Genomic DNA, 57671 nt, shown 5'->3' on the forward strand with positions numbered 1-57671 from the left:
GGCGTTCGCGCGGGCCACGTGCACCATGTCGTTGAGGGCCTTGTTCAGCACGATGACCAGGCCGAGTGCGCAGCCGATCGTGGTCCACATCCAGTCGGCGTCGTGGATCGGCCAGGTGGCTGCCCGGATGCCGAGCGCGACCGGGATCAGCCCCTCGGTCGTGTAGTGCCCCACCTTGTCGAGGAACACCCCGGCGGGCGACTTGGTGCCGCGCCACCGGGCGACCTCGCCGTCGGAGCAGTCGACGAGCATCTGCAGCTGGCCGAGCACGAGCGCCAGCGCGGCGCCCCAGATGCCGGGGATGAGGAGGGCGGCAGCGACGCTCCAGCCCACCAGGATCATCAGGCCGGTGACCTGGTTCGCGCTGACACGGGTCTTCAGGAGCACCCAGGTCAGGTACGGCGAGACGTCGCGCAGGTACAGCGAGGCCGTCCAGTGCTCGGCGTTGGCGCGGGCACGGACCTCGTCCGGCTGGGCGACGGCCCGGAGCTCGGCGATCGAGGTCGGCCGTGCGGATCCGCGGCCGGTCGTGGGCTGGTCGGTCATTCGGTCACCGTCCCGTGTGGGTGGTCAGCTCGGACGTGCGGGTCAGGAACCCGATGATGAACCCGAGCCCCCAGCCCACGTGGATGCACGGCAGCACGACGAGCAGCCAGAGGAGCGTCGGCAGCCCGGAGCGGCGCGCCACGGCGATCGACCCCAGGACGACGAAGAGCAGGTAGACGACGGGCACCACGAACCCGAGCAGCGCCCAGGCGAGCGGGGTACGGAGCACGGCGCCGACGATGCCGGCGAGCCCGGCGACGATGCCCAGCGCCATCGCCGCCACCATGGCCGGCGGCACGAAGTAGCGCAGGCCGTTGTTGGCCGGGAACCGACGCGCGAGCTCGCCGCGCCACAGCCCGGTGGCGACGAACTGCCGCACCAGGCGCTTCAGGCTCGGCCGCGGGCGGTACGTGACGACGAGTTCCGGCGTGAACCAGACGGTCCCGCCGGTCTGGCGCAGCCGCCGGTTGAGTTCCCAGTCCTGTCCGCGCTTGATGCCCTCGTCGAAGAGTCCGACGTCGAACAGCCGCTCGCGTCGGAACACGCCGAGGTAGGCGGTCTCGGCCGGGCCCGCGGTGCCGCCGACGTGGTGCGGGGTGCCACCGAGCCCGACACGGCTGCCGTAGGCCAGGGCGACGGCCCGCTCGAAGGGGGTCCGGCCCTCGGCGCGCATGATGCCGCCGACGTTGTCCGCCCCGGACTCGAGGAGCGTGTGCACCGCGATCCGCGTGTAGTCGGTCGGCAGGACCGAGTGCGCGTCGACCCGGATGACGACGGGGTGCACGGAAGCACGGATCGCGACGTTCAGCCCGGCGGGCGTCGACCCGACGGGGTTGTCGATCGCGCGGATCCGGGGGTCGGCAGCGCTCATCTCGGCGACGAGCTCGTTCGTGCCGTCGATCGACGGCCCGAGCGCGAGGATGACCTCGAACGGGCCCGTGTAGTCCTGGTCGAGCAGGCTGCCGACGGCGGCCCGGACCTCGGTGACCTCGTTGAGCACGGGCATCACGTACGAGACGCCCGGCAGGGGCTGTCCGTCTGACTGCATGCGTACCTCGGGGTGCTGGCTGGCGGCACGGGACGCACCGGGGCGGTGCCGCCCCGCAGAGCGACCATGAGCCTATCAAGAGGCCGAACCGCCCACCTGCGTCGGCGCGGGACGCGCCCCGTGACGGACTGGAGGCCCGGCGCACGTCGTGCCCCGGGCCTCCTGTCCGTCGTGTGGTGGCGTCAGCCCTTGCTGTCGAACGTCCCCAGCTTCACGTCGGCCTGGCGGGTCTGGCCGTCGCGGACGTAGCTGATCGTCGTCGAGGCGCCACCCGCGAAGAAGCGCACCTGCGCGGTCAGGTCGGTGGCGTCGGAGACCGACGCCGAACCGATCTTCGTGACGACGTCGCCCTTCTGCAGACCGGCCTTCGCCGCGGCACCGCCGTTGGACACCGACTTGATGAGGGCGCCGACCTGGGTGGCGCTGGCGTCCTCGGTGGCGTCGCCGACCGTTGCGCCGAGGAGACCGTGGGTCGCCGACCCGTTGTCCTTGATCTCGTTCGCGACCCGCTTGACCAGGTTGGCCGGGATCGAGAAGCCGACGCCGATGCTGCCGGCGGCCGACTCCGACGACGACGAGCTGCCAGCCGAGGCGATCGCCACGTTGATGCCGATCAGTCGGCCCTTCGAGTCGAGCAGCGCACCGCCGGAGTTGCCCGGGTTGATCGATGCGTCGGTCTGGATGACCGGGAGCGACACCGTGGTGTTCGCGGACGAGCTGCTGCCGTTGTCACCGTTGCCCCAGAAGTCGAAGGGACCCGAGCCGCCGTTGCCGCCCTCGTTCGAGTCGCCGCCCTCACTGGGGGCGCTCGAGGTGACCTGGATGCTGCGGTTCAGCGTCGAGACGATGCCGTCGGTGACGGTGTTCGACAGACCCAGGGGCGCGCCGATCGCGACCGCCGTGTCGCCCACGTTGAGCTTGGACGAGTCCGCGAACTCCATCGGCTTGAGGTCGGTCGCGTCGATCTTGATGACCGCGAGGTCGACCGTCGGGTCGGTGCCGATGAGCTTGCCCGCGTAGATCTTGCCGTTCGAGGTCGTGACGGTGATCCGGCCGTTCGAGCTGTCGCCGTCGAGGGTGACCACGTGGGTGTTCGTGACGATGTAGCCGTCCTTGCTCATCACCACGCCGGAACCGGTGCCGGCCTCGTTGCTCGCGGACACGTTGATCGTGACGACGGACGGGGTCGCCTGTGCCGCGACGGCCGTGACCACGGTGGCGGAGTCGTAGTCGTTGACGGTCAGGTTGCCGCCCTGCGACGAACCGGAGGACACCACGCTGCCACCGTCGTTGCCCGAGGAGACGGCCCAACCGGCACCGCCGCCGACCAGACCACCGGCGATGACCGCGGCGATGACCGGCAGGAGCAGCTTGCTGCGGCCCGAGCGGTCCTTGGTCGTCGTGGTCGCCGCGGCGCCCGAGGCGTCGTCGCTGAAGTAGTGACCGTTGCGCTGGTTCGCGCCGTCGACGTCACCGAAGCCGCTCGTGGCCGACTGCGGAGCCTGCGCGGACGCGTTCGCGTACTCGGAGGATGAGCTCGGAGCGGTCGAGGACGTCGGCTGGGCGTACTCGCCGTAGCGGGGGCGTTCGCCGCCCGGCTGGCCGTACTGGGACTGCTGGCCGTACGGGTTCTGGGGCTGCTGGCCGTACTGGCTCTGCTGGCCGTAGGGGTTCTGGGGCTGCTGGCCGTACTGGCTCTGCTGGCCGTACGGGTTCTGGGCCTGCGGCGTCTGCTGGCCGTACTGCGGCTGCTGGCCGTACGGGTTCTGGCTCTGCGGGGGCTGCTGCCCGTACGGGTTCTGGCTCTGCTGGGGCTGCTGGCCGTACGGCGACGTCTGCTGGCCGTAGCCGCCCTGCTGCGCACCCGAGGAGTCGCCGGAGACGGCGGGGTACGGCGCGGTGTAGCGGTCGGTCGGGTGGTCCGTCGACGACGGGATCACGTCCGTGTGGTCCGGGGTCGTCTCGTCGTTCTGGTTCTGGTTCGGGCGAGGGGTCTCGTCCGGCTGGTCGGAGTCGTTCGGCATCGACGTGTTCCCTCTCGTGGCCGCTGCTGCGGCGTCCTCACTGGCGGCAGGCGGAGCCGCATCGTCCGGACGGCGGTCGTCGCCCTGCCCGTTGGGCGTGGTGTCGGTCATGCTGGACGTGCTCCTTTCAAGCTCGTGCAGTCTGTCGCAAGCACCTGAGCGGTCCTTCTGGCGAGGCTGCGAGCCACCCCTGGCGATCTTATGCGTGCGCTGTACACGGTGGCCCGGTCCGCCGCGGGACGGACAGCTAGGTTGGGGTCCGTTCAGCGCGACACGTCGTCGCCCGCACGGGAGGGAACCACATGCGCCAGGCAGGACCGTGGCTGCGAGCCGCCGACGGAGCGATGCTGCTGGGACCGGACGGGGTCCCCGCACCGACGGTGTTCGCCGAGATGAGCGCCCTCGCCGCCAGCACCGGCGCGGTCAACCTGGGGCAGGGCTTCCCCGACGAGGACGGGCCGGCCGAGGTGCTCGAGGCCGCGGTGCAGGCGATCCGCGACGGCGTGAACCAGTACCCGCCGGGCCGGGGCACCCCCGACCTGCGGGCGGCGATCGCCGAGCACCAGCAGCGGTGGTACGGGCTCGAGGTGGACCCCGACCGCGAGGTCCTCGTCACCGCCGGTGCCACCGAGGGGCTGGCCGCCACGATCCTCGCGCTGGTCGAACCCGGTGACGAGGTGATCACCTTCGAGCCGTTCTACGACGCCTACGGCGCGCTCATCCGGCTGGCCGGCGGGGTGCACGTCACGGTCCCGCTCACCGCGCCCGACTTCCTGCCCGACGAGCGCACGCTCCGCGCGGCCTTCACCGACCGCACCCGCGCCGTGCTCGTGAACACCCCGCACAACCCGACCGGCCGGGTCCTGCCCACCGAGGTGCTGCAGACGATCGTCGACCTGGCCACCGAGCGCGACGCGGTGATCATCACGGACGAGGTCTACGAACACCTGACGTTCGACGTCCCGCACACGCCCATCGCGACCCTGCCGGGCGCCGCCGAGCGGACGGTGTCGGTCTCGAGCGCCGGCAAGACCTTCAACACGACCGGGTGGAAGGTCGGCTGGCTCACCGCTCCCCCGGCACTCGTCGACGCGATCACGACGGTGAAGCAGTACCTGACCTTCGTGAACGGCGCGCCCTTCCAACCGGCCGTCGCCGTGGGACTCCGTCTGCCCGACGCAGTCTTCACCGGCATCGCCGCCGACCTGCGCGCGAAGCACGAACTGCTCGCCGACGGACTGACGGCGGCGGGCTTCGACGTGATGCGACCCGACGGCGGGTACTTCGTGCTCGCCGACGCCGCACCGCTCGGGTACGACGACGCCCGTGCGTTCTGCCTCGAACTGCCCGCGTTGGCCGGTGTCGCGGGCGTGCCGGTCTCGGCGTTCGTCCGCCCGGACCGGGTCTCCGGCTACCGGTCCCTGGTGCGCTTCGCGTTCTGCAAGCGCCGGAGTGTCCTCGAGGACGCCGCCGCGCGTCTGGCAACCCTCGGAGCGCGTCCCCGCGCCTGAGACGCGACCGCGTCGGGGACGCGACCGACGCGTCAGGGCTGCCCCGCGCCTCCAGGCAGGGTGCGCGGTGCGACGTCGTAGCGCCGCAGCGACAGCGACGGGTTCACCCGTCGGACGGCGTCGGTGACGGTGGTGTCGATCGTGGCGGTGAGCGTGGTCGGCGAGGCACCGGCCGAGGCGACCGCGACGCCCGACGGGTCGAGGACGACCGAGCCGCCGATCCCGATCGGCGGCGTCTGCCCGACCCCGACGACCCAGACGGTGTTCTCGATCGCCCGCGCGGTGAGGAGGGTGCGCCAGTGGTGCTCCTTGCCGGGGCCGCGCACCCACTCCGCCGGGAGGACGACGACGTCGGCCGCTCCGGTCTCGGGAGCGGCGAGCCGTCGCGTGACCTCGGGGAAGCGCAGGTCGTAACAGGTCTCGAGCCCGACGCGGACTCCGCCGAGGTCGAAGACCGGCAGCTGCTGCGGGTCGCCGGACTCGATGCGGTCCGACTCCCGCGAGCCGAAGGCGTCGTAGAGGTGGACCTTCCGGTACGTCGCCGCCAGGTCGCCCGACGGGAGCACCGCGACCAGGGTGTTCCGGAAGCGCTCCGGCGTGTCCGCCGACTCGGCGACCCCGACGACCAGGGCGATGCCGGTCTCGCGGGCGATGTCGCGGAGGCCGGAGACGAACGGACCGTCCAGGGGCTGCGCGGCCGCCACGAACCGATCGTCGATGTCGGCGGTGAAGTAGGAGGTGTACTCCGGCGTGACGAGGAGGTCCGCGCCGCGGGCCGCCGCGTCGACCGCGGCGGTGCGCACCGTGTCGAGGTTGGCGACGGGGTCGTCCACGGGGGCGAACTGCGCCGCCGCGATCGTGAGGGTGGCCATGCGGCGAGCGTACCCGGGGGTCTGCGGCGGGCGGGCCTGCGGCTGGGCGTCCTGCGCCGGGCGTCTCGCGTCTCGCGTCTCGCGTCTCGCGGCGGGGCGTCTCGCGGCGGGGACACGAAGAAGGCCCCGGTCCTGTTGGACCGGGGCCTTCATGTGACGCTTGGTTGCGGGGGCAGGATTTGAACCTACGACCTCTGGGTTATGAGCCCAGCGAGCTACCGAACTGCTCCACCCCGCGGCACGTTTAGAAGCCTACACGGGGCCGTGGCGGGACACAAATCGAGTGCCCCGCCACGGTGTGTCAGTTGCCGTTCTCGGCTGCCGTGGCGGCCTCGATCGCGTCCTGGAGGCGCTGGTCGGCTTCCGCCGCGGCGACCAGGTCGTTGTCGGCGTAGGCCTCCTGGCGGTCCTGCAGGGCTGCCTTGGCGTCGGCCAGGGCTTCCTGCAGGGCGTCGTTGTCGGTCGAGCCGGTCGAGCCGGTCGAGCCGGTCGAGCCGGTCGATCCGGTCGAGCCGGTCGATCCGGAGCCCGAGGACCCCGTGTCGGAGCCGGACCCCGTGTCGGAGCCGGATCCGCTGTCGGAACCGGAACCGGAACCGCTACCGGAACCGCTGCCGCTCGCGCCGGAGTCGCCAGCCGCGGCACCGGAGTCGCCGCCGAACAGCGAGTTCAGCGCCTCGTCGAGGGTGTCCTCGAACGCGATCTTGTCGCCGAAGGCCACGAGGACCTTCTGCAGCAGCGGGTACGAACCACTCGAGGTCGACTGGACGTAGACGGGCTGCACGTAGAGGAACCCACCGCCGACCGGCAGCGTGAGCAGGTTGCCCTGCTTCACGGTCGAGTTGCCCCGCTTCAGGATGTTCAGCTCCTGCGACACGGTCGAGTCACCGTTGAAGAGGCTCTGCACCTGCCCGGGGCCCGGGATGTTGTCGGTCTTCGGCATCGTCAACAGCGTGAGTTTGCCGTAGCCCGACGCCTTCTCGCCCTTGCCGGCACCACCCGCGTCGGAGTTCACCGCCAGGTAGCCGGTCAGCACGTTGCGGTTGTTCGCCCCGGCCGACTGCTGAGGGATGTAGGTCGTGTACAGCGAGTACGCCGTCCCCTGCCCCGGCACCTTCATCGTCAGGTAGTAGGGGTCCTGCAGGTTCGCCCTGTTGGCGGTCGTCGTCGTCTGCGCGCCGAGCGCGTTCGTCGACGTCGCCGCGGTGTCGGCGTCACTGTCCGACGTCGCCGTGCTGGTCGGTTCCTGCGGGGTGTTCCACGCGTCGTCACCCGAGTAGAACGAGTTGGCGTTGGTCACGTGGTACGTCCCGAGGATCGAGCGCTGCACCTTGAACAGGTCCGTCGGGTACCGCACGTGGTCGAGGAGTTCGGCGCTCATGCTCGACACCGGCTTCATCGACGTCGGGAAGATCTTCTGCCACGTCTTCAGGACCGGGTCCTTCGTGTCCCACGTGTACAGCGTCACCTTGCCCGTGTAGGCGTCGACGGTGGCCTTCACCGAGTTCCGGATGTAGTTCACCTGGTCGGTGCGGTACGTCGAGGACTCGGCGCCGGCGATGCTGTCCGACAGGCTCTGGCTCTGCGAGTACGGGTACGCGTCGCTCGTCGTGTAGCCGTCCACCACCCACTGGATGCGGTGGTCGACGATCGCCGGGTAGGCGTCGCTGTCGACGGTCAGGTACGGCGCCGCCTTCTGCACGCGGGTGATCGGGTCGCGGTCGTAGAGGATCTGCGAGTCCTTGTTCACCGCGTTCGAGAGCAGGATCTGCTCCGACTGGAACTTCGCGGCGTACACGAGCCGGTTGAAGAAGTTGCCGAGGCTCGGACCGCCGTCGCCGGCGTAGGTGGTGGTCGCGTTCCCGCCGTTGTCGTCGTCCGAACCGGACGGGTAGTCGAGCTCGACGTCCTTCGTGCCCTTCGGCGCACCGACGATCGAGTAGGGCGGCGAGGTCTCACCGAAGTACACGCGCTGCTGGAAGTCGCCCAGTGCACCGTTCGACGGGATGCCGGACTCGAGGAACACCGGCTTGCCGTCGCTCGCGCGCTGGTTGCCGTAGGCCGCGGTGACGCCGTAGCCATGGGTGTAGACGAACGCCCGGTTGTACTGCGTGTTCGCGGCCGAGCTGAGCCCGGCGAGGTCGATGTCGCGGACCGCGATGACGGTGTCCTCGGTCTCGCCCTTGACGTCGTAGCGGTCGACGTCGAGCTCCTTCGGGAACTGGTAGTACTGCCGGTACTGCTGCAGCTGGCTGAACGTGTCGGAGACGATCTTCGGGTCGATGAGACGGATGTTGGCCGTGGTCTGCGCGTCCTTCGCGAGCGCACCCGAGCTCGTTTCGGTCGTGGCGTCGTAGTTCTGTTCCTCGACGCCGGCGACACCGTAGGCGTCTCGCGTGGCCTTGATGTTCCGCTCGATGTAGGCGGACTCGAAGGTGCGCTCCGAGGGCTTCACCTGCAGACGCTGGACGACCCACGGGTAGATGCCGCCGACGACGATCGCGGCGACGAGCAGCAGGCCCGTGCCGACGATCGAGATGCGCCAGCGGCCGATGACCGCCGTGACGATGAAGAGCAGCGCGACGATCGCCGCGATGCCCGCCATGATCTCGCGGCCGGGGATGACCGCGTTGACGTCGGTGTACTGGGCACCGGTGATGAGCGAGTTCGACTTCGTCAGCGCCGCGTACTGGTCGAGCCAGAGGCTGACGGCCTGCAGCGCGATGTAGAGCGCCGCCGTGACCGCCAGCTGGATGCGTGCGGCACGGGAGATCCGGACCTCGCGACCACCGAAGCGGAGCGCACCGTAGAGGTAGCTCGCAGCGAGCGCGGCGAGGCCGGCGATGAGGACGACGGCCGACGAGTAGGCCACGATCGAGCGCCAGAACGGCAGCTCGAACACGTAGAACCCGATGTCCAGTCCGAACTGCGGGTCGGTCTTGCCGAACGGCGTGCGGTTGAAGTACTCGAGGACCATGCTCCAGCGGCCCGCGGTCGAGAGCCCGGCGAAGATGCCGAGGACCACGGGGATGCCGATCATCACGGCGCGCCGCAGCGGCTCGATGACCTGCTGGTAGCGGTCGAGCTGCGAGTTGAGCTTCGCGTAGACCGGCCGGAACCGGAACGCGAGCGCGATGCTCACGAAGACCGGGACCGCCATGCCGAGGAAGCCCGCCAGGAACATCAGGGTCCCGGCGATCCACCGGGTGGTGAGGACCTGCTGGAACCCGAGCTGCGCGAACCACGCGTAGTCGGTGTACAGGCTGGCGAAGATGAAGAAGGCGATCACCAGTGCGGCCAGCACGATGATCGTGACCACGATGGGGACCCGCGGCGAACGCCGCCCCGAGGTGGACGAGGTTGTCGTCACTTGATGTGCTCCAGACGTGTCGGACCGGCGGGCCCGGCTCGCGGCGGGCCGTCAGTGACACTGATCCTATGGGACCGGACCGAGCGTGAACCTGTACGGGGGCTCAGGACCGGATCAGGACCCGCAGCGAGCGAGCTTCGCGGTGCTCCCGCCGTCGGCGATCGTCTGCAGGTCGGTGACGGCCTGGTCGAGCGTGGAGACGCTGTAGACGTCGAGCCCGTCCGGCACGTGCCCGACGACCTCGTCGCAGTTGTCCGCGGGGGCGAGGAACACCGTGGCGCCCGCGTCCGCGGCACCGTAGAGCTTCTGCCGGATCCCGCCGATGGGGCCGACCTCGCCGGCCGCCGTGATCGTGCCGGTGCCCGCGACGTGCTTGCCGCCGTTCAGCTTGCCCGGCGTGATCTCGTCGATGATCCCGAGCGCGAACATCATGCCGGCGGACGGACCGCCGACGTCCTGCAGGCGGATCGACACCTTGAAGGGGAACTCGTAGCGCTCGGTGACGCCGACCCCGAGCAGCGCCGTGCCCTGCTCGCTGCGCGGCGTCACCCGGACGTCCTTCGTCGCGCCGTCCCGTTCGACGGTGACGGTCGCGGGGCTCGAGGTGCCGTGCTGCGCGACGGCTTCGCGCAGGCTCACTGCGTCGGCGTTGGTCGTGAGCGACTTGCCGTCGAACGCCGTGATGACGTCGCCCTTCTCGATCGTGCCGTCGGCCGCTGAGCCCTCCTGCACGGCGCTGACCTCGAGTTCCGTGGGCAGGTCGTTCCCCTGCTGGATGAGCGCGGCGGCGACGGCTGACTGCTGCGACGCCTGCATGTCGGCGGAGTCCTGCTCGTTCACCTGCTCGGTCGTGGTGCCGCTCGGGTAGATCGCCTCGACCGGGATCACCGCCTGCGACCTGGTGAAGATCGCGCGGATCACGCTGGTCCACGACGGGCGGTTCGTGGCGTCGCCCTGGATGCCGACGGTGAGCATGTCGAGGGCGCCGGCCGTCGGGTACGTCTCGTGGCCAGACACCTGGATGAGCTTGACGTCCTTCGCGTCCTTGCCCGTCCCCTGCTCCTGGGTGCCGATCGTGTTGTAGACCGGCCCGGGGACCTCGATGAGGTACGGGCTGGGCAGCAGGCTCGCCAGCAGTCCCAGCACGACCGCGCCGATCAGGAACGCCCACCCGACGGTCCGGGCACGCGAGCGACGACGGGGCGCGGGGGCGAAGAGGGTCACGCGGGGTCCTTCCGAGGTGGGCACCCGAGCCTGGAGGCAGGGTGGTCGCCCGCGTCTCGCGACGGGGCTGTTCGCCCTGGGCGCAGCGCTTCGGGCGTTCCCACGGGGGCATCCCAGGTGCGGCCCCGTGAGCAGCGATTAGCGTAGTCGGCATGCCTGATGAACCACAGCCGGGGCCGGACGACGACTTCCAGGAGATGCTGCGCAAGCTGCTCTCGGGCGAGGGGCAGATCGACCCGTCGCAGCTCGCCGGTGCCGCCGGTCTGCCGAACGACCCGGCATCCGTGGCGAACCTGATGAGCCAGCTCCAGCGTGCCGCGCAGTCCGGCGGTGACGGCATCGACTTCTCGGCCACCGCGGAACGCGCCAGCGCGATCGCTCGGGACGGCGGCCACCCCGTCGACCCGGCCACCTCGCAGGCGGCCGACCAGGCGTTCCAGGTCGCCGCGCTGTGGCTCGACGAGGTCACGACCGTCGCCGAGCTGACCGCGACCCCGAGTCTCTACACGCGTGAGCAGTGGGCCAAGGCGACCGTCCCGGTGTGGACGCAGATCGCCGAGCCGGTGGCCTTCAGCATCGCCGATGCCCTGACCGAGGCGATCGACCAGCGTGCTCCCGAGCAGCTCAAGGCGATGCTCGGCGACGTCTCGAAGGCGATGCGCGGCATCGGCGGGGCGCTGTTCGCGATCCAGCTCGGCCAGGTCGTCGGGCAGCTGTCGAAGGAGGTCGTCTCCGGCGGTGACGTCGGCGTGCCGCTCCTCGACGAGCAGGTCGCGGCACTCCTGCCCCAGAACGTCGCCGAGTTCGCCGAGGGCCTCGACGTCTCCGAGGACGAGGTCCGCATCTACCTCGCGGTCCGCGAACTCGCCCACGCCCGGCTCTTCCGGTCGGCACGGTGGCTCCGGCTGCACATCATCTCGTCCATCACGGACTACGCGCGGGGCATCCACATCCCCTTCGACCGCGTCGAGGAACTCGCGGCCGACATCGACCCGACCAACCAGGAGCAGCTGCGCGACGCACTCGCCTCGGGTGCCCTCATCCCGCCGCGGACCGCCGAGCAGGACGCCGCGCTCGCCCGACTCGAGACGATGCTCGCCCTGGTCGAGGGCTGGGTGGACACGGTCACCGCCGCGGCCACGGTCCGTCTCCCCAAGGCCGGAGCGATCGCCGAGATGGTGCGCCGTCGCCGTGCGGCCGGCGGCCCGGCCGAGTCGGCGTTCGCGACACTCGTCGGCCTCGAGCTGCGTCCGCGTCGTCTGCGTGAAGCTGCCGCTATGTGGCAGCGGGTGACGGACGAGCTCGGGGCCGAACAGCGTGACGCCCTCTGGTCGCACTTCGACCTGGTGCCGACCTCGGACGACGTCGACGCACCCGATGCCCTCGTCGCACGGCTGCGGAACCCGTCCCAGACCGACGAGGACGACGCGTTCGACAAGGCCCTCGAGGACCTGCTGAACGACTCGACCGGTGCGCGTCCGCACGAGGACGAGTCCGGCCGCGTGGCCGACGACACCGAGGGTGGAGCGGGCGACGAGCCCGGGAACGACACGGGCGACCAGCCCCGCTGAGTTCTCCACAGATCCTCCTGGTGACCCCACGCGTGCCGCGCACTCCGGCACCGTGGGGTCATGGGCATCCGCATCGATCCGACGCTCGAGTTCGTCTGGCGTGACCCCGCCACGGTCCAGCTCGGGGTCGATCCTCCACGCGCGGTCGTCGCGGTGCCCACCACGGGGGAAGAACGGTTCCTCGACGGTCTGCGACGCGAGACCGGCCACGACGTGCTGGCAGGCCTGGCGGCCGCGTCGGGGTGCTCGCCGGAACGTGCTGCCGGTGTGCTCGGGGCCGCGTCGCCCGCGGTGGTCGAGGTCCTGCCCGAGCCGCTCGAACGCATCGAGGTGCACGGCACCGGTGTCCTCGCCGACGCCGTGGCGACGTTCCTGTCCGGCGAGGGCGTGACGGTCAGCCGCACCACCGCGCCCGCCGGAGGGCCGATCGTGCTGCCCGAGCCCGAACCACGCCTGGCCGTGGTGGTGGCCGACCACGTCGTCGACCCGGCGCTCCGCGCCGCGTGGACCCGCCGGGGTGTGCCGCACCTGGCGGTCGTCGTCGGCGACGGACGCGTCCGTCTCGGTCCGTTCGTCGTGCCGGGAGCCGGGCCGTGCCTCCAGTGTGCTGAGTACGCACGCGTCGACGACGACCCGGCCTGGCCGGCCATCGCGGCCCAGGTGTGGGGGCGGCACCCGACACCGCTGTCACCGTGGCGGTCGGCGGCGGTGGCCGCCGCCACGACGCGGATGCTGCTGGAACGGCTCCCGCTCCGGACGCAACGAGCCGACCCCGACCAGCTCGTCTTCGAGCGCGACGACCTGTCGGTCAGCCGTTCGCCGGTCCGGCCCCATCCGCGGTGCGCGTGCCGAGCGCTGCCAGGAACCGACTCGGAGCCCGGGCTCCCCCACGCGTGGAGCCCTGTTGCGACCACGTGATCGTGACCGAACGGCGGGCGCGCGTCAGCCCGACGTAGAACAGGCGTCGTTCCTCGTCCACCTCGGTGTCGGTCGACGCGTGCGAGATCGGCAGGAGCCCCTCGGCAGCGCCGGCGATGACCACGTGCGGCCACTCCAGACCCTTCGACGAGTGCAGCGTCGCGAGCGTGACGGCATCGACCTCGGGCTCGTGGTGCGTCGCCGCACGGTCCACCAGGTCCTGGGTGAACTGCTGCATCGTCGTGCCGGCGGGGGCGTCCTCGGCCAGGCCCATGATCGCCTGCAACGCTTCCCACTGCTCACGGACTGCGCCGGTGCCCTCCGGCGGCGTCTCCGTCCAGCCGCTGACCTGCAGCACCAGCCGGACCCGTCGGGTCAACTCGTCGTCGGTCTGCCGGATCGCCTCGCCGCGCATGTGGTGGACGGCGAGCTTGACCTCCGGGCGGTTGAAGAACCGGGTCCCGCCCTGCACGCGGTAGGGGATGCCGTTCCGGCCGAGCGCGGACTCGAGCGCAGCGGACTGCGCCCCGACGCGGAAGAGCACGGCGCAGTCCCCGTAGGACGCTCCGGCCCCGACGAGCTCGGCGATGCGCCGGGCGATGGTCTGTGCCTCGTCACCGTCGTGGACGCAGGCCAGCACGACCGGTTCCGGGCCCGGTTCCTGGCTCTGGGCCACCAGGTCGAGCGCGCCGGGCTGGCCGCGCATCAGCGTGTTCGCCGCGGACACGACCTCGCGGGTGGAGCGGTAGTTCCGCTCGAGGCGCAGGACCGACCCGCGCGGGAACTCCGACCCGAACCCGAGCAGGTAGTCGCTCGAGGCGCCGGCGAACGAGTAGATGGTCTGACTGGCGTCGCCGACGACGCACAGGTCGTCACGGCCGCCCAGCCAGGCCCGCAGCAGGTCGTGCTGCACGGGCGAGACGTCCTGGTACTCGTCGACGACGAAGAACCGGTACTGCTGCCGCACGTACGACGCCACGCGGGGCTCGGACTCGACCATGCCGAGGGTCGCCAGCAGGACGTCCTCGAAGTCCAGCTGCCGCCGGTCGTCCTTCAGTCGCTCGTACGCCTTCATCAGGTCGATGACCCGGCGCGGCGTGGTGTCGCGCGGCATCACCCGGTCGGCGGCGGCGGCTTCGTACTCGTCGAGCGAGAGCATCTGCACCTTGCGCCACTCGACCTCGGCGGCCAGGTCGCGGAGCACCGGGGTGTCGACGTGCATGCCGACCGTGTCCGCGGCGTGGGCGATCATCCGCCCCTTGGACTCGACGATCTTGGGGGCGTGCCCGCCGACGGTGTCCGGCCAGAAGTAGCTGAGCTGCGCCATCGCGGCGGCGTGGAAGGTGCGCGCCTGGACCGTCCCGGCCCCGAGCGCGCGCAGGCGCGACCGCAGTTCGCCTGCGGCACGGGTCGTGAAGGTCAGCGCGAGGACGTGGTTCGGCGCGTAGGTCCCGGTGGCGACGCCGTAGGCGATCCGGTGCGTGATCGCGCGGGTCTTGCCCGTCCCGGCGCCGGCGAGCACGGCGACCGGACCGAGCAGGGTGCGGGCGACCGTCCGCTGCTCGGCGTCGAGCGCGGCGAGCAGTTCGTCGGGCGACGGCGGCCGGGGCTCGACTGCCCCGGCACCCGTTGCACCGCGCGGACCGGTGACGCTCACGGCAGGTCCAGCGGCCCGCCGTACCACTCCTCGATGATGGCGCGGGCGATCGAGGTGCGTCCCGGCAGCAGCAGGGTGTCGCCGGCGCGCTCGCGGATCTCGTCGCGCGAGAACCACCGGACGTCCAGGATCTCCACGCCGTCGGGGCGGGCGGTCGTCGGGTCGCCGCCGGCTGCGCGGGCACGGAAGCCCACCATCAGCGACGCCGGGAACGGCCACGGCTGCGAGCCGAGGTACTCGGGCTCCTCGACACGGACGCCGGACTCCTCCCAGACCTCGCGGCGGACGGCGTCCTCGAGCGACTCCCCCGGCTCGACGAACCCGGCCAGCAGCGAGTACCGGTCGGCGTCCCACGCGGCGTTGGAACCGAGCAGGATCCGGTCGTCGGCGTCGACGACCCCGACGATGATCGCCGCGTCCGTGCGCGGGAAGAGGTCGTGCCCCTCGGGGTCGCGGCGGACCCATCCGCCGCTCACGACGGCGGTGGGCGACCCGGTGCGCGGCGAGAAGCCGTGCACGGCGTGCCAGTTGGCCATCGCGACGGCTTCGACCGCCAGGCCCTGGTCGCGCGGCGAGAGCTCGGTGCCGAACATCCGGAGGCTCTGCCAGGCGTCGTCGTCGGGTTCGATGGCGGTGGCCGTCGCGCTGTCGATCAGGGCGGCGACGAAGCGGGTACCCGCCGGGGCATCGGCGGCGTCCGACACCGCACGGCCGAGGTACAGGGTCACGGTGTCGACCGGGATCTCCGTCGCGGTCACGAAGCGCAGGGTGCCGTCGGCGTTCCGGAGCATCTCGGCACCACGCACCGGCAGGTACCGGGTGTGCTCGTCCTCGCGCAGGACCCGCTCGACGTCGTCGGTCGTGCGGAACTCGGCGTCGCGGTCGAGTTCGTTGCGGGAGAGCGGGAGCCGGGCGGCGAACTCGACGGTCACGGCGGGAGAGCTCCTCGGATCGGGTGCGGACGTGCAGGAGACGTGCGGTGGGCGTGCGGGCCGCCGAACAGCGTGGCGTGCAGCCGTGCACGCGTCACGCGCCTACCCTGAGGGGCATGGCGGGATCCCAGTTCACTCTAGCCGCGTTGGCGACGACGGCCGTTCCAGGTCTCCTCGTCACGGGCACGCGCACGCTCGGCTCGGCCGCGGCCGGCGACTACGAGTCGGCGCTCCTCCGCAACGCCGACGGCACCGAGATCGTCATCCGCCGCCCCCGGAACCAGCGCGCCGAGGCGCGGCAGTCGGCCGACCTCGTCGCCATCCGCGCGCTGAGCGCCGGCATCCGCACGCGCCTGCCGTTCGGCGTCGCCGAGTACCGCGGCCAGGCGCCGATCGGGTCGACGCGCGCCATCGTCACGACGCGGCTGGCCGGGGCTCACCCGACCCTCGCGTCGCTCGTCGAGCGCCCCGACCTCGCCACCAGCGTCGGCCGTGCACTCGCCGCGATCCACCAGCTGCCGACGAGCTTCGTCTCCGACGCCGGCCTGCCGTCGCTCACGCCGTTCGAGGTGCTCCGGTCCGCCGTCTCGGTGATGGACCGCGCCGTGGCGACCAAGCTCGTCCCCGCCGCGCTCGTCGAACGCTGGGAGGGTGCCGCCCGCGACCAGCAGCTCTGGCAGTTCACGCCGACCGTCGTGCACGGTTCGCTCGGCACCGGCGCCCTGCTCGTCGACGGCGACGCGGTGACCGGGATCCTCGACTGGGGCGAGCTGCGGCTCGGCGACCCGGCGAAGGACCTCGCCTGGGTGCTCGCCGGCCGCCGCGATGCCTTTGACACCGTCCTCAGCGCCTACGAGGCGAACGGCGGCGGACGCGACCGCCAGCTCGCACAGCGTGCACGCGTGCACCACGAACTCGAGACGGCGCACTGGCTGCTGCACGGCGTGCAGGCGAAGAGCACCGAGGTCGTCGACGACGCCGTCGCGATGATGCACCGCCTGGTCGACGCGGTGCACGCCCCGAGTGCGGAACCGCTGCAGTCCGTGTCGCCGGAGACGATGGAGATCGGCGAGGTGGAGCAGCTGTTGTCCTCCACCGAACGCCGCCACGGCTGACGCTTCGTGAGCAGGAATGGTCGGGTCGCTGCGGCACACCCGACCATTCCTGCTCATCAACGTGCGGCAGGAGTCGTGGACGCGACCGCCTGGAGGCCCGGCGCGGGTCCGGCGGACCGGCACCGGGCCTCCAGGGCGGAGCGCGACACGGGCGGCGCGCGACACGGGCGCAGCGCGCGCGACGGGCGCAGCGCGCCCGCAGGACGTCAGCCGATGGCCTCGGACCACGCACGCTCGAGTCCGGCGCGGTCGAGCAGCTCGGTCGGACGGACCTCCAAGTCGTCGGCGACGAAGTAGAACACCGCGTCGACCTGGTCGAGCGGCCGCCCGGTGAACTCGGCGTAGGCGACGCGGTACAACGCGAGCTGCAGGGTGCGGCGGGCCAGGTCGTCCACCCCCGACGGCGCCTTGCCCGTCTTCCAGTCGACCACCTCGGCGCGCCCGTCGATCTCGTACACGGCGTCGAGCTTGCAGACGACGCTGTGCCCGAGGAACGGGATGTGGATCTCGCGCTCGACCTCGATCGGCGTCAGCCCCGCCCACCGTGAGCCGGCGAACGTCGCCTGGAAGTCCGCGAGGCGACGGGCGTCGTCGTCGGTGACCACGGCGTCCGGCGACGAATCGGCGAGGTCGTCGGCATCGAGGTCGAGCTCGCCGTCCCACACGTCGAGCGTCTCGAGCGCGCCGCCGCTCCGTGCCCGCTGTTCCACCCACTGGTGGAACAGCGTGCCGAGCCGGGTGGCGCGGTACGGGCGCTCCGGCATCGGCCGGCGGAGCCGCTCGGCCACGGAGTCGGGTTCGGTCAGGTAGTCCTTGAAGCCCGACGCCGGGACCCGGTGCGGGACGGCGACCGCGTGCTTCGCGTTCCGGGTGGCGTGCCGTTCGGCGAGCAGCAGGTCGATGTCCGCAGCGAAGCGCCCCGCGGCACCGGGGTTCGCGTTCCGCACCCGCTCGGCGGCAGCCAGGACCCGCGGCGCACGCTGCCCGAACGGCACGTGCGGCCAGGTCTGGGTCGCGCCGCTCTCCCCCATCGGGTTCTCGTCGTGCACCGTCGTCTCCGGGATCGCCGCACCGTCGATGACGCCGGCGTCCACCAGGTCGCGCAGGTAGCGGCTCGGCTCGGTGGGTCGGACCCCGCCCGCCCAGAACGAGCCGGACACCAGCAGGTCGTGCTTGGCACGGGTCAGGGCGACGTAGGTGAGCCGGCGTTCCTCGTCCTCGTTGCGGGCCTTCACCTGTTCCTTGAAGGCGTCGATCGCCGTGGTGACGTCCTTCTGGGTCTCCTGCCCGCGCCATGCGAGTCGCGGCAGCTCGGCGGCGTCTCCACGGAACTCGTACGGCAGTCGGCCGAACCCGAGCCAACCCGACGAGCCCTCCTGCGGACGCGCCGGCAGGCCGCCCTCGACCATCCGGGGCACTGCGACGGCGTCCCACTCGAGCCCCTTGGACCCGTGGATCGTCAGGATCTGCACGGTGCCGGCCTCGGGCTCCTCGGACCGCGGGCCCATGTCGTCCCGTCGGGCTGCGGCGTCGATCCACCCGAGGAAGGAACCGAGGTCGGCGCGGTCGTCGGTCGACACGAAACCGGCGAGCTCGTCGATGAAGGCGTCGAGGTACGCGCCGCTGCCCTGTTCGTGCGCGGCGACCTCGATGTCGAGTCGCATCTCCTGCACGACGAGCGTCACGAAGTCGACCAGGTCGCTCCCCGCGCGTGAGCGGAGCATCGCGAGCTGCCCGCCGAGCGCGCGCATCCGGCTGCGACCCGCGGGGGTGATGCCCTCGAGCGCGCCGTGCTCGTCGGGTGCGGTCGCGACGAAGTCGAGGGCGTCGACGATCGACCCGTGCTCCCCGGCAGCAACCGATGCACGGAAGGCCGCGGTCAGGTCGTCGTCGAGGCGCTGCTGGGTGTGGTCGCGCTGGAACAGCCACCGGGCGAGCTGGTGCAGGGCGACGATGTCCGCCGCCCCGACCCGCCACCGTGCACCCGCGAGCAGCCGGATCAGGTCGTTGCCGGCCGCCGGGTCGTGCAGGACGCGCAGGCACGCCACCAGGTCGACGATCTCCGGACGCTGGAGCAGTCCGCCGGTGCCGAGCACGTGGTACGGCACCCCACGGGCACCGAGCGCCGCCGTGAACGCCGCGAGGTCCTTCCGAGCCCGCAGCAGCAGCGCCATCGAGCCCGCCGGGTTCTGCCTGCGGTGGTCCTGGAACCACCCCGCGACCTCGTCGGCCTCTTCCGGCAGGGTCTCGGGGAACACCACCCGCACGGTGCCAGCGTCCGCACCCGGCCGGGGCGAGAGCCGTTCGACGTCGACCTCGGACGCCTCGGACAGCGGTGACACGATCGCGTTCGCCCCCGCGAGCACGTCCACCGGGTTCCGCCAGCTGGTCGACAGCGCGAAGGTGACGGGTTCGGCCACGCCGGGTTCGTCGCCGCCGAAGTCGTGCGGGAACCGGGCGAGGTTCGCGGCACTCGCACCGCGGAACCCGTAGATCGACTGGTGCGGGTCGCCGACCGCCATCACCGAGTGCCCGCGGAACAGCCGGGCGAGGAACCGGGTCTGCACCACCGAGGTGTCCTGGTACTCGTCGAGGAGCACCACGCCGTACCGGCTCCGCAGGTCCGTGACGACGCGTGGGGCCGACTCGGCCGCGGCGAGCGCGAGGGCGATCTGGTCGGAGAACTCCACGAACCCGCGGTCGACCTTCTGTCGTCGGAACTCGGCGACCAGGTCGGCCAGGGGTTCGAGGGCGCCGATCGCGGCGACCGCGTCGGTGATCGCCTTGTACGGCTTGCCGCGGTTGCCGGGGAGTTCGAGCAGCTCCGAGAACTCGATCGCGAACCGGCGCAGGTCCTCCGGCTCGACGAGGTGTTCCGAGGTGGCACCGGCGAGCGCGACCACGGCTGCGGTCAGGGTGTCGACGTCGCGGTCGAGTCCGGCGAGCCGGTCGTCGCGGGCGGCCACCACCACCCGACGGGCGAGCTGCCAGGCCGACGGTTCGGTCAGCACCTGGGACTCGCCGTCACGCCCGACGAGCAGGGCGTTCTCGCGGAAGACCGCGTTGGCGAAGGCGTTGTACGTCGAGACGGTGGGCGCTTCGAAGGCGTCCCCGGGGGTGATCAACCCCACGTCCTCGAGCGCACGGATGCGGTCGTTGATGCGGACGGAGAGCTCGCCGGCGGCCTTGCGGGTGAAGGTCAGACCGAGGACCTCGTCGGGGCGGACGAGTCCGTTGGCCAGCAGCCAGACGACGCGCGAGGCCATCGTCTCGGTCTTCCCGCTGCCGGCACCGGCGACGACCAGCGCCGGCACGAGCGGTGACTCGATGACGGCGCGCTGCTGGGCGGTGGGACGGGGGCGGCCGAGAGCGTCGGCGATGGCGTCGGCGCCGTGCCGGATGACGGGCGGTGCAGCGGCAGCCGTGTCGGTCGTGTCCGCCGTGTCGGTCGTGCCCGCCGTGTCGGTCGTGTCCGCCGCGTCGCTCACCAGGTCACCTCCGCCACCACGTGGATCCGGCACTCGACCCCGGTCCGGGCCTTCTCGCAGTGGTCGTCCACGTTCGCCACGAAGGTCCGGCCGGCCATGCCCCGCGCCACTCCGTGCAACCGCTCGCGGTAGGCCTCGCGCGCCTCGGCGTCGAACGCGTGCTGGGTCCGCTCGGAGTACGCCTGTCCGCCGCGGGGGTTCTGGACGAAGACCAGCCGGGCGTCGGTCATCGGAGACCCCGCCGGCACGCCCTCGACCGCGCCGTCCTCGACCGCGAGTTGGTAGGCGCCGAGCTGCGGGTGTTCCGGCATGTCGTTCTTCTCGCTGGGCATCGAACGGCCGGTCTTCAGATCGACGACGCTCACGCGCCCCTCGGGGTCGACCTCGATGCGGTCGATGCTCCCCCGGATCCGGGCTGGCCCGGTCACGAGCGCGAACGAGGTCTCGGCGCCGAGCAGCCTGCGACCGGCGCTGGCGAAGGTGCGGAGGTAGTCGCTCAGCCCCTCGATCATCCGCCGGGTCCGGGCACGTTCGCGGTCGGCGACCCAGGGCGACTCGAACGTGAGCTCGTCCCACCGCGCCTCGACCCGCTCCCACAGCGACTCGACGTCGATCTCGGTGGCGTGCTCCATCGCTTCGTGCACGATCGTGCCGATGCCCATCGCCGGGCTCGGGGCACCGCCGCCGAAGGTCTGCGCGAACCAGTGCACCGGGCACTCCTCGAAGGTGCCGATCCGCGACGGCGACACGGATACTGCCGGGGCGACCGGCTCGCCGCCCTCGACCTCGGGCGCGGGCTCGGCGTCGAGGTCGACCAGGGGGTCGTCCGTCGTCGGTTCGGCGAGCCCGTACCACTCGTCCGGAGCCGCCCCGGGGACCTCGGCCTCGGCCAGGCGGGCCAGGGCGGACGCAGCCTCGTGGTCGCCGGAGCCCACCACCCGGCGGCGCAGCGACCCGGCCAGCCCACGCAGGGACAGCGGGTGGACGGTCGGTTGACGGTCCGGCGGCACCGGGACGAGCCGGACGAAGGGTGACGGCGACTCGTCGTCGTTCGCGACCGTGCCGATGACGACCTGGGTGGTGGCGCGCGAGACGGCCCGGGCGAACAGCCGGAGTTCGTCGGCGACCACGGCGGCACGGTCGTCGATGCGCGAACGCTCGACCCCGGCGGCAGCGCGGACCAATCCGTCCGGGTCGAGCAGACTGCCGCGCACCCGGGTGTTGGGCCAGACGCCGTCCTGCAGACCGAGCACCACGACCACGTCGCACTCGAGCCCGATCGTCGCCGACGGCGTCAGTACCCGCACCCGGCCGGCGGTCCGGTCGGGGCCGATCGAGTCCTCCGGTAGGTCGGCGCCGAGCAGGTCGTCGACGAAGACCCGTGCAGGGGCGTCCGGCGTGCGCTCGACGAAGCGCTTGGCGGCGGTGAACAGGCCGACGACGGCATCCAGGTGCCGGTCGGCTTCCCCGGCGCCGACCCCACCGGCGGCGGACTGGGCGCCCCACGACTTTGCAAGACCGCTGCGTTCCCAGAGGCCCCAGAGGATCTCTTCGATGCTCGATCCCGCCTGGGCGTCGGCACGCGCCTGCACCAGGCTCCGGGCCAGCCGGGTCGCTCGTCGTGCGAACCCGGCGTCCACCGTCGCCAGGCGCTCCGGTGCGCCCAGGGCATCGACGAGCAGTTCGTCGGCGGTGCGGCTGCCGTCGCCCGCGAGTTCCTCACGCCGCAGGGCGAGCCGGAGCCGACGCATCGCCAGGGTGTCGAGGCCACCCAGGGGTCCGGTGGCGAACGCGGTGGCCAGGGCGGCGTCGAGCGGCAGGACGTCGAGCGCCACCGCGGCCGCGTCGAGCAGCGCCCGCGCCGCCGAGTCGTCGCGCGGACGGACGGGCGCGGCACCGGCGGTCGCCGGGACCTCGGCCACGGAGAGTGCCCGGACGAGTTCGGGGATGGCAGCACCGCTGCGGGTGACCACGGCCATCCGGTGCCACGGCACACCGTCGAGCAGGCGGTGTTCGCGCAGTCGACGGGCGATCGCCACGACGAGCGCGGACCGGCTGGCGGCTTCGAGGTGCACGACGGCGTCGGACCGCGCATCCTGGTCGCCTGCCGACGCGCTGCGCTGCCGACCGGCCGCCGCGGTGCCGATGCGACCCGTGACGCCGGTGACCAGGGCGCGGATCGGGGCGGGGTGCCGGTGCACCGCGCCGAGGAACAGCTCGTCGACACGGTCCACCCCGAGTCGCACGGTCAGTCGACCGAGCACGTCCGGTTCGGCGCCGCGGAACGCCGAGGCGGCGATGTCCGGGTCGCCGAAGGCAACCACCTGCACGCCGGAGCGCGCGAGCGCCCCGAGCAGGGCGATCTCGCCCTCCACCAGTTCCTGTGTGTCGTCGACCACGACCAGGCGCAGGGCGGCGATGCTCGCGGGGAGCTCGTGCCGCAGCACCGCGGCGGTGGCGTACGCCACGAGTTCGCCGGAGTCGAGTCCGGTCGGTCGGAACGCGGTGACCGATGCGCGGTAGTCGTCCACGAAGTCCCCGACGGCCCGCCACTCGGGCCGTCCGAGCTCGTCGCCGAGTTCCCGCATGTCGTCGGGCTCGACGCCGGCGGCCACGGCACGCATCATGACGTCGCGCAGGGCGGTGCGGAACCCCGCTCGCTCACGGACGACGGCGGTGATCGGGTCGGGCCAGGCCGGTCCGGCTCCGTCGAGTTCGTGGCCCGCGAGCAGGTCGGCGATGATCCGGTCCTGCTCCCCACCGGTCAGCAGCGTCGGGGGTTCCTGTCCCTGCACCGACGCCGCGTGGGTGACGATCTGGAACGCCAGCGAGTTCACGGTGCGGGCGAGTGCACCCGGCACGACCCGGTCGACCGCCCGAGCGAGCCGGTCGCGCAGCGCCGTCGCGGCCGTCCGCGCCGAGGTCAGGGCGAGCACCGTCGCGTGGCCGTCGGGGGTGATCGCGTCGGGTCGGGTCAGCCGGTCGGCGACGAGCCGCGCGAGCGTGGTCGTCTTGCCGCTGCCCGGCGCACCGATCACCGCGGCGTGACGGCCGTCCGGCAACGCGAGCACCGCGGCCTGCGAGGGGTCGTCGACCAGTGCGCGCGCGAACCCGGTGTCCTCGGGAGCGGGCATCAGCGTGGTCTGCGGCACGCTCGTACGGTACCCAGGACCGCCGACAGCACCGCTGCTGACGCGCGGGGCACCGATCGTCACGCCGTCGAGTGCGCCCGCGGCGAACGCCCGATGCCGCACGGGACCGCTCGGATACGCTGTGCTCGTGGACATCAAGATCGGCATCATCAACAGCCCCCGCGAGATCGCCTTCGAGACCGCCCAGACCGCGGACGAGGTCGAGAAGGCCGTGTCCGAGGCGCTCACCGCCAAGTCGACGCACCTGTCGCTGCAGGACGACAAGGGCCGTCGCTTCATCGTCCCTGTCTCGGCCCTGGCGTACGTCGAGGTCGGCGCGGAAGAGGCACGGCGCATCGGCTTCGTCGCCTGACGACGTGGAACTGCTCTTCGCCGTCCTCGGCGGCATCATCATCGGTGCGGTCGCGCACGTGATCCTGCCGTGGCGGTCGAACCGTGGCGTGCTCGTCGGCCCAGCGGTCGGCGGCATCGCCGCAGCAGTGCTCTGGGAAGCGCTGACCTGGGCCGGGTGGCGGTACGACGGCACCTGGATCTGGGTCGTGGCCCTCGTGGGGTCCGGCGTGGTCGTCCTCGTCGTCGAGTGGCTCCTCGGCACGCAGCGCGACAAGCGCGACGCCGAGTACTACGAGCAGCTCAAGACGCGCGGCGCCTGACGCTCGACCGCTCAGGCCGTCAGCCCGAGCGCGTCCATCCGTCGGGTGTGCGCGGCGATGAGTTCGGTCCAGACCGGCTCGAGCCGCTCCTGGTCCTCGCGGGCGTGCGACGCCAGCGCCGACCGGGCGACGAGCAGGGTGTCGCCCACCAGACGGCGTCCCCACATCGCCAGACGCGAACCGATCTGCGGGTCGTCCTCGATGTGAGCCGTCAGCTCCTCGACGACCGCCGCTTCCTCGCGCGCGTCGAACACCGACCGCAGCCTCTGCCGCACGTCGAGCGGCAGCGAGCGGAGCAGGTTGCCGAACAGGTCGTTCAGGATGCCGGCGGTCACGTAGCCGGTCAGCATCGACTCGTACCAGTCGGCACCGCTCGTCCGTTCGAGGAACAGGTCGATCGCCTCGCGGTGCGGGGCCATCAGCGCCGCCGGGTCCCCGCCGGTGCGCTCGATCTCGGCCACGATCGTGCGGTGCCGCTCGAGCGCCGTGGTCGCGAGGACCCCGGTGACCAGACGGCCGGAGAGCGTCGGTGCCGAAGCACCGGCTCGTCCCATCGTCTCGTAGACGGAGAGCTGCAGGTACGCGGCCTGCCCGAGGTAGACGTCGAGCTCCGGGGTGACGTCGTCGAGCGCGAGGCGCTTGACCTGTGCGGCTCCGCGCGGGTTCCGCGACGCGAGCCATGCTGCAGCGAGCTGCGCCGCGCGCTTCCGGTTCCACCACGACACCACCCGACCAGCATAGAGGGCGCGCCCCGTGGGACCCGCCGGTCGCCCCGTTCGGCGCCCGGACCGGACCGCCCGACTCCCCGGAGCACCCCGGAGCGCCCCGGACCACGCGCCCGTCGGTAGACTGGCCCGGACTTCCACCAGAACTAAGGTGATTCTTTGACTTTCTCAGACCTCAACATCGACCAGGACATCGTCGATGCACTGGCCGGCAAGGGCATCATCGAGCCCTTCCCGATCCAGGAACAGACCATCCCGCTCGGCCTGACCGGCCAGGACATCATCGGCCAGGCCAAGACGGGTACCGGCAAGACGCTCGGTTTCGGCCTGCCGCTGATCCAGCGACTCGGTGCCGACCCGGCGCACGGCGTGAAGGCGCTCGTCGTCGTCCCGACCCGTGAACTCGCGGTCCAGGTCACCGAGGACCTCGAGCTCGCGGCCTCGAACCGTCCGACCACGGTCGTCTCGATCTACGGCGGCAAGGCCTACGAGGGCCAGGTGGAGCAGCTCAAGGCCGGTGCCCAGATCGTCGTCGGCACGCCCGGGCGGCTCATCGACCTGCAGCGGCAGCGTCTGCTCGACCTCTCCCACGTGCAGGAGGTCGTGCTCGACGAGGCCGACCGCATGCTCGACCTCGGGTTCCTGTCGGACATCGAGCGCATCTTCCAGGCCGTCCCCGAGGTGCGGCACACGATGCTGTTCTCGGCGACGATGCCCGCGCCGATCGTCGCGCTCGCCCGCCGGTTCATGAGCCGTCCGGTGCACATCCGGGCGACCGACCCGGACGAGGGCCTCATGCAGGCCAACATCAAGCACCTCATCTACCGTGCGCACTCCCTGGACAAGGACGAGGTCATCGCCCGCATCCTCCAGGCCGAGGGCCGCGGCAAGACCGTGATCTTCACCCGCACCAAGCGTGCCGCGGCGAAGCTCGTCGAGGAGCTGAAGGACCGCGGGTTCAACGCCGCAGCGGTGCACGGCGACCTCAACCAGGAGCAGCGCGAGCGTGCGATGGCGGCGTTCAAGGCCGGCAAGCGTGACGTGCTCATCGCCACCGACGTCGCCGCCCGCGGCATCGACGTCGACGACGTCACGCACGTGATCAACCACACGATCCCGGACGACCCGGACACGTACCTGCACCGCGCCGGCCGCACCGGCCGTGCGGGCAAGACCGGCATCGCGGTCACGTTCGTCGACTGGGACGACCTGCACAAGTGGACGCTGATCGACAAGGCGCTCGAGTTCGGCATCCCCGAGCCCGTCGAGACCTACTCGTCGTCGCCCCACCTGTTCGAGGAACTCGACATCCCCAAGGGCACCAAGGGCCGTCTGCCCGGCTCGTCGTCGCACGCCGCCTCGGCTGGCGCCCCCGTCGAGAAGCGCAGCAGCGACCGCCCGGCCTCGGGTTCGCGTGACGCGTCGCGTTCGCGGTCGCGCAGCCGCACCCGGTCAGGAGGCTCGGAGCAGTCCGCCCCGCAGGCTCCGGCCACCGAATCGGTCGCCCCCACCACCGCGGCGGGCACCGAGGACGGCTCGGCCGTCGAAGGTGGTTCCACTGACGGCGCCGCGAAGCGTCGTCGCCGTCGCCGCCGTCGCGGAGCCGGCACCGGCGATGCCTCGGCGACCGCCTCGGCACCGCAGGGCACGTCGGACGGCGAGTAGCGCCTCCAGACCGAAGGGCCCGTCGCTGACGCGACGGGCCCTTCGTCGTCCCCGCCCGCCGACTGCCCCGCGAGGGCGACAGGTCGCCGCGAACTGTCAGCGGGAATCTGTCGCCCTCACGGATGGGTCAAGCCGCGTCGAGCGAGATGTGTCGCTTCGGTGGGACGGCGCGACGCGTCAGGACAGGCGCGAGCCGGGTCCGACCACGGGAGCGCTGCCCGTCGCCTCGGACACGATCGCGTCGAACGAGACGCGTGCGGTGCGGTGCTCCCCCAGCCGGTTCGGCTTGCCGGTGCCGTGGTAGTCGCTCGAACCGGTGACGAACAGGCCGTAGCGCGTCGCCCAGTCGAGCAGGGTGCGCTTGCCGTGTGCCAGGTTCTCGCGGTGGTCGACCTCGAGCCCGCCGAGCCCGGCGTCGACCAGGTCGCGGAGCATCGGCTCGTCGATGACGATCCCGCGCGAGGACGCCGCGGGATGCGCGATGACGGGCACGCCGCCCGCCTGCCGGATCAGTTCGACGCCGCGCAGGGGCGACGGTGCCTCGTGGGGTTCGTAGTAGCCGGACGCCGGGTGCAGGATGCCGCGGAACGCCGCGGACCGGTCTGACTCGAGCCCGCGGGCGACCAGGGCGTCGGCGATGTGCGGACGGCCGATCGTGGCACCGGGGCTGGACTGGGCCAGGACGTCCGCCCAGGTGATCGGGTGGTCCTCGGCGATGCGGTCGACCATGCGGTGCGCGCGGGAGAGCCGGCCGTCGCGGATCCGGGTCGTCTCCTCGACCAGTCCGGGGTGCTCGGGGTCCACCAGGTAGCCGAGCACGTGCACGCTGCGGCAGCCGATGCGGGTGCTCAGCTCGAGGCCGGGCAGCAGGGTCAGGGGCAGCTCGCGCGCCGCGGCTGTGGCGTCCGCCCACCCCGCGGTCGTGTCGTGGTCGGTCAGCGCGACGGCGTCGAGTCCGGCGGCCGCGGCCGCTCGGACGAGCTCCGCGGGACGCTCGGTGCCGTCGGAGACACTGGAGTGCGCGTGCAGGTCGATGAACGGGTCTGGCACGTGGCCAATGCTATCCACAGGTGAGCGGCCGCACAGGCCGGGTGTCGCCCGGCGGTGCGATGATGGACGCATGGCCGACACGACTCCCCGCGCGACGAGCAACCGATCCACGACCCCCGGGTCCTCGACCTTCAAGGACTTCATCGGGTCGCAGTGGGCCGAGCGCTCGGAAGCGCAGCCCGAGCCCCGCGAGCAGGCCGCGTTCGCCGCCGAGCGTCGCGCGCGCATCTCCGAGCTGCACCCGGGCCGCACTATCGTGGTGCCGGCCGGGCAGGCCAAGGTCCGCTCGAACGACTGCGACTACCCGTTCCGCCCGCACTCCACCTTCGCGCACCTGACCGGCTGGGGCACCGACACCGTCGTCGGCTCGGTGCTCGTGATGACGCCGAACGGCTCCGGCCACGACGCCACGCTGTACTTCCGTGCCACCGCGGGCCGCGACTCGGAAGAGTTCTACGCCAACCCCGAGATCGGGGAGTTCTGGGTCGGGCCGCGCCCCTCGCTCGACGCCGTCGCCGCCGACCTCGGGCTGGCCACGGCCGACCTCGGGGCGTTCACGGCCGTCGCCGATGCACTCGACGCGTCGGCGCTGCTCGTGCGTGAAGCCGACGACGACCTGACCCGTTCCCTCGACGCCCGCATCGGCGCGGCGATCGGTGGCGCGGACGAGACCGAGGGGTCGCCGGCCACCGACGACCTGCTCTCCCGTGACCTGTCCGAGCTGCGACTGGTCAAGGACGCGTACGAGGTCCGTGAGCTCCGCAAGGCCGTCTACGCCACGAAGCACGGGTTCGACGACGTCATCGGCGACTTCGACGCCGTGCTCGCGCACCCGCGCGGTGAGCGCATCGTCGAGGGCACGTTCAACCGCCGGGCGCGCGCCGACGGCAACACCGTGGGCTACGACACCATCGCCGCCTCGGGACACCACGCCTGCATCCTGCACTGGACGCGCAACGACGGCGCCGTACAGCCGGGCGATCTCATCCTCATCGACGCCGGGGTCGAGGTCGACTCGTTCTACACCGCCGACATCACCCGCACGCTGCCGGTGAGCGGCACGTTCTCCCCCGTGCAGCGGATGGTCTACGAAGCCGTGCTCGAGGCCGCCGACGCCGCGTTCGCGATCGTCAAGCCGGGCATCACGTTCCGCCAGGTGCACGCCACCGCGATGGAGGTCATCGCGCGCAAGACCGCCGAGTGGGGCTTCCTGCCGGTCTCGGCCGCCGAGTCGCTCGAGCCGGACAACCAGTTCCACCGCCGCTACATGGTGCACGGCACGAGCCACCACCTCGGGCTCGACGTGCACGACTGCGCGAAGGCCCGTCGTGAGATGTACCTCGACGGCACCGTCCAGGCCGGCATGGTCTTCACGATCGAGCCCGGACTGTACTTCCAGCAGGACGACCTGACCGTGCCGGAGGAGTTCCGCGGCATCGGTGTCCGCATCGAGGACGACATCCTGGTGACCGAGGACGGCGCCGAGAACCTGTCGGTCGGCATCCCCCGGACCCCCTCGGAAGTGGAGGGGTGGATCGCCCGCTCGGGCCGCTAGCCTGATCGGGTGACCATGCCCGAGGCCTCCCCGAACACCATCTCGATCGAGGTCGAGCACTTCGACTCCCCCGACGCCCAGCGACTCCGCGCCGCCCAGCGCCTGGAGATCGACCGGGCGCACGGCGGCGACACCGAACCGGGTGAGAAGCCGACCGCCGAGTCGATCGCGGTGTTCTTCGTCGCACGGGACGAGTCCGGGACTCCCCTGGGGTGCGGGGGCCTGCGCATCGTCGACGACGGCATCGCCGAGATCAAGCGCATGTACGTCCGGCCGGAGTCCCGCGGGTCCGGCGCCGCGGCTGCGTTGCTGCGCCGGCTGGAAGAAGCGGCGCTCGACCTCGGGTCCCCGGCGCTCGTCCTCGAGACGGGCACGGAGCAGCAGCGCGCCGTCGGGTTCTACCAGCGCGAGGGGTTCCGGCGGATCGCGAACTTCGGGCCGTACGTCGGGGCGCCCCTGTCGGTCTGCTTCTCGAAGGTCCTCTAGCCGGCGCGAGCCTGCCCGGAGCGCGCCGCGCGCAAGCCCGGCTCGCGCGCGCCCGAGCCTGCCCGGACCGCCCCGCGCGCAAGCCCGGCTCGCGCGCGCCCGAGCCCGCCCGGCTCTCGGTCACGACGTGCCGTCGGCCCGAGGCCGAGCGGTCACGAACCGTCGTCCGGCCCGGCGCCGAACGACGATCTCCGACCGCTCGAGGCCTCGCGCGCGGGGTGTTGCGACCGCCCGGACAGCCCGTCCGCCCGGACTCCGCCGCCGAGGTCGCACGAAGTGCCGCCCGCGGCGGTCGGCGGCGACAGTTCGTGCGACCTCGACGAACGCGAACGGCGTGTCGAGCGATCTCGCACGACCCGACCTCGCACGACCCGACCTCGCGCGACCGCAGGACGAAGCCCGATCGCGCCGGCCGGAGCGCGGCTAGCGGCGGTCGCTGTCCCTGTCGCCCTCGCGCGGCGCATCCGGCGAGGACGACGACGAGGGCTCCGGCGGCGTGGCACCGGCGACCCGCTCGCCGTAGCGCGGCGGCTCCTCGGGTCGACGCTCCGGCACCGGCGGGGCCGCGGGGGCGGCAGCCGTCTCGGGGGTCTCCCCGTACCGGGGTCCGTCGTTCGTGCCGTAGCGCGGCGGGCCCGAAGGCGCACCCGTCTGCGCGCCGGGGGCCGACGTGCCGGGGTGTTGCGGGCCTCCCGGCTGCTGGTGCGGCGTGGCGTGCCCGCCGTACGGCGACTGCTGCTGCGGCGGGACCCCACCGGGGCCCGGACGCCACTGCTGCTGCTGCTGCTGCTGGGGAGCGTCGTTCCAGTGCGTGGACGGGGTGGCCCCGTGCTCGCCGAGGATCCGCTGCGCCTGCCCGGTCAGCTGCGGGTTGATGACGATCTGGTAGTTCGTGGCGAGCACCTGGTGCACGCTCGTGAAGTCGCGCTGCCGCTTCGTGATCGCGAACGAGACGATGCCGTAGAGCATGCCGAACGCGGCACCGATGATCGCGGCCGCCAGGATCAGGCCGCCGGCGCTCGGCGAGAAGAGCGTGAGCACGATGCCGAAGAAGATGCCGAGCCACAGGCCGGACAGCGCACCGGCGATCGCGGCACGGCCGTAGGTCATCTTGCCGGTGACCCGCTCGACCGTCTTCAGGTCGTTGCCGACGATCGAGAGCTGGTTGACGGGGAAGTCGGCCTCGGCCAGCTTCGCCACCACGCGCTGCGCGTCGGGGTAGCTGTCGTACGTTCCCAGGACGTCGCCCTTGGGCAGCGTCGGGAACGCCTGGGCGGTCCTGCCGGCGAAGGGGCTCTGATTGCTCACACAGCCATCATTCACCGCACACCTTGCAATCGCACGTGCACTCTCAGGGAAGCAGCCGATCGGAAGCCGTCGACCGGTGCCGTCGGCGGCGCGAGCGAACGCGCACACCCGAGCGACTACGCTGGGTCGGGTGAGCGCCACGAAGGTCTTCGTCGCCCGCCTCGCCGGGTGCTCCGTCTTCGACCCCGCGGGCGACCGCGTCGGCAGAGTTCGGGACGTCCTGGTCGTCTACCGCCGGGCCGACCCCCCGCACGTCGTCGGGCTCATCGTCGAGGTGCCCGGCAAGCGCCGCATCTTCGTGAGCATCGGCCGCATCACATCCATCGGTGCCGGGCAGGTCATCACGACCGGCCTCGTGAACATGCGCCGCTTCGAGCAGCGCGGCGGCGAGGTGCGCGTCATCGCCGAGATGCTCGGCCGCAAGGTGCTCATCAAGAACCAGCGGATCCGCGCCACGATCGAGGACGTCGCGATCGAGGACCGCGGGCAGGGCGACTGGGAGGTCGCGCAGCTCTTCCTCCGCAAACCGAAGACCACGCCGTCGCCGTTCGGCAAGGGCCCGACGACGTTCGCGACGTGGAACGAGGTCACCGAGGACGAACTCCCCGGCGAGGCCCAGTCCGCCGAGCACGTCATCGCCGCCTACTCCGACCTGCTGCCCGCCGACCTCGCGTCGACGCTGCTCGACCTGCCCGCCGAGCGCCGGTTCGAGGTCGCCGAGGAACTTCCCGACGACCGCCTCGCCGACGTGCTCGAGGAGATGCCCGACCAGGAGCGCATCGAGATCCTCACCCGGCTGGTGGATGCCCGCGCCGCCGACGTCCTCGACCAGATGCAGCCGGACGACGCGGCCGACGTCCTCGCCCAGTTCTCCGACGAGCGGAGTGAGGCCCTCCTGCAGCTCATGGAGCCGGAGGAGGCGCAGGACGTCCGCATGCTCCTGGAGTACGAGCCGGACACCGCCGGTGGTCTGATGACCACCGAACCGGTGATCGTCTCGGCCGACGCCACCGTGGCCGAGGGCCTCGCGCTGGTCCGCCGCCACGAGCTCGCACCGGTGCTCGGCGCCGCCGTCTGCGTCACCCTGCCGCCGTACGAGCCGCCGACCGGTCGGTTCCTGGGACTCGTGCACTTCCAGCGGATGCTCCGCTACCCGCCGAACGAGCGGCTCGGCACGCTCATCGACCAGCAGACCGAACCGGTCCGGGTCGACGCGAGCGCCGCCGAGGTCACCCGCATCATGGCGACCTACAACCTGCTGTCCGTCCCCGTGGTCGACGACGCCCACCGTCTCGTCGGGGTGGTGACGATCGACGATGTCCTCGACCACGTCCTGCCGGACGACTGGCGAAGTCAGGGCGAGGGGGAACCCTCACCGCTTCCACGCCAACGCCCGCGCAGGACACCCGTGACGACGGGAAGGAGGACCACCCGTGGCCCGAACGGATGACAACCGTCGCGACCGTGACCGCCAAGAGGTCCGGCTCGACTCCCCGAAGGGCATGCGCACGCGTGTGCTCCCCAGCCGCCGCCGTGGTCGCGGGGACACCTTCGGTCGTGCGACCGAGGGCATCGCCCGCGGGATGGGCACGCCGTGGTTCCTCATCGGCCTCACGCTGTTCTGCGTGGTCTGGATGGGCTACAACACCCTGGCGCCGAAGCCGTGGCAGTTCGACTCGGCGGCGATCGGCTTCACGGCTCTGACGCTCGTGCTCTCGCTGCAGGCCTCGTACGCCGCCCCGCTGATCCTGCTCGCGCAGAACCGGCAGGACGACCGCGACCGCGTGCAGTTCGAGCAGGACCGCCAGCGCGCCGAACGCAACCTGGCCGACACCGAGTACCTGGCCCGCGAGGTCGTGGCCCTGCGCCTGGCGATGCGGGACATGGCGTCGAAGGACTTCATCCGCGCCGAGCTCCGCTCCCTGCTCGAGGAGCTCGACCGCCGCGACGCCGACGAGGCCGGGTACGCGGACGAACACGACAGCTCCACCCGTGGCTGACGCCGTCCCCACCGACGAACAGCTCGGCACGGCGGTCCTCGCCGCGCTCGGCCGCGTCATCGACCCGGAGATCCGCCGCCCCGTCACGGAGCTCGACATGATCCGTGGTGTCGACGTGCAGCCAGGAGGCGCGGTGCGCGTCGACCTGCAGCTCACGATCGTGGGGTGCCCCGCCGCCGACACCATCGAGCGCGACGTCCGCGTCGCCGCCGGGTCCGTCCCGGGAGTCGCCGCCGTCGAGGTCGACGTGTCCGTGATGGACCCGGCCACTCGTGCCGCGCTGACCGAGCGGCTGCGAGCCGGCCGTCCCAAGGGCATCCAGTTCACCGCGGACTCGCTCACGCGCGTCATCGCCGTCACGAGCGGCAAGGGTGGCGTCGGCAAGTCCACCGTCACCGTGAACCTCGCCGTCGCGCTCGCCCGCCGGGGCCTGCGGGTCGGGGTCGTCGACGTCGACGTGCACGGCTTCAGCGTCCCCGGCCTGATGGGCCTGACCGACGAGCACGGGGTCGCACCCCGCCCGACCCGCGTGGACAGCATGATCCTGCCGCCGGTGGCGCACGACGTGAAGGTCGTCTCGATCGGCATGTTCGTCGACGACGTCTCGACCGCGGTGTCGTGGCGTGGCCCGATGCTGCACCGCACCGTGAACCAGTTCCTGACCGACGTGTTCTTCGGCGACCTCGACGTCCTGCTGCTCGACCTGCCCCCGGGCACCGGCGACGTCGCGATCTCGGTGGGGCAGTTGCTGCCGCACGCAGAGGTCCTGGTCGTCACGACCCCGCAGGCCGCCGCGGCCGACGTCGCCGAGCGCAGCGGGATCGTCGCCCGGCAGACCGGGCAGCGGGTCATCGGCGTGGTCGAGAACATGGCCGGGCTCGTGCAGCCCGACGGCTCGGTGCTGCACCTGTTCGGCGAGGGTGGTGGCGCCGAGACCGCCGCACGGCTGTCCCGCGGGCAGGACGCCCCCGTCCCGGTGCTCGGCAGCGTGCCGCTGTCCGTGCCGCTGCGCGAGGGCGGCGACGCAGGCGTCCCGGTGGTGCTCGGTGCCCCCGAGGACCCGTCCGCCGTGGCCCTGGCGGCGATCGCCGACCGGATCACCACGATGGGGCGCGGGCTCGCGGGCCGGAAGCTCGGGTTGTCGCTGTCCTAGGCTCGAGGTCATGAGCACCGATCACGTCGATGTCGACTGGGACCACGCACGCGCCACCAACCGCGCGAACTGGGACGACCGGGTGCCGATCCACGAGGGTGCCTACGCGATCGACGCCCTCGCCGACCCCGGCCACCGCTCGGACGTCGTCCGCGAGGACCTGCCGGCCCTGACGCCCTGGTTGCCGAACGGCTCGCTCACGGGCCTCGACGTCTGTCACCTGCAGTGCCACATCGGCACCGACACGGTGTCACTCGCCCGCGAGGGTGCCCGACTGACCGGTGTCGACTTCTCCCCCGCCGCCCTCGCCTCGGCCGCCGGACTCGCATCGCGCCTCGGGCTCGACGTCACCTGGGTCGAGACCGACGTCCTCGATGCCCGGGCCGCCGTCACCGGTGACTTCGACGTCGTGTACACGAGCATCGGCACGATCTGCTGGCTCCCCGACCTCGACCGCTGGGCTGCGCAGGTCGCCGGCCTGCTCCGCCCCGGCGGGGTGTTCTTCATCCGCGACGGACACCCGGCGCTGTACGCCCTCGACGAGGACGCCGACGAGCTCGTCACCCGGTACCGGTACTTCCCGGACGGCACCGCGCAGCAGTGGGACGACGCCGGCACCTACGCCGGCGACGGCACGGTGGCGAACGCCCGCACCTTCGAGTGGCCGCACCCGCTGTCCGAGATCGTGAACGCCCTGCTCGGTGCCGGGCTGCGGCTCCGACGGCTCGACGAGGGCCGGACCCTGCCGTGGCGCTTCAGCTCCCGCATGGTCGAGACCGACACCGGCTCGTGGGCCTGGCCGGAACACGACCGCAACCGGATGCCGACGACCTACACGATCGTCGCCACCCGCGACTGACGACGCGACCCCCTGACGGACTGGAGGCCCGGTGCCAGCTGGCACCGGGCCTCCAGTCCGTCAGGTGGGGACGTGACGGGCGTCAGGTCGCCTCGGCGTCGAAGGGTGCCGGTTCACCGGCGGCCAGGGGCACGACGGGAGCCGTCGCGCGCACCTTCGAGGCCGTGACCTGCGCGGTCTGCACGGCGGCCGCACTGGAACCGGAGTCGAGCAGGGCGTCTCGGATGATGCGGCGCGGGTCGTACTGGCGCGGGTCGAGCTTCTGCCACTCGATGTCGTCGAACTCGGGGCCCATCTCGTCGCGCATCCGCTCCTTCGCGGTGTCGGCGAACCGACGGACGGCCTTGACGAACTCGGCCAGCTTCTGGGCGTACATCGGCAGGCGCTGCGGCCCGAGCAAGAGGACGCCGATGACCCCGATGATCAGGATCTTGTCGAGCGGGATGTCCACGCGAGCGAGCCTAACGCGTGCTGCTGCGTTGCACCTCTAGAGTTGTCTCCCGAACGGAGTGTGCGTGTCAGAGAAAGAGTCGAACTGGAAGTTCGCCGAGGACATCGTCTCGGAGACCGAGGCGATCGCCCGTGCTCGTGAGCACTCCCTGGAACTCGGGGTCGAAGCGATCTCGCCCGCGATCGGTGCGCAGATCGGGGTCATCGCGGCGGCCTCGCGAGCCACGAGCATCATCGAGATCGGCACCGGCCTCGGGGTCTCCGGCCTGTACCTGCTCGCCGGCGCCCCGAACGCAACCCTGACGACGATCGACGTCGAGGTCGACCACCAGCAGTTCGCCCGCGACGCCTACATCAGCGCCGGCACCGCTCCCGCACGGATCCGGCTCATCCCCGGTCGGGCGAACCAGGTGCTCCCCCGCATGAACGAGGCCTCGTACGACGTCGTCCTCGTCGACGCCGACCCCGAGCACGTCATCGAGTACGTCGAGCACGGTCTGCGGCTCGCCCGCCTGGGTGGCACCGTCCTGGTGCCGCACGCCCTGTGGCGCGGACGCGTGGCCGACCCGGTGAAGCGCGACCGTGCCACCACGGACTTCCGGCTGCTCCTGACCGAGGTGTCGACCTCGGGTGCGGTGCGCAGCGCGCTGTCGCCCGCCGGTGACGGGCTGCTGCAGTTGACGAAGGTCACCAACTAGCGCTCGACCCGCCGGCGCTCGCGCAGGTCAGTCCAGGTGCCGCAGGTACCGCTCGGGCGACTCGAGGAACGCGCGCTCGTTCCGCACCAGGTCGAGGTCGCGCCACTCGGTGCGCCGCAGGCCCCACTCGCCGACCTCGTGGATCGTCGCGCCCGGGAACGCGGCGAGCACGGGTGAGTGGGTCGAGAGCACGACCTGGCCGACGCCGCTCTCGACGATCGAGCGCAACAGTGCGATCAGGGTGAGGCAGCCCGAGAACGACAGGGCGGACTCCGGCTCGTCGAGGATCCAGAGGCCGGGCCAACGCGCCCGGTCGATGACGAAGTCCAGGAATGCCTCGCCGTGGCTGCGCTCGTGGAACACCGGCTCGGGGCGACTGCGGTTCGGGTGCTCCTCGAGGTAGGTGAAGAAGCCGTGCATCGTCTCAGCACGCAGGAAGAAACCACCGCGGGGCGCACCGAAGTCACGTCGCAGGGCGATGTGCTGCCACAGGTCCGACTCGGACGGACGGGTCGAGTGGTGTGCCCCGGTCGAGCCGCCTTCCGGGGACATCCCGAACGCGAGCGCGATGGCCTCGATCAGGGTCGACTTGCCGACACCGTTGTCCCCGACGAACACCGTCACCGGGTCCAGGTCGAGGCCCTCGTCGAGCAGCTGCCGGATCGGCGGGAGCGTGGCCGGCCACTCGTCGCGCGGCATCGGGTCCGGGTCGCGGTACTCCTCGACGCGTCGGATGGGCAGGTGGGTCCTCGGCACGGCCCCATCCTGCCGGAGCCGACCGACACCGCGTGTGGACGCCCGCTACCGGCGGGCAGACGGAAGGCCCAGAGCGTACACGCTCCGGGCCTTCCGTTCTGGTGCTTCGACGTACTAGGCCGAGACGACCTCAGCGAGTGCGTCGTGGAGTTCCTTGGCCTCGGCATCGTTGACCGAGACGACAAGGCGGCCTCCACCTTCGAGCGGAACCCGCACGATGATGAGTCGACCCTCCTTAACAGCCTCCATCGGCCCGTCACCGGTCCTCGGCTTCATGGCTGCCATCAGATGTCCCCTTTCGTGCAGTAAATGCAGCCCCATTATCCCGTATGGAGGGGGCAACTGCGAAACCGCCCAGGTTGGGGGTGTCGGATGTGTCGTTCTGATGCTCCGCAGAACGCGGATCCACGGGCCTCCGGCGCCCCGCATCGATCACGGTGGGGTCCAGTCGTAGCCGTCGATCCACCACGTGTAGTACAGCCAAACCCACTGCAGCCCGACGAACGCGACGACGACGGCCACGCGGTACACCCGCGACCGCGGCAGCGCCACGATCCCGAGCAGCGGTGCGATCGGCACGAGGATGCGCCAGGTGCTCGACTGCGGGAAGAACACCGCGAGCAGGTACACCAGGTACGCCACACCCCAGAGTCGGAGCTCGATGCCGATCCGGCGTGTGGCCGGCATGCACACGAACGCCGCGAACCCGACGAGCACGACGACGAGCAGCACCGTGCCGGCCGGCTGCCCGAACCACCACCCGAACCCCTGCACCCACGGCGCGAACGGCACGAGTTCCTTCCACCCGATGTACGACGACCGCCAGGCGAGCTCGGTGTCCGTGTAGGCCTTCGGCACGCCGGTGACCGCCCACGCGATGGCCGGCCAGGCCAGACCGACCAGACCCGACACCGTGGCGACCACCGCGGGTGGGACGAGCCGGCGGAGGGTCAGCGGTTCCGACGAGCGCACCCACGCCGGGCGGATCGCCCACGCGGCCACGAAGAGCACCACCAGGAACGCGAAGGCGAGCCCCGTCGGTCGGGTCATGCCGAGCAGGAGCACGACGGGCAGCATCGCCCACCACCGTCGATCCACCATGAGCAGCAGCGCGACGAGCAGCAGGAACAGGCCCATCGACTCCGCGTAGGCCACCTGGAACATCGCCGACACCGGTGCGACGCAGAACAGCACCGTGGCGAACGTCGCCCGTGCGGGGTCGAGGAACCGTCCCATGAGGCGGCGGAACACCAGCGCGGCCCCGAGTCCGGCGAGCAACGACACCGAGACCGCGACGAACTCGAACGATGCTCCGGTGAGCAGCGTGAGCGCGCGCACCAGGAACGGGTACGCGGGCATGAACGCCCACGCGTTCTCGGTCACGTGTCCGGCGGCGTCGACGGGCAGCGTCGACGGGTACCCGCCCGTGGCGATCACGCGGTACCAGGCGCCGTCCCAGATCGACGCGAACGACAGGTAGCCCGGGCTCTGCACGGTGAACGAGTTCGCCGCCTGCACCCGGGCGAAGGCGAGCATCATGGCGCCCGTGACGAGCCGCGCCAGCACGTACACGACCGTGATGCGCACCCACCACGGGACGACCCGGTACCGGGCCCGCCAGCGGTTCCGGGCAGGGGTCCTCCGGGTGGCCCCCGCCGTCGTCAGGCCGTCAGCCACCGACGCAGCCCGGCCTCGACCGCGGTGATCTGGGCGACCGGGACCTGCTCGTCGTCGTGGTGGGCGAAGACCGGCTCGCCGGGGCCGTAGTTGACCGCGGGGACCCCGAGCGCCGAGAAGCGTGCGACGTCGGTCCAGCCGTACTTCGGACGGGGCTCCGGTCCGCCGACGGCCGCGACGAAGTCCTGCGCGAGCGGGGCATCGAGTCCGGGGCGGGCACCGGCGGCGAGGTCGACGATCGTGACCTCGTACCCGTCGAACAGCTCGCGGATGTGGGCGACGGCTTCGTCGGCCGAGCGCGAGGGGGCGAACCGGTAGTTCACGTGCACCATCGCCTCGTCCGGGATGATGTTGCCCGCGATGCCGCCGCTGATGCCGACCGCGTTCAGGCCTTCGCGGTACTCGAGCCCGTCGACCGTGACGGTGCGGGGCTCGTAGGCGGCCAGGGTGGCCAGGATCGGGGCGGTCTTGTGGATCGCGTTGTCGCCGATCCAGCTCCGGGCGCTGTGCGAACGCTTGCCGAACGTGCGGATCTCGGCGCGGAGGTTGCCGTTGCACCCGCCCTCGATCTGTGCCCCGGACGGCTCGCCCAGGATCGCGAAGTCGGCGGTGAGCAGTTCGGGTCGTGTCCGGGCCAGGCGGCCGAGGCCGTTCAGGGCATCGCTGACCTCTTCGTGGTCGTACCAGACCCACGTGACGTCGACCGAGGGGTCGACCAGGTCGTACGCGAGCTTGAGCTGCACCGCGCAGCCGGCCTTCATGTCGACGGTGCCGCGGCCCCAGAGGATCTCGGTGCCGTCCTCGGTGGTCCGGAACTCGGTCGGCAGGTTGTCGTTGAGCGGCACCGTGTCGATGTGACCGGCGATGACGACGCGGCGGTCGCGGCCCAGGTTCGTCCGCGCCACGATCGCGTCGCCGTCGCGGATCACCTCGAGGTGCGGCAGCGGTGCGAGCACGGCCTCGATCGCGTCGGCGAGGGCCTGCTCGTTCCCGGACACCGACTCGATGTCGCAGATGGCACGGGTGATGTCGATGGACGAGGCGGTGAGGTCGAGGTGCTCCGGCATGCGGGCAGCCTACCGGCCGCCCCTCGCACCGCCCCGGCAGTCCGGACGGTCGGGAACCCGCCGACCCAGCAGGCAGGACGGTCGGCGACCGCACCGCCCCGGCAGTCCGGACGGACGGTGCCCGCAGACCGGCGCTCGGTACCCTGGAGCCGTGACCGACACGACTGCCACCGACCGCCCGACCCACGCCTGGGGCCACGGCCTCGCGACGATCGCCGCCGACGGCACGACGCTCGACACCTGGTACCCGGAGACGCACCTCGGGGCACTGCCCTCCGACGCCGTGTTCCCCGCCGAGCTGCAGGCGCACGTCGGTGACGACCCCCGCCGCGAGGTCCGGATCGAGGCCGTCACCACCGAGATCACGATCGACGCCGCTCCGACGAGCACCCCGGACGCGTACCTCCGCCTGCACCTGCTGAGCCACCTGCACGTCCGCCCGAACGAGGTCTCCCTCGACGGTGTCTTCGGCCACCTGCCGATCGTCGCGTGGACGAACGCCGGCCCGGTGCACCCCGAGTCCCTGACGCGCCTGCGCCCGTCCCTGCAGCGCGCCGGCATCGCCGTGCACGCCATCGACAAGTTCCCGCGCCTGCTCGACTACGTCGTTCCGGACCGCGTCCGCATCGGCGACGCCAACCGCGTCCGCCTCGGCGCACACCTGGCGCCGGGCACGACCGTCATGCACGAGGGCTTCGTGAACTTCAACGCCGGCACCCTCGGTGACGCCATGATCGAGGGCCGCGTCTCGCAGGGCGTCGTCGTCGGCAACGGCACCGACATCGGCGGCGGCGCCTCGATCATGGGCACGCTGTCCGGCGGCGGCACACACCGCGTCTCCCTCGGCGAGCGCGCGCTGCTCGGCGCGAACGCGGGCCTCGGCATCTCGCTCGGTGACGACTCCGTCATCGAGGCCGGTCTCTACGTCACGGCCGGCACGAAGGTGGTGCTGGTCGGCGCGGCACCGAACCCCGACGGCACCCCGAAGACCGTCAAGGCCGCGGAGCTCTCCGGCACCCCGAACATCCTGTTCCGCCGCAACAGCATCAGCGGCGCCGTCGAGGCACTGCAGCGCAAGGGCGAGGGCATCCAGCTGAACACCGCGCTGCACGCGTAGCGCCCGAGAGCTCCACTGCCTGCGCGCGCAGAGGGCGCACGAACCGTCGCTCCGGCACCCGCCGGACGCCAGTTCGCGACCACTCGGCGGAGGCGAGCGACGCGTCCCGCCGCCCCGCGCCCGACACGCCCGCACGGGAGGCCCGGTGCCGGTCCACGAGACCGCCACCGGGCCTCCAGGCGGTCGCGTCCAGGGCCGCAACCCGCCCCGCGAGTGGTCACAACACGCCGTCCGCGTGCGCCGAGGGCGCACGAACCGTCGTTTCGACACCGCCGGACGACAGTTCGCGATCACTCGGCGGAGGTGAGCGGCGCGTCCCACGATCGCGCTCCCACCGACGCACCCGCCTGGAGGCCCGGTGCCGGTCCACGAGACCGCCACCGGGCCTCCAGGCGATCGCGTCAAGGGCCGCAACCCGCCCCGCGAGTGGTCACAACACGCCGTCCGCGTGCGCCGAGGGCGCACGAACCGTCGTTTCGACATCCGCCCGACGCCAGTTCGCGACCACTCGGCGGAGGCGAGCGGCGCGGCCCACGATCGCGCTCCCACCGACGCACCCGCCTGGAGGCCCGGTGCCGGTCCACGAGACCGGCACCGGGCCTCCAGGCCGTCGCGTCCAGGGCCCCACCCCGCCCCGCGAGTGGTCACAACACGCCGTCCGCGTGCGCCGACGGCGCACGAACCGTCGGTACGGCGCCCTCCCAACGACAGTTCTCGACCACTCGACGGATGCGAGCGGCGCGTCCTGCCGGACGGCGGCACGCGGCGCACACGCACGAGCGCCCCGCGCCACGGAACCGTGAGGCGGGGCGCTCGGAGTCGATCAGCGCTCGGGGACGTCGCGCTCGGGCGCACCCACGTAGAGCTGCTGCGGGCGACCGATCTTGTTGAGCGGGTCGTTGTTCAGCTCGCGCCACTGGGCGATCCAGCCCGGCAGGCGACCGATGGCGAACAGGACGGTGAACATCCGCGGCGGGAAGCCCATCGCCTTGTAGATGATGCCGGTGTAGAAGTCGACGTTCGGGTAGAGCTTGCGGCTGACGAAGTACTCGTCCTCGAGCGCGATCTGCTCGAGTTCCATCGCGATGTCGAGCAGGTCGTCCTGCACACCGAGGGAATCGAGGACCTCGTGCGCGGACTCCTTGACGAGCTTCGCGCGCGGGTCGTAGTTCTTGTAGACGCGGTGCCCGAAGCCCATGAGCTTGACGCCCTGCTCCTTGTTCTTCACCCGCTCGACGAAGCGCGTCACGGGCTCGCCCGAGTCCTTGATCTGCTGGAGCATCTCGAGCACGGCCTCGTTCGCGCCGCCGTGCAGCGGGCCGTACAGGGCGTTGATGCCGGCCGAGATCGAGGCGAACATGTTCGCCTTCGTCGAGCCGACCATGCGCACCGTCGAGGTCGAGGCGTTCTGCTCGTGGTCCTCGTGCAGGATGAGGAGCCGCTCGAGCGCCTTCGAGAGCACCGGGTTGGGCTTGTAGGTCTCGGCCATGGTGCCGAAGTTCAGCCGCAGGAAGTTGTCGACGAACGACAGCGAGTTGTCCGGGTACAGGAACGCCTGCCCGATGGCCTTCTTGTGGGCGTAGGCCGCGATCACCGGGAGCTTGGCGAGGAGCCGGACGGTCTGCAGCTCGACCTTCTCGGGGTCGTCCACGTCCATGTCGTCCTCGTAGTACGTGGACAGGGCGCTCACAGCGCTCGACAGGACGGACATCGGGTGCGCCGAGTGCGGCAGGGCGTCGAACAGGCGGCGGAGGTCTTCGTGCAGCAGGGTGTGCCGACGGATGCGGGCGTCGAACTGCTCGAGCTCGGTGGGGGTCGGCAGCTCGCCGTAGATCAGGAGCCACGCGACCTCGAGGAAGGTGCAGTTGCCGGCGATCTGGTCGATCGGGTACCCGCGGTAGCGCAGGATCCCCTGGTCGCCGTCGATGTAGGTGATCGCGCTCTTCGTCGCACCGGTGTTCACGAACCCGTAGTCGAGCGTGTTCATCCCGGTCTGCTTCTTGAAGGTCGAGATGTCGATCGCGGACGCGCCGTCGACGCTCTGCAGGATCGGGAACTCCGCCGTGCCACCCGGGAACGTCAGCGTCGCGGTCGCGCCCTGCTGTTCGGCGGCGGGACTCACGGGGACGGGCGTGGTGGGCGGTGTGGCCGTCTTCTGAGCGTCATTGGCAGTGTCAGTCACGAGGACAGCCTAATCGCGGCACCTGTCGGTCGTGCACACATCCCAGGTGACGATTTGGTGGTTCCCAGGGATTGCGGGCACCACCGGAACGACTCGTGTCCGTGCTACGCGGTGCCGAGGCGACGGCTGCTCGCCAGTCGCTGCGACGCTGCGGCGATGCGCTCGTCGGTCGCCGTCAGGGCCACGCGGACGTGCTCGCCCCCTGCTGCGCCGTAGAACGTGCCCGGTGCGACGAGGATCCCGCGGTCGGCGAGCCAGGCCACGGTGTCGAGAGCGGGTTCGCCGCGGGTGGCCCAGAGGTAGAGCCCGGCCTCGCTGTGGTCGATCCGGAACCCGGCATCCTCGAGTGCTCGCCGCAGCATGTTCCGTCGCGCTCGGTAGCGGGCCTTCTGCTGCTGCACGTGGGTCTCGTCCTGGAGCGCGACGACCATGGCCTGCTGCACGGGCAGCGGCGGCATGAGCCCCGCGTGCTTCCGGACGGCCAGGACGTCGGCCAGGATCGCGGCGTCACCGGCGACGAAGGCCGCACGGTAGCCGGCGAGGTTCGACTGCTTCGACAGCGAGTACACGCTCAGCACGCCGTCGAGCGAGTCACCGACCACCCGGGGGTCCAGGATCGTGGGCGTCGGGGTGGTGGCGTACTCCGGGTCCCACCCGAGCTCGGCGTAGCACTCGTCGCCGACGATGACGGCCCCGAGCTCGCGGGCGCGCACCACGGCGGCACGGAGCTCGTCGATGGTCAGCACGCGGCCGTCCGGGTTGCCCGGGGAGTTCAGCCACACGAGCTTCGTGGTGGACGGCCACGCCGCCGGGTCGTCCGAGGCCAGGGCCTCGGCGCGGACCAGTGCGGCGCCGAGCTCGTACGTCGGGTACGCGGCGGCCGGGAACACCACCGTGTCACCGGGGCCGATGCCGAGCCAGAGCGCGAGGCCCGCGATGAACTCCTTCGAGCCGATCGTCGGCAGCGCGTTCGCCTCGGTCAGGGCGACGCCGTGCCGACGGCCGTACCAGTCGGCGATGGCCTGTCGCAGCGCCGGGGTGCCGGCGACCTGCGGGTAGGCGTGCGCATCGGTCGCGGTGGCCAGGGCGGTGCGGACGACCTCGGGCGTGGGGTCGACGGGCGACCCGACGCTGAGGTCGACGATGCCGCCCTCGTACGCCGCGGCGCGCTGCTTGAACGGGACGAGCTGGTCCCAGGGGAAGTCGGGGAGGTCGAGCGCCACGAGGGGGTCCGGTCAGCCGCGGACGGGCTCGGCCGCGACGACGGGGTGGTCCTTGTGGATCACGCCGACCTTCGCAGCGCCGCCGGGCGACCCGACCTCGTCGAAGAACTCGACGTTGGCCTTGTAGTAGTCGGCCCACTGGTCGGGCAGGTCGTCCTCGTAGTAGATGGCCTCGACGGGGCAGACCGGCTCACACGCACCGCAGTCGACGCACTCGTCGGGGTGGATGTAGAGCGAGCGTTCACCCTCGTAGATGCAGTCGACCGGGCATTCGTCGATGCAGGCACGGTCCTTGACGTCGACACAGGGCTGGGCGATCACGTAGGTCACGGTTCGGGTGCTCCCTTCGACGAGCGGGTTCGAGTCTACTCGCGGCCCGGGGCCGTCCGGGACCGCAGCCCCGACAGGTCCGGCCACGCGAGGACCAGGGCGGCGATGACCGCGGGGGCGAAGGTCCAGACGTACCCGGCCGCGTTGGCGAGGACGAGCGGCGAGCTCTCCCCGCCGACCGACACGAGCACCTGCGTCGCGACGAGGATCCCGATGCCGATCGCGGCGACCATCGCCCGCGAGCGGTAGACGAGCCGCACGCCCACGGTCAGGCCAAGCACGATGAGGGTGGTGACGACGAGTCCGACCGGGAACGCGCCGAGCGTCTGCTGGTGCGTGACCGTCCCGAGCCCGCCCGCGAGCAGGCCGAGCAGCAGCGAGACGACGACCGCCGCGGCCTTGCCCTGGCCGGACATCTCGGCGTAGGTCTTCGGGGCCACCGGCTGTGGGGCCGCGTCGTGCCGGAACGCCTCGACCGCCGGGGCGTGCTGACGGACGCCGTGCGGCATCACCCACGACAGGGCCGCTGGGTCGGCGGGGTCCACGGGGTCGACGGCGACCTGGGAGCGGTACTGCTCGACTGCCGCCCGCACCTTGGCCCGGACCGGCATGACGTCGACCGTGACGTCGGCCTGACCGCTGGCGGGGTCGACGATCATCGAGAACGGGACCTCTTCGGCACGGGCCGCGTACTGCGCCGCGTGGTGCATCCGCACGTGGTCGGGGTGCCCGTAGCCGCCGTCGTCGGCGTAGCTGATCACGGCGTCGGCACCGGTGGAGCGGATCGCGGCGCGGACGTCGTCGACGACCTCGCCCAGGTCCGCCGCCGTCAGCGAGTCGGCCGGGGCGTCGTCCGCGGCGGTGGCCCGCCCGTCCGGGCCCCACTGCATGCCGGAGTCGACGTAGCGACGCTCCGGCAGGTCGGTCGGCCGGGCACCGCGCCCACCGAGCCACAAGTGCTGCGGCCCGCCGAGGGCGGCGAGGGCCGCGGAGATCTCGGTCTCCCGGTGCCGTGCCACCCGCGCGGGGTCGCCCGCCAGCGGGGCCAACTGCTCCGTGAGCATCTCACCGCGCTCGCCCCGGGTCGCGGTGAGCACGGTCACTTCGGCGCCGCGCTCGAGCAGGGTCGCGATGGTCCCGCCCGACGAGAGCGTCTCGTCGTCGGGGTGGGCGTGCACGATCAGGACGCGCTCGGGGCGCGTGGCAGGGGCCTTCGACATCGTCCCCAAGGGTACGGGACTAGCGGGGCGTGACGATGTAGGTCGCCGTGACGCCGCCGCTGTCCTTGGTCTCCGAGAAGGTCAGGACGACGCGGTAGGCGTCGCTCCGGAACATGCCGAACGCGCTCGACGAGTCCGCACGCTTGGCCGACTCGGTGTACCCGGCGTCGGTGAGCTGTTGCACGGCGGCCTGGAAGTCGTCGACCGAGGCCGCCCGGACCTGCGCGACCCACCCGGAGCCGTTCGGGCCGGCTCCTCCGCCGAGCACGGTGCCGTCGACGAGCGGGACGTCGGCCGACGGGAACCCGTCCGGTACCTTGCCGTCGGAGGTGACGTCCGCGCCCTTGAGCGCCGTGTCGAGCGCGCCGTCGATGCCACCGGCGACCGAGGACATGCCGTCCTGGATCGCCTTGCCGTCGATGCCCGCGACCCCGTCGGCGACGTTCGACGCGACGGAGGACCCGAGGTCGGTGGCCTGCTGCACGGCCTGGGTCGAGCAGCCGGTGAGTCCGGCCAGGGCGATGCCGGCAGCGACGGCGGCGATCAGCGGGGTACGGAGGGAACGCATGGCGCGACCGTAACGGACGAGCCGGGAGGCCCGGCGCGAGTTGGCTGTGAACGTGCCGTCCCCGGGGCGGTCACGTGCGCGGCGGGGCCGCCCCGGGCCTCCTTGCCGACGGACGGTTCAGGCGACGTAGGCGCGCGTCGCCGCGACCAGGGCGTCGACGCCGACCGGGATCGCGGTCTCGGCCTGCGGCGCGTAGAACGGCGAGTGGTTGCTCGGGATCTCCTCGCCGCGGCGGAAGCGCTCCGGGTCGGTGATGCCCGTGAACCAGTACACGAGCGGCGCTCCGGCTGCGGTGGCGAGCTGGCCGACGTCCTCCGACGCCATGGCGAGCCCGATCTCCAGGTCGCGGGCTCCCGGCACCTCGGCGCGGATGGCCTCGAGCACGGTGGCGGCGGCATCGGCGTCGTTCACGGTGACCTCGGCGCCCGGCGCGCGCACGATCGTCGGCTCGGACAGGCCTCCGGCCGTGCTCTCGGCCCGGACGATGCGCTCGATCGAGGCGATGATGCGCTGGCGCGTCTCCTCGTTGCGGGCCCGGGTCGAGATCTCGATGACGGCCTCGTCGGGGATGATGTTCGCCCGCGTGCCGGCGTGGAAGCTGCCGACGGTGACGACCCCCGCGTCGCTCGGCGAGACCTCGCGGGCGACGACGGTCTGCAGCCGCACGACGGCCGAGGCCGCGGTGACGACCGGGTCGAGCGAGGCCTGCGGTGCCGAACCGTGCGCCCCACGACCGTTGAAGGTCACCGTCAGCCGGTCGCTCGACGCCATCACGGGGCCGGTGCCGACCGCGACGATGCCGACCGGTGCGGGCGCGGAGTGCTGCCCGAGCACGACGTCCGGCTTCGGGAACCGCTCGACCAGGCCGTCCTCGACCATCGCGCGGGCGCCGGAGATGACCTCTTCCGCAGGCTGGAAGACGGCGACGACCGTGCCGCGCCAGTCCCCCGTGGTCGCCACCAGGCGCTCCAGCGTGCCGAGCAGCCACGTGACGTGGATGTCGTGGCCGCAGGCGTGCATGGTCGGGACCTCGCGGCCCTCGTCGTCGGTGCCGACGTGCTCGCTGGCGTAGGACAGGCCGGTGCGTTCCTGCACGGGCAGGCCGTCCATGTCGGCGCGGAGCCAGACCACCGGGCCCTCGCCGTTCGACACGACACCGACGACGCCGGTGCCGCCGACGCCCGTCGTCACCTCGATCCCGCCGATCTCGGCGAGCTTCGCAGTGATGACACCGGCGGTGCGGTGCTCCTGGAAGCCGAGCTCCGGGTGGGCGTGCAGGTCCTGGTAGATCGAGAGCAGGTCGAGAGTCACGCTGACCACGGTACAACCGCGAACGGCCCGGCCACCTGTTGCAGGTGACCGGGCCGTCGGACGGAGGACGGGCCTCCGCGCGTGTTGCTCGTGCTGGTGCTTACGCGTCCTGGCGCTTGAGACGCGCGTAGGAGCGCTGGCGAGCCGACGCGTCCAGCTCGACCTTGCGGATGCGCACGGCGGCGGGGGTGACCTCGACGCACTCGTCCTCACGGGCGAACTCGAGGCACTCCTCCAACGAGAGCTGACGCGACGGCGTCATCGACTCGAACGTGTCGGCGTTGGCCGACCGCATGTTGGTGAGCTTCTTCTCCTTGGTGATGTTCACGTCCATGTCGTCGGCGCGCGAGTTCTCGCCGATGACCATGCCCTCGTAGACCTCTTCGGTCGGGTTGACGAAGAACGACATCCGCTCCTGGAGGTTCGTGATGGCGAACGGCGTCACGACACCGGAGCGGTCGGAGACGATCGAGCCGTTGATGCGGGTCTGGATCGCGCCGGCCCACTCGTCGTAGCCGTGGAAGATCGCGTTGGCGATGCCGGTGCCGCGGGTCTCCGTGAGGAACGACGTGCGGAAGCCGATCAGGCCGCGCGACGGGACGATGAACTCCATGCGCACCCAGCCGGTGCCGTGGTTCGTCATGTTCTCCATGCGGCCCTTGCGAGCGGCCATGAGCTGCGTGATCGCGCCGAGGTACTCCTCCGGCGTGTCGATCGTCATGTGCTCGTACGGCTCCTGCAGCTTGCCGTTCTCGTCACGCTTCGTGACCACCTGCGGCTTGCCGACGGTGAGCTCGAAGCCCTCGCGACGCATCTGCTCGACCAGGATGGCGAGTGCGAGCTCACCACGACCCTGGACCTCCCACGCGTCGGGGCGGCCGATGTCGAGGACCTTGAGCGAGACGTTGCCGACGAGCTCGCGGTCGAGGCGCTCCTTGACCATGCGGGCGGTCAGCTTGTGGCCCTTGACCTTGCCGACGAGCGGGCTGGTGTTCGTGCCGATCGTCATCGAGATCGCCGGGTCGTCGACCGTGATGGTCGGCAGCGGGCGGACGTCCTCGGGGTCGGTCAGGGTCTCGCCGATGGTGATCGTGTCGAAGCCGGCGACGGCGACGATGTCACCGGGGCCCGCCGACTCGGCCGGGTAGCGGTCGAGCGCCTTCGTGATGAGGAGCTCGGTGATGCGGGCGTTGACGACGGTGCCGTCGTGCTTGACCCACGCGACCGTCTGGCCCTTCTTCATGGTGCCGTGGAAGATGCGCAGGAGCGCCAGGCGACCGAGGAACGGGGAGGCGTCGAGGTTCGTGACGTGCGCCTGCAGCGGGTGCTCGTCGTCGTACTTCGGGGCCGGGACGTGCTGGAGGATCGCTTCGAACAGCGGCTCGAGGTCGTCGTTGTCGGGCAGCTCGCCGTCGTTCGGCTTGTTGCGCGACGCGGCGCCGTTGCGACCCGAGGCGTAGACCACCGGGACGTCGAGGATCGCGTCGAGGTCGAGGTCGTCGACCTCGTCCGACAGGTCGGAGGCGAGGCCGAGGAGCAGGTCCTGGGACTCGGAGACGACCTCGTCGATGCGGGAGTCGGGCCGGTCCGTCTTGTTGACGAGCAGGATCACCGGGAGCTTCGCGGCGAGCGCCTTGCGCAGCACGAAGCGGGTCTGGGGCAGGGGACCTTCGGAGGCGTCGACGAGCAGCACGACACCGTCGACCATGGAGAGGCCGCGCTCGACCTCACCACCGAAGTCGGCGTGACCGGGCGTGTCGATCACGTTGATGGTGATGGGGCCGTCCGCGCCGAACTCGGTCGCGTGCTTGCCGTTGTAGAGCACCGACGTGTTCTTCGCGAGGATCGTGATGCCCTTCTCGCGCTCGAGGTCGTTCGAGTCCATCATGCGGTCTTCGCCCTCGAAGTGGGCGTCGAACGAGTTGGTCTGCGTGAGCATCGCGTCGACGAGGGTGGTCTTGCCGTGGTCGACGTGTGCCACGATGGCGACGTTGCGCAGGTCGGACCGGGTGGCGAGCGCCATACAGGACATCCTTCAATTTCTGGGAGAGTGTCGGGCCAGTGTTTTCACAGCACCGCACCCGTGGGCAGAACGCCCGACACGCCAGTCTACCGGTAGTTCGCAAGCGACAGGAGTACAGCGCATGAGCCGTCGGCGAACGTGGGTCGAGATCACCATCGTCCTGCTGCTCTCGCTCGGTGCCAGCGCCCTCTACTCGATCCTGCAGATCATCGACGACCTGTCCCAGACGACCCCGCTCGGCGAGCAGTCGACGGCGCTGAACACCTCGTCGACGACGGTGCAGTACGTCGACCTCGCCCGGCAGCTCCTCGGCATCGCGGTGGACCTGGCCCCGGTCGCGCTCGTCTGCTACCTGCTGTGGAGCACGTCGCGACCCCACCTGGGCCGGCTCGGGATCGACCGGTTCCGGGCGAAGCCGGACCTGGGCGGCCCGGCACTCATCGCCCTGTGCATCGGGATCCCGGGGCTCGCGCTGTACTTCGCGGGGCGGGCGCTCGGCATCACGGTCGCGGTCGACCCCGCCGCGCTCAACTCGTACTGGTGGACGGTCCCGGTCCTGCTGCTCTCCGCGATCCGCTCGGGCCTGCAGGAAGAGGTGATCGTGATCGGGTACCTCTACGCCCGTCTCGGCGACCTGGGCTGGGGCCGCTGGCAGATGATCCTGTCGACCGCTCTGCTGCGCGGCAGCTACCACCTGTACCAGGGGTTCGGGGCGTTCATCGGCAACGCGGTGATGGGCGTCGTGTTCGGCTGGATCTACACGAGGTGGGGCCGACTCCTGCCGCTCGTCATCACGCACGCACTGCTCGACGCGGTGGTCTTCGTCGGGTACCCCTGGGTGGCGCACGCGTTCCCGCAGTTGTTCTCGTAGGCCGCGGCGCGCTGCTGGCAGCTCGCGCACGCGTCGCTGGCCGTTCAGCGCGTCGCGGGCGCATCCACAGCCCCCGCTCAGCGCGCCGAGGGGCAACCACCGCCGGGCCGCCCTACCGTGAGACGCATGAGCATCCCCGCGATCGGCGAGTCCGCCCCGTCGTTCACCCTGCCGGGGATGGTCGTGCGCGGCGGCGTCCGCTCCGACGACGAGTACGACCTGTCCGGCGAGATCGGCCGCACCGTGGTACTGGCGTTCTACCCGGGCGACGCGACGGCGGTCTGCACGGCCCAGCTCTGCAGCTACCAGGCCGAACTCGACGAGTTCACCGACCTCGGCGCGACCGTGTGGGGCATCAGCCCGCAGGCACTCGACTCGCACGAGGGGTTCGCCCGCGGGTCCTCGCTCGCGTTCCCGCTGCTCAGTGACACCGCGGGCTCGGTGATCCGCGCCTACGGGGTGCAGGCACCGGGCATCGGCCTGCGTCGGTCGGTCTTCGTGATCGGCCCCGACGGCGTGGTCCGGTGGCGGCACGTCGGCCTGGTCGGTCTGCGGTTCCCGAAGGCCGAGACCATCCGCGAACAGATCGAACTGCTCGTTTCGTAGTCCTCGGCGTGGGATTCCCCTGAATGCGTCGCGATGGGGTATTGACACCCCAACTGGGGGCGACGACCATTGACGGCACGAGGGTCCGTCCAGGATCTGCCTCCCCGGGGAATCGGGTCGTCCGGAGATACGCGCCGGTGTGTCACACCCGCTCCCCGGGCGTCTCCGGGGAGGCATCTCGTACCCTCGTCCGGTGCCCACCACCATCGTCGCCCCCGGCCTGCGCGCCCTCGCCGTCGTCCTCTGGGTCGTGGCCGTCGTGCTCGTCCCACTGGCGCTGCTCGGCGGCGGCGCCCCCTGGCTCGTGCCGATCCCGAGCATCGCCGTCGCGTTCGTCGCCTGGGCTGCGCTCTGGCGTCCCCGGATCGAGCTGACGCCGGAGCACCTGCGCATCGTGGACGTCCGGCGGACCAGCACCTACACCTGGTCCCGCATCAGCGAGGTGCGCACGAAGTACGGCCTCGAGGTGGTCACCAGCGAGGGCGTCCGCCGCGTCTGGATCGCGACCCGTCCGACGGCGCGTCTCGCCGCGCACACCGGTGACCAGCCGGGAGGCCCGGATCGCCTGGACGTCGACGCTGCGGCCGCGCGGATGCTGGCCCACGTGCCCGCCCCGGCCGAGCAGGACGGCCCACCTCCGTCGACCGTGACGGCTGCGCCGATCACGCACCGCACCCACGGCTGGACGATCCTGGCGATGGTCGTCCTCGGGGTCGCGGCGTCGCTGGCGGCGGCACGGTTCTGACGGTCGGGCGGTCGCGCAGTCCTCGCGGCCGTGCCGCTCGGACAGTGCCCCGACGCAGAACGACACCCCCGACGTCGTGCGACGTCGGGGGTGTCGTTGGGACTTTCCTTCCACAGCTGTGCTCAGCGGTAGAAGCCGACGGTCTCCTCGCGGTTCGGCGTGATGCGGTTCACGACCCGAACGATCTCACCGTTGGATCCCTTCTTGTACACCTTGTTGGGCTTGTACGTGTAGCAAGTGCCAGAAGTGATCACCTTGTAGACGCCCGAATCCCAGAACGTTCCGCTGGCCCCAGTCGAGTTCCGCGTGTACGGCGACAGCGTCGCCTGCCCGCCACCGGTGCGGCTGAAGCACACACGGAAGCTCACCAACCGTGCGCTGGTCGACTTCACCTCACTGAAGGTTGCAGTGGTCCGGTAGACGTTGGTCTTGCCGCTGTCGTCCTTGAAGGTGTTCGACCCACCGACGACCGTGCTCCCGCCGATGTGCACGATGACGACCTCGGCAGCGCTCGCCGACGTGGCGGTGAACCCCAAGAACGCGAGCGTCATCGCTGCGACGCCCATCATCATCTTCTTCTTTCGCATGAATTTGCCCCTTGTCTCGCGAAGGGCGATAGCCCCTACCGCCCTCGGCAAGGGTTGCAGGACACAACATCACGCGTCAAATGAAGGTCCTGGCAGTTGAGCAGCCGACAGGCCCGGCAAGGAACGACACCCCCGACGTCGTGCGACGTCGGGGGTGTCGTTCGTGTGCGGTGGCGTTCGTGAACGCGGTCGCGACTACTTCGTGTAGCCGACGTCCTGCCACTTGACCGACGACTGCTGGAACTGCGCCGGACCGTAGTTCACCAGGTCCTTGCGCACACCCCAGGCGTACGGCTCGGCGAACAGCGGGATGGTGCCGGCGACCGCGACGATCTTCTTGTCGATGGCCTGCGCGTCCTTGATGCGGGCATCCGGGTCGAGCTCGCCGTTCGCCTTGTCCCACGCGGCACCGAGCGAGTCGTCCGTCACGCCGGAGTAGTTCTGGCCGGCGTCGGCGGGGTAGTAGATCGACTTCAGCGACGAGATCGGGAACGGGGTGCCCTGCCACGCGAAGTACGTGGCGTCGAAGTCACGGGTCGTCGTGGTGATGTACTTCGTGAAGAAGTCGTCGGTGGGCACGGTGTCGATGGTCACCTTGAAGCCGGCGAGCTTGGTCTGCTGCTGCACGAGCTGCGCGACGTTCGCCGAGTTCGGGTTGTCCGACGGGATCACGAAGCGGACGTCGAGTTCCTTGCCGCCCTTGGTCGCGTAGCCGTCCGAGCCGATCTTCCAGCCGGCGTCCTCGAGCTTCGACTTCGCCTTGTCGGTGCTGTAGCCGTAGACGCTCGACGCGTCGTCCTCGTAGCCCTGCTGTCCGGGCAGGTAGACGAGGTTGTTGAGCACGTCGCCCGGGCTCTTCACCGGCGACAGGATCGCCTGGGCCACGACCTTGCGGTTGATGGCCTGTGCGAACGCCTGGCGCACGTCCTGGTCCTTGAAGACGTCCGAGGTGCCGTTCAGCGTGATCTGGCGCTGCGTGGTGCCGAGCGAGCGCTCGATCTTCGAGTCGGAGCGCGAGTTCGCCGTCTTGAGGTTGTCGGCGCTGCCGTTCAGGTTGAAGGCGTCGAGCTCCTTGTTGCCGTACGCCTGGGCGACGCCGTCACGCGAGACCGTCTTGAAGACGATCGTGTCGAGCTTGCCCGGGTCACCCCACCACTTGGAGTTCTTCTCGAAGGTCACCACGCCACCGTTGGTGTCGAAGGACTTCAGGATGTACGGACCACCGGAGACGTAGGTCTTGCCGTCGGCGGCGTACGGCGCCTTGGCCCAGGCCTTGTTGAAGTGGTCCGGGGTGTCGACGGCCCAGTACGGGTAGATGGCGGTCAGGACGCTCGCCCAGTCGGCGTTGGTCTTCGAGAACGTCATGATGACGTCACGCTCGTCGGAGCCCTGCTTGACCGAGTCCACGTCCTCCCACACGTTGGTGGCGAGGGGCGCGAACGCCTTGTTCGTGCCGTTCAGCGCCTTCCAGTTCGCGATGACGTCCTTCGCGCTGATCGGGGTGCCGTCCGACCACACGGCCTTCGGGTTGATCTTGATCTCGACGGTCTGGGGCGAGTCCTTGGTCAGCTCGACGGACGTCGCGTAGTCCTTGTTCGCCTCCCACTCGCCGTTCTCCTTGAACTGGATGAAGCCCGGCAGGTACGTCTGCGAGATCGTCGTGTCGTCGACGGTCCCCGAGTCCAGGTTGAGCAGCTGCCAGTTCGCCGGAGCCGTGTCGATCGGCAGGGTGATCGACCCGCCGTCCTTGACGTCGGCGCGGTCCGCGACGGTCCAGCCGGTCGACTTCAGCGACGACTCGGCGACCGCGGAGTTGTCGCCGCCCGCTTCTCCGCCGCCGGAGCAGCCGGCCAGCACGACGGCAGCTGCCGCAGCGGTGGCCAGGACGGCGATGCCCTTGATCCTCTTTCGCATGGCGAGGATTCCCTTTCGTTGTGGTTCGCGCAGATCGCGCTGGACCGCGGCGGCCCCCGCCGTCGCGCCTGTTGGTTGAGAACCCTAGCCACATCCGAAGGCGGCACAAGGGTCTGTGCGATGAATCGAAACACGCTCGTAACGAATGTTGCATAGCGTCACTTCCGTTGTCCCACCCAGTCGCTCGAACGGCTAGCCTGTCGCCACCGACAACGCCGTCCGGTCGGACGGCCGCACCCAGAGGTCACGAACCACATGCTCGCCTTCATCGCAAAGCGGATCGTCAACTACATCGTCCTGACGATCGTGGCGACCACGCTCGGGTACATCCTCGCCAGCACGACGCTCAACCCGGCCGCCCGGTTCCTGGGGCGCAACCCGGCCGTGCCGCCGGGCACCATCCAGGCGTCGCTCCGCAAGCTCGGCGCCGATCCGGACACCCCGCTCCTCGTCCGCACCTGGGACTGGTGGGTCGGGCTGGTGACGCACGGCTCGCTCGGCATGAGCACCCGCGGCACCGAGGTGACGGCCGACATCATCGCCCGCTCCGGGACGAGCCTGCGGCTGCTCGTGATCGGCACACTGCTCGGCGCGATCCTCGGGGTGCTCCTCGGCGTCTGGAACGCGGTCCGGCAGTACCGCACCTCCGACCAGGTGTCGACGTACCTGTCGTTCGCGGTGCTCGCCACCCCGACCTTCGTCATCGCGGTCGTGCTGATGATCCTCGCGACCACGCTCAACCAGGGCGTGGGGACGCAGGTGATCCGGTTCACCGGCGAGTACACGCCGGGGGTGACCGGGTTCTTCCCGGTGCTCGGCGACCGGCTCGTGCACCTGTTGTTACCGACGATCTCGCTGACCATCGGCGCCGTCGCCACCTACTCGCGCTACCAGCGCTCGGCGATGCTCGACGTGCTGTCGAACGACTTCATCCGGACCGCACGGTCGAAGGGCCGCACCCGCGGCTCGGCGATCATGCGCCACGGTGTGCGGGTCGCCCTCATCCCGATGTCGACCTTCTTCGCGTACTCGTTCGGACTCATCCTGACCGGCGCGAGCATCACCGAGCTGGTCTTCAGCTGGCACGGCATGGGCGAGTACTTCGTCCAGAGCATCAGCAACAACGACATCAACGCGGCGTCGGGCACGATCCTCTTCACGGCGATCCTCGTGCTCATCGCAGGGACCCTCGCGGACCTGCTGTACGCCGCGCTCGACCCGCGAGTGAGGGTGTGACCCGTGTCTGTTCTCGACCCCACGACCACGACCACCGCCGGTGACCCCGGCGACGGCAACGCCGGGACGCCGGCGCACGTCATCGAGGTGAAGGGCGGCCGCACCCCGCTCTGGCGCAAGGTGTTCGGCACCTGGCGCGCGCGCATCGGCGGCAGCGCCCTGCTCCTCATCATCCTCTGGGCGTTCCTCGGCCCGTACCTCTACCACTGGAACGCCGTCGACTCCGACGGACTGGCGTTCGGCATGCCGCCGAGCGCCGCGCACTGGTTCGGCACGAACGACATCGGCCAGGACATCTACGCGCAGACCCTGGTCGGCCTGCAGAAGTCGCTGCTCATCGGCCTGATCGCCGGTCCGGCAGCGACCCTGATCGCCGGCATCGTCGGCGCGATCGCCGGGTACTTCGGCGGCGTGACCGACCGGCTGCTCGTGTGGGTCATCGACCTGCTGCTCGTGATCCCGTCGTTCTACGCGCTCGTGCTGCTCAGCCCGGTGTTCAAGAACCTGACGTGGGTTGCCCTCATCGTCGGCCTCGCGGTGTTCAGCTGGATGGTGATGGCCCGGGTGATCCGCGGGCAGACGATGTCCCTGCGCGAGCGCGACTACGTCAAGGCCGCCCGGTTCATGGGCGTCCCGGCGTTCACGATCATCCGGCGGCACATCCTGCCGAACGTGGCGTCGCTGCTCATCATCGACGCCACGCTCGGCGTCGGCGCCGCGATCCTGGCGGAGAGCTCGCTGAGCTTCTTCGGCTTCGGCATCCAGATCCCCGACGTCTCGCTCGGCACCCTGCTCGCCGCCGGCAGCCAGTCCGCCGTCACCCGCCCGTGGCTCTTCGTCCTGCCCGCCGCGACCCTCGTCGCGACCGTGCTCTCGACCAGCCTGCTCGGCGACGCCCTGCGCGACGCCATCGACCCCACCTCCGGAGCCAACCGTGACTGAGCCGCTGCTCACCGTGTCCGACCTGTCGGTCACGTTCAACCCGAAGACCAAGCCCGTCTACGCGGTCCGGGGTGTCGACTACTCGGTGGCCCCCGGTGAGTTCCTCGGCATCGTGGGCGAGTCGGGTTCCGGCAAGTCGGTGTCCTCGATGGCCGTGATGGGCCTGCTGCCGTCGTCCGCCCAGGTGCAGGGCAGCATCCGGTTCGACGGGCAGGAGCTCGTCGGCCGGAACGACCGTGAGATGTCGGCGCTGCGCGGTCGGGACATCGCGATGGTGTTCCAGGACCCGCTGTCCGCCCTGACGCCGGTGTACACGATCGGCCAGCAGATCATCGAGGGCCTGCGCCTGCACGACCGCTCCCTCACCCAGCACGCCGCACGCACCCGCGCCGAGGAACTCCTGCGCATCGTCGGCATCCCGAACCCGGCGCGACGACTCGACGCGTTCCCGCACGAGTTCTCCGGCGGCATGCGCCAGCGCGCGATGATCGCCATCGCCATCGCGAACGACCCGAAGCTGATCATCGCGGACGAGCCCACCACGGCGCTCGACGTGACGATCCAGGCGCAGATCCTCGACGTGCTGCAGACCGCCAAGGACATGACCGGTGCGGCCGTCGTGCTCATCACGCACGACCTCGGCGTCGTCGCCGGCAACGCCGACCGCGTCGCCGTGATGTACGCCGGCCGGATCGTCGAGACGGCGCCGGTGCTCCCCCTGTTCCGCGAGCCGGTGATGCCGTACACGATCGGGCTGCTCCGCTCGATGCCGAACATGACGTCCGCCCGCACCGAGCGGCTCGTCCCGCTCGACGGCCGCCCGCCCCTGCTCACGCAGAAGCCGACCGGCTGCCCGTTCGCCGACCGCTGCCCCGCCGTCATCGACGCCTGCCGCGACGGCGAGCCCGCCCTCGTCGCACCGACGGTGCCGCAGAGCGCCGACAACCCGGTCCTGACCGGTGCCGTCCAGACGATCGGCAACGGCACCCTGCTCGACGACCACACCGCCGCGTGCATCCGTCGCGACGAGATCGCCGCGGGCACCCTCGAGCGCTCGGAGATCTTCCCCCGCCCCGAGGACGTCCCCGAGGCAGCGGTCGACCACGGCGACGAGGTCGTGCTCGAGCTGCAGGACGTCGTCAAGACGTTCCCGCTCACCAAGGGCGCGCTCTTCCGCCGGCAGATCGGCGAGGTGCACGCGGTGGACGGCATCTCCCTGACGCTCAAGCGCGGCCAGGTGCTCGGTCTGGTCGGCGAGTCCGGCTG

Annotated in this window: 48 protein-coding genes and 1 tRNA gene (2 of these 49 running past the window's edge); 21 read left to right on the forward strand and 28 right to left on the reverse strand. The window is 71.3% G+C overall.

Features of this window, described 5'->3' with window-relative positions:
- The 3 genes from DEJ06_RS06440 to DEJ06_RS06450 all read right to left on the reverse strand — a co-directional run.
- A protein-coding gene (locus DEJ06_RS06440) for a CDP-alcohol phosphatidyltransferase family protein (RefSeq protein ID WP_111038793.1) crosses the window boundary here: on the reverse strand, positions 1–546 show its 5' portion. 276 nt of this gene lie to the left of the window's left edge; 546 of the gene's 822 nt are visible here — the first part of the coding sequence; the start codon lies at positions 544–546; its stop codon lies off the left edge, out of view.
- Between the two features lie 4 nt (positions 547–550).
- Positions 551–1594, reverse strand: coding sequence for a glycosyltransferase family 2 protein (locus DEJ06_RS06445; RefSeq protein ID WP_111038794.1), 1044 nt, complete (start codon positions 1592–1594; stop codon positions 551–553).
- Positions 1595–1776: 182 nt separating this feature from the next.
- The gene (locus DEJ06_RS06450) at positions 1777–3729 is read right to left on the reverse strand and encodes a S1C family serine protease (RefSeq protein WP_258372451.1); all 1953 of its coding nucleotides are present in this window, start codon (positions 3727–3729) and stop codon (positions 1777–1779) included.
- A gap of 191 nt (positions 3730–3920) precedes the next feature.
- On the opposite strand from DEJ06_RS06450, the gene DEJ06_RS06455 reads away from it, so the two are divergent.
- On the forward strand, positions 3921–5129 hold the full coding sequence (locus DEJ06_RS06455; protein ID WP_111038795.1) for an aminotransferase class I/II-fold pyridoxal phosphate-dependent enzyme: 1209 nt from the start codon (positions 3921–3923) through the stop codon (positions 5127–5129).
- 32 nt (positions 5130–5161) lie between these two features.
- Here the strand turns inward: DEJ06_RS06455 and DEJ06_RS06460 are convergent, their stop codons facing one another.
- The 4 genes from DEJ06_RS06460 to DEJ06_RS06475 form a co-directional block, all read right to left on the reverse strand.
- Complete coding sequence (locus tag DEJ06_RS06460) at positions 5162–6001, reverse strand: carbon-nitrogen hydrolase family protein (protein ID WP_181436799.1); 840 nt, start codon at positions 5999–6001, stop codon at positions 5162–5164.
- A 161-nt stretch (positions 6002–6162) separates the two neighbouring features.
- Positions 6163–6239: transfer RNA gene (locus DEJ06_RS06465), tRNA-Met, on the reverse strand.
- A 63-nt stretch (positions 6240–6302) separates the two neighbouring features.
- Positions 6303–9320, reverse strand: coding sequence for a UPF0182 family protein (locus DEJ06_RS06470; protein WP_181436801.1), 3018 nt, complete (start codon positions 9318–9320; stop codon positions 6303–6305).
- A gap of 165 nt (positions 9321–9485) precedes the next feature.
- Positions 9486–10595: a PDZ domain-containing protein gene (locus DEJ06_RS06475; RefSeq protein WP_111029540.1), complete on the reverse strand. Its 1110-nt coding sequence runs from the start codon at positions 10593–10595 to the stop codon at positions 9486–9488.
- Positions 10596–10747: 152 nt separating this feature from the next.
- Here DEJ06_RS06475 and DEJ06_RS06480 point away from each other — a divergent pair, with 152 nt between their 5' ends.
- Positions 10748–12166, forward strand: a complete 1419-nt coding sequence (locus DEJ06_RS06480; protein WP_084741096.1) for a zinc-dependent metalloprotease — start codon at positions 10748–10750, stop codon at positions 12164–12166.
- A gap of 60 nt (positions 12167–12226) precedes the next feature.
- Entirely contained in the window at positions 12227–13084 is an 858-nt protein-coding gene (locus DEJ06_RS06485; protein WP_111038797.1) for a TOMM precursor leader peptide-binding protein, read from the forward strand.
- Here DEJ06_RS06485 and DEJ06_RS06490 read toward each other — a convergent pair.
- Complete coding sequence (locus DEJ06_RS06490; RefSeq protein WP_181436798.1) at positions 12975–14741, reverse strand: ATP-dependent helicase; 1767 nt, start codon at positions 14739–14741, stop codon at positions 12975–12977. The two genes, DEJ06_RS06485 and DEJ06_RS06490, sit on opposite strands and share 110 nt — an antisense overlap.
- Positions 14738–15673 (reverse strand): NAD(+) diphosphatase, encoded by a 936-nt coding sequence (gene nudC / locus DEJ06_RS06495; protein WP_071405456.1) that lies wholly within the window; start codon positions 15671–15673, stop codon positions 14738–14740. The genes DEJ06_RS06490 and nudC overlap by 4 nt, the downstream gene beginning before the upstream one ends.
- A gap of 116 nt (positions 15674–15789) precedes the next feature.
- Here nudC and DEJ06_RS06500 point away from each other — a divergent pair, with 116 nt between their 5' ends.
- Positions 15790–16788, forward strand: coding sequence for a phosphotransferase (locus DEJ06_RS06500; protein WP_111038798.1), 999 nt, complete (start codon positions 15790–15792; stop codon positions 16786–16788).
- Between the two features lie 206 nt (positions 16789–16994).
- Here DEJ06_RS06500 and DEJ06_RS06505 read toward each other — a convergent pair whose 3' ends face one another.
- Both DEJ06_RS06505 and DEJ06_RS06510 read right to left on the reverse strand, forming a co-directional pair.
- On the reverse strand, positions 16995–20276 hold the full coding sequence (locus DEJ06_RS06505; RefSeq protein WP_258372449.1) for an ATP-dependent DNA helicase: 3282 nt from the start codon (positions 20274–20276) through the stop codon (positions 16995–16997).
- Positions 20273–23428 (reverse strand): UrvD/REP family ATP-dependent DNA helicase, encoded by a 3156-nt coding sequence (locus tag DEJ06_RS06510; RefSeq protein ID WP_146245806.1) that lies wholly within the window; start codon positions 23426–23428, stop codon positions 20273–20275. Before DEJ06_RS06510 ends, DEJ06_RS06505 begins: the two co-directional genes overlap by 4 nt.
- A gap of 127 nt (positions 23429–23555) precedes the next feature.
- Here DEJ06_RS06510 and DEJ06_RS06515 point away from each other — a divergent pair, with 127 nt between their 5' ends.
- Positions 23556–23780, forward strand: a complete 225-nt coding sequence (locus DEJ06_RS06515) for a DUF3107 domain-containing protein (RefSeq protein WP_031259670.1) — start codon at positions 23556–23558, stop codon at positions 23778–23780.
- Positions 23781–23784: 4 nt separating this feature from the next.
- Positions 23785–24081: a hypothetical protein gene (locus DEJ06_RS06520; protein ID WP_111033226.1), complete on the forward strand. Its 297-nt coding sequence runs from the start codon at positions 23785–23787 to the stop codon at positions 24079–24081.
- A gap of 11 nt (positions 24082–24092) precedes the next feature.
- Here the strand turns inward: DEJ06_RS06520 and DEJ06_RS06525 are convergent, their stop codons facing one another.
- A complete protein-coding gene (locus tag DEJ06_RS06525) occupies positions 24093–24806 on the reverse strand; it encodes a ferritin-like domain-containing protein (protein WP_258372448.1) in 714 nt (237 codons plus the stop codon).
- 159 nt (positions 24807–24965) lie between these two features.
- On the opposite strand from DEJ06_RS06525, the gene DEJ06_RS06530 reads away from it, so the two are divergent.
- Complete coding sequence (locus DEJ06_RS06530; RefSeq protein WP_111038800.1) at positions 24966–26471, forward strand: DEAD/DEAH box helicase; 1506 nt, start codon at positions 24966–24968, stop codon at positions 26469–26471.
- A 177-nt stretch (positions 26472–26648) separates the two neighbouring features.
- Here the strand turns inward: DEJ06_RS06530 and DEJ06_RS06535 are convergent, their stop codons facing one another.
- Positions 26649–27521 carry a PHP domain-containing protein gene (locus tag DEJ06_RS06535; protein ID WP_111038801.1) on the reverse strand — a complete coding sequence of 291 codons (873 nt, stop codon included), beginning with the start codon at positions 27519–27521 and terminating at the stop codon, positions 26649–26651.
- A 70-nt stretch (positions 27522–27591) separates the two neighbouring features.
- Between DEJ06_RS06535 and DEJ06_RS06540 the strand changes: the two genes are divergently transcribed.
- Both DEJ06_RS06540 and DEJ06_RS06545 read left to right on the forward strand, forming a co-directional pair.
- Positions 27592–29076 carry an aminopeptidase P family protein gene (locus tag DEJ06_RS06540; RefSeq protein ID WP_111038802.1) on the forward strand — a complete coding sequence of 495 codons (1485 nt, stop codon included), beginning with the start codon at positions 27592–27594 and terminating at the stop codon, positions 29074–29076.
- Between the two features lie 15 nt (positions 29077–29091).
- Positions 29092–29562, forward strand: a complete 471-nt coding sequence (locus DEJ06_RS06545; protein WP_071405472.1) for a GNAT family N-acetyltransferase — start codon at positions 29092–29094, stop codon at positions 29560–29562.
- A gap of 423 nt (positions 29563–29985) precedes the next feature.
- Here DEJ06_RS06545 and DEJ06_RS06550 read toward each other — a convergent pair whose 3' ends face one another.
- Complete coding sequence (locus tag DEJ06_RS06550; protein WP_111038803.1) at positions 29986–30870, reverse strand: general stress protein; 885 nt, start codon at positions 30868–30870, stop codon at positions 29986–29988.
- A gap of 130 nt (positions 30871–31000) precedes the next feature.
- Between DEJ06_RS06550 and DEJ06_RS06555 the strand changes: the two genes are divergently transcribed.
- Genes DEJ06_RS06555 through DEJ06_RS06570 form a run of 4 tightly spaced genes read left to right on the forward strand, consistent with a single transcriptional unit; the run spans position 31001 to position 34882 of the window.
- Positions 31001–32320 carry a magnesium transporter MgtE N-terminal domain-containing protein gene (locus tag DEJ06_RS06555; RefSeq protein WP_027464574.1) on the forward strand — a complete coding sequence of 440 codons (1320 nt, stop codon included), beginning with the start codon at positions 31001–31003 and terminating at the stop codon, positions 32318–32320.
- A 52-nt stretch (positions 32321–32372) separates the two neighbouring features.
- The gene (locus DEJ06_RS06560) at positions 32373–32870 is read left to right on the forward strand and encodes a DUF1003 domain-containing protein (protein ID WP_042539423.1); all 498 of its coding nucleotides are present in this window, start codon (positions 32373–32375) and stop codon (positions 32868–32870) included.
- Positions 32863–34023 (forward strand): P-loop NTPase, encoded by a 1161-nt coding sequence (locus DEJ06_RS06565; RefSeq protein WP_111038804.1) that lies wholly within the window; start codon positions 32863–32865, stop codon positions 34021–34023. The genes DEJ06_RS06560 and DEJ06_RS06565 overlap by 8 nt, the downstream gene beginning before the upstream one ends.
- A 10-nt stretch (positions 34024–34033) precedes the next feature.
- Positions 34034–34882, forward strand: coding sequence for a bifunctional 2-polyprenyl-6-hydroxyphenol methylase/3-demethylubiquinol 3-O-methyltransferase UbiG (locus DEJ06_RS06570; RefSeq protein ID WP_111038805.1), 849 nt, complete (start codon positions 34034–34036; stop codon positions 34880–34882).
- Positions 34883–34964: 82 nt separating this feature from the next.
- Here DEJ06_RS06570 and DEJ06_RS06575 read toward each other — a convergent pair whose 3' ends face one another.
- Positions 34965–35333 carry a twin-arginine translocase TatA/TatE family subunit gene (locus DEJ06_RS06575; RefSeq protein WP_110894138.1) on the reverse strand — a complete coding sequence of 123 codons (369 nt, stop codon included), beginning with the start codon at positions 35331–35333 and terminating at the stop codon, positions 34965–34967.
- 64 nt (positions 35334–35397) lie between these two features.
- Here DEJ06_RS06575 and DEJ06_RS06580 point away from each other — a divergent pair, with 64 nt between their 5' ends.
- Positions 35398–36030 carry an O-methyltransferase gene (locus DEJ06_RS06580; protein ID WP_017887052.1) on the forward strand — a complete coding sequence of 211 codons (633 nt, stop codon included), beginning with the start codon at positions 35398–35400 and terminating at the stop codon, positions 36028–36030.
- Positions 36031–36057: 27 nt separating this feature from the next.
- Here DEJ06_RS06580 and DEJ06_RS06585 read toward each other — a convergent pair whose 3' ends face one another.
- The 4 genes from DEJ06_RS06585 to dapE all read right to left on the reverse strand — a co-directional run bounded on the left by DEJ06_RS06585 (position 36058) and on the right by dapE (position 39530).
- The gene (locus DEJ06_RS06585; RefSeq protein ID WP_071404158.1) at positions 36058–36786 is read right to left on the reverse strand and encodes an AAA family ATPase; all 729 of its coding nucleotides are present in this window, start codon (positions 36784–36786) and stop codon (positions 36058–36060) included.
- Positions 36787–36900: 114 nt separating this feature from the next.
- Positions 36901–37071 (reverse strand): DUF3117 domain-containing protein, encoded by a 171-nt coding sequence (locus DEJ06_RS06590; RefSeq protein ID WP_017887054.1) that lies wholly within the window; start codon positions 37069–37071, stop codon positions 36901–36903.
- A gap of 147 nt (positions 37072–37218) precedes the next feature.
- Complete coding sequence (locus tag DEJ06_RS06595) at positions 37219–38463, reverse strand: hypothetical protein (RefSeq protein ID WP_111038806.1); 1245 nt, start codon at positions 38461–38463, stop codon at positions 37219–37221.
- Complete coding sequence (dapE, locus tag DEJ06_RS06600) at positions 38448–39530, reverse strand: succinyl-diaminopimelate desuccinylase (protein WP_071404160.1); 1083 nt, start codon at positions 39528–39530, stop codon at positions 38448–38450. The genes DEJ06_RS06595 and dapE overlap by 16 nt, the downstream gene beginning before the upstream one ends.
- A 151-nt stretch (positions 39531–39681) precedes the next feature.
- Between dapE and dapD the strand changes: the two genes are divergently transcribed.
- The gene (gene dapD / locus DEJ06_RS06605; protein ID WP_111038807.1) at positions 39682–40647 is read left to right on the forward strand and encodes a 2,3,4,5-tetrahydropyridine-2,6-dicarboxylate N-succinyltransferase; all 966 of its coding nucleotides are present in this window, start codon (positions 39682–39684) and stop codon (positions 40645–40647) included.
- An 823-nt stretch (positions 40648–41470) separates the two neighbouring features.
- Here dapD and DEJ06_RS06610 read toward each other — a convergent pair.
- The 7 genes from DEJ06_RS06610 to typA form a co-directional block, all read right to left on the reverse strand.
- Positions 41471–42769, reverse strand: coding sequence for a citrate synthase (locus tag DEJ06_RS06610; RefSeq protein ID WP_111038808.1), 1299 nt, complete (start codon positions 42767–42769; stop codon positions 41471–41473).
- 164 nt (positions 42770–42933) lie between these two features.
- The gene (dapC, locus tag DEJ06_RS06615; RefSeq protein WP_111022615.1) at positions 42934–44052 is read right to left on the reverse strand and encodes a succinyldiaminopimelate transaminase; all 1119 of its coding nucleotides are present in this window, start codon (positions 44050–44052) and stop codon (positions 42934–42936) included.
- A gap of 12 nt (positions 44053–44064) precedes the next feature.
- Entirely contained in the window at positions 44065–44382 is a 318-nt protein-coding gene (gene fdxA / locus DEJ06_RS06620; RefSeq protein ID WP_111038809.1) for a ferredoxin, read from the reverse strand.
- Positions 44383–44417: 35 nt separating this feature from the next.
- Positions 44418–45602, reverse strand: coding sequence for a PIG-L deacetylase family protein (locus DEJ06_RS06625; RefSeq protein ID WP_111038810.1), 1185 nt, complete (start codon positions 45600–45602; stop codon positions 44418–44420).
- A gap of 19 nt (positions 45603–45621) precedes the next feature.
- Entirely contained in the window at positions 45622–46170 is a 549-nt protein-coding gene (locus tag DEJ06_RS06630) for a hypothetical protein (protein WP_071404165.1), read from the reverse strand.
- 117 nt (positions 46171–46287) lie between these two features.
- Positions 46288–47481: an amidohydrolase gene (locus DEJ06_RS06635; protein WP_220034921.1), complete on the reverse strand. Its 1194-nt coding sequence runs from the start codon at positions 47479–47481 to the stop codon at positions 46288–46290.
- A 100-nt stretch (positions 47482–47581) separates the two neighbouring features.
- Positions 47582–49504, reverse strand: coding sequence for a translational GTPase TypA (typA, locus tag DEJ06_RS06640; protein WP_027464562.1), 1923 nt, complete (start codon positions 49502–49504; stop codon positions 47582–47584).
- Positions 49505–49625: 121 nt separating this feature from the next.
- On the opposite strand from typA, the gene DEJ06_RS06645 reads away from it, so the two are divergent.
- The 3 genes from DEJ06_RS06645 (at position 49626) to DEJ06_RS06655 (ending at position 51726) form a co-directional block, all read left to right on the forward strand.
- Positions 49626–50375: a CPBP family intramembrane glutamic endopeptidase gene (locus tag DEJ06_RS06645; protein WP_035807570.1), complete on the forward strand. Its 750-nt coding sequence runs from the start codon at positions 49626–49628 to the stop codon at positions 50373–50375.
- Between the two features lie 126 nt (positions 50376–50501).
- Positions 50502–50981 carry a peroxiredoxin gene (locus tag DEJ06_RS06650; RefSeq protein WP_111038811.1) on the forward strand — a complete coding sequence of 160 codons (480 nt, stop codon included), beginning with the start codon at positions 50502–50504 and terminating at the stop codon, positions 50979–50981.
- Positions 50982–51174: 193 nt separating this feature from the next.
- A complete protein-coding gene (locus tag DEJ06_RS06655) occupies positions 51175–51726 on the forward strand; it encodes a PH domain-containing protein (protein WP_181433316.1) in 552 nt (183 codons plus the stop codon).
- Positions 51727–51848: 122 nt separating this feature from the next.
- On the opposite strand, the gene DEJ06_RS06660 is transcribed toward DEJ06_RS06655, so the two are convergent.
- Together DEJ06_RS06660 and DEJ06_RS06665 are read right to left on the reverse strand one after the other, a co-directional pair.
- Entirely contained in the window at positions 51849–52313 is a 465-nt protein-coding gene (locus DEJ06_RS06660; RefSeq protein WP_111022610.1) for a hypothetical protein, read from the reverse strand.
- Between the two features lie 195 nt (positions 52314–52508).
- A complete protein-coding gene (locus DEJ06_RS06665; RefSeq protein WP_111038813.1) occupies positions 52509–54227 on the reverse strand; it encodes an ABC transporter family substrate-binding protein in 1719 nt (572 codons plus the stop codon).
- Between the two features lie 255 nt (positions 54228–54482).
- On the opposite strand from DEJ06_RS06665, the gene DEJ06_RS06670 reads away from it, so the two are divergent.
- The 3 genes in view from DEJ06_RS06670 to DEJ06_RS06680 are tightly spaced (at most 3 nt apart) and all read left to right on the forward strand, a layout consistent with a single transcriptional unit that may run on beyond the window.
- Positions 54483–55463, forward strand: a complete 981-nt coding sequence (locus tag DEJ06_RS06670; RefSeq protein ID WP_110864437.1) for an ABC transporter permease — start codon at positions 54483–54485, stop codon at positions 55461–55463.
- Between the two features lie 3 nt (positions 55464–55466).
- Positions 55467–56405 (forward strand): ABC transporter permease, encoded by a 939-nt coding sequence (locus tag DEJ06_RS06675; protein WP_083404166.1) that lies wholly within the window; start codon positions 55467–55469, stop codon positions 56403–56405.
- Positions 56398–57671, forward strand: the 5' portion of a protein-coding gene (locus tag DEJ06_RS06680; protein ID WP_111038814.1) for a dipeptide ABC transporter ATP-binding protein. 871 nt of this gene lie beyond the right edge of the window; 1274 of the gene's 2145 nt are visible here — the first part of the coding sequence; it begins with the start codon at positions 56398–56400; its stop codon lies off the right edge, out of view. Before DEJ06_RS06675 ends, DEJ06_RS06680 begins: the two co-directional genes overlap by 8 nt.

It is taken from the genome of Curtobacterium sp. MCLR17_051, from assembly GCF_003234395.1.
GTDB lineage: Bacteria > Actinomycetota > Actinomycetes > Actinomycetales > Microbacteriaceae > Curtobacterium > Curtobacterium flaccumfaciens.

What these genes read in the sequence shown, in the direction of transcription:
- DEJ06_RS06445 (WP_111038794.1), bottom strand. Translation starts at nt 1,594, where the DNA reads ATGCAGTCAGACGGACAGCCCCTGCCGGGCGTCTCGTACGTGATGCCC.
- DEJ06_RS06450 (WP_258372451.1), bottom strand. Translation starts at nt 3,729, where the DNA reads ATGACCGACACCACGCCCAACGGGCAGGGCGACGACCGCCGTCCGGAC.
- DEJ06_RS06455 (WP_111038795.1), top strand. Translation starts at nt 3,921, where the DNA reads ATGCGCCAGGCAGGACCGTGGCTGCGAGCCGCCGACGGAGCGATGCTG.
- DEJ06_RS06460 (WP_181436799.1), bottom strand. Translation starts at nt 6,001, where the DNA reads ATGGCCACCCTCACGATCGCGGCGGCGCAGTTCGCCCCCGTGGACGAC.
- DEJ06_RS06480 (WP_084741096.1), top strand. Translation starts at nt 10,748, where the DNA reads ATGCCTGATGAACCACAGCCGGGGCCGGACGACGACTTCCAGGAGATG.
- DEJ06_RS06485 (WP_111038797.1), top strand. Translation starts at nt 12,227, where the DNA reads ATGGGCATCCGCATCGATCCGACGCTCGAGTTCGTCTGGCGTGACCCC.
- DEJ06_RS06500 (WP_111038798.1), top strand. Translation starts at nt 15,790, where the DNA reads ATGGCGGGATCCCAGTTCACTCTAGCCGCGTTGGCGACGACGGCCGTT.
- DEJ06_RS06540 (WP_111038802.1), top strand. Translation starts at nt 27,592, where the DNA reads ATGGCCGACACGACTCCCCGCGCGACGAGCAACCGATCCACGACCCCC.
- DEJ06_RS06545 (WP_071405472.1), top strand. Translation starts at nt 29,092, where the DNA reads ATGCCCGAGGCCTCCCCGAACACCATCTCGATCGAGGTCGAGCACTTC.
- DEJ06_RS06560 (WP_042539423.1), top strand. Translation starts at nt 32,373, where the DNA reads ATGCGCACGCGTGTGCTCCCCAGCCGCCGCCGTGGTCGCGGGGACACC.
- DEJ06_RS06570 (WP_111038805.1), top strand. Translation starts at nt 34,034, where the DNA reads ATGAGCACCGATCACGTCGATGTCGACTGGGACCACGCACGCGCCACC.
- DEJ06_RS06590 (WP_017887054.1), bottom strand. Translation starts at nt 37,071, where the DNA reads ATGGCAGCCATGAAGCCGAGGACCGGTGACGGGCCGATGGAGGCTGTT.
- dapE (WP_071404160.1), bottom strand. Translation starts at nt 39,530, where the DNA reads ATGCCGGAGCACCTCGACCTCACCGCCTCGTCCATCGACATCACCCGT.
- DEJ06_RS06625 (WP_111038810.1), bottom strand. Translation starts at nt 45,602, where the DNA reads ATGTCGAAGGCCCCTGCCACGCGCCCCGAGCGCGTCCTGATCGTGCAC.
- DEJ06_RS06630 (WP_071404165.1), bottom strand. Translation starts at nt 46,170, where the DNA reads ATGCGTTCCCTCCGTACCCCGCTGATCGCCGCCGTCGCTGCCGGCATC.
- typA (WP_027464562.1), bottom strand. Translation starts at nt 49,504, where the DNA reads ATGGCGCTCGCCACCCGGTCCGACCTGCGCAACGTCGCCATCGTGGCA.
- DEJ06_RS06645 (WP_035807570.1), top strand. Translation starts at nt 49,626, where the DNA reads ATGAGCCGTCGGCGAACGTGGGTCGAGATCACCATCGTCCTGCTGCTC.
- DEJ06_RS06650 (WP_111038811.1), top strand. Translation starts at nt 50,502, where the DNA reads ATGAGCATCCCCGCGATCGGCGAGTCCGCCCCGTCGTTCACCCTGCCG.
- DEJ06_RS06660 (WP_111022610.1), bottom strand. Translation starts at nt 52,313, where the DNA reads ATGCGAAAGAAGAAGATGATGATGGGCGTCGCAGCGATGACGCTCGCG.
- DEJ06_RS06665 (WP_111038813.1), bottom strand. Translation starts at nt 54,227, where the DNA reads ATGCGAAAGAGGATCAAGGGCATCGCCGTCCTGGCCACCGCTGCGGCA.
- DEJ06_RS06670 (WP_110864437.1), top strand. Translation starts at nt 54,483, where the DNA reads ATGCTCGCCTTCATCGCAAAGCGGATCGTCAACTACATCGTCCTGACG.